Here is a 56241-nt window from a genome sequence, read left to right on the forward strand (position 1 = left end):
CTGCTCCTTCACCAGCACCTGCCCGCTGGACACGGTGCAGGTCGCCGCGCGCGCGTCGGCGCCCAGCGAGACGGCACCCCCGAGCGCGACGGCGAGCACGATTTTCGATCGACCCATGACGATCCCCCCTCTCAGCGCTTCTTCTTCCGCGGCAGCGTGTAGCTCCCCTTGCGCAGGACCAGGTTGCGGTTGCGAACGAACTGCGCGTCGCCGACGACGACCGCCACGGTGACGTCCGGGTTGCCGGTGTCGAGCGCGGCGAGGTCGACCTTCTTGCCGACGAGCGCGAAGCGATACGCGCCGTCGCCCTGCTTGCGGAGCGTGAGCGAGACGGTGCCGCTCTCGGTCGACTTCCCGCTGATCCGGCTCCCGCGCTCGGTCATGGCGATCGCCCGTTCGAGGATCTGCATCGTGCCGCCCCCGGGCGTCGCGACCTGCAGCGTCACGCCCGCCGACGGATCGACGGCCACCGGCGCCGCGCCGATCGTCCCCGTCATCTTGAAGGATCCACGCTTGAAGCTGACGGTGGCCTTCGTGATCGTCATCGTGCCCGCCTGCACGACGGCGGCGCGCGTTCCGAGGACGGTCGATTTCGTGAGGGTGTTCTCGAAGGCGACGAGGTCGTTCAGCTGGCGCGGCGTCAGCACGTCAGTCTTGCCGTGGCGACCGGTTCCACCGCCGTGCAGGTTCCGCCCGCTGCCGAGGCGCGTGCAGTCGTCGAGCGTCGAATCGCAGGGCCGCGACACGTCGAGCAGGGTCGGCGCGCTCCCGTCGTGCAGGTAGGGCGCGGTGTTCCAGACGTCGACCAGGACCGGCGTGATGTAGTCACCCAGCGAGCCGCGCGTCCCCGGGATGGGGATGCTCGCGTTCTGGAACACCGACTGCGCGCTCGCGACCCCGAGCGGGTCGGTCTGGTCGAAGATGTTCGCGGTGCCGACGTCGTGGCGCACGAACGGGTTGTTCGCGTCGCCGCGCGCGGGCTGGCCGGGGTCGAAGTCGGTGCTCGGGCGCTTGTCGGTGAAGAACTGCGCGCCGGGTCCGGGGCCGCCGTTGTGGCAGTCGCCGCACTGGGTGATGGGATCGTTGAAGATGGCGCGCCCCCGATCGGCGGCGGCGTCGCGCGGATTCGGGTTGCCCGGGAACTCCGTCAGCGAATAGACGAAGTCCGCGAGGTGCGTCAGACGCACGCCGACGTTGTGTCCCGCGACGCCAGGCAGGTTCCGGTTCGGCGGGCCCAGATCGGGCTCGACGTCGTTCTGACCCTGGGTGTTCGTCCGCGGCTGCTCCATCGTCATCTCGGGCGTGCGCTGCACGAGCGCCCCCGGACAGGTGGAGAGATCCTCGACCCCGTCGCAATCCGCCGCGCCCTGGAGCTCGCGGAACGTGAACTCGAAGTCCTCGACCTCGTCGCGATCGCCGTTCCAGTGCACCGTCAGCATCGGATTGAACCAGCGGTCGCGTTCGGACGCCGGGACGTTCGGCGGAACGCTCGCGGGATTGGCCTTGCAGAAGTACCCGTCACCGCAGAGGGCATCGAACGTGCACGCCTCGCCGGCGTGCGGGCCCGCGTTGCACGTGCCGGGGCTGAAGCCGGCGCGGCCACGGAGGTCCATGGTGTTCCGCAGCGAGGCGCCGAACTGCGAGAAGTCCCACGTGCGGCCGTCCTGGCCGCCGAAGTCGGCGTGGCAGGTCGTGCACGAGACGTACGACGCGTCGTGCGCGGCGCTCACGACCTCGCCCGGCACGCTGTGGGCGACCGAGCACAGCCGCAGCGCCTTGTCGCCGCACTCCTCGTTCTTGAGGCACTCCTGCGCCGGGTTGTTGGCGCAGGTGATGCGCGCCTTGTTGAAGAGTGGCGCAGGGTGATCGAGCCCGGTCTCGTTCGGCACGCTCGCGTCGCGCGCGGCCGTCGTGAAGAGGATCTTGCCGTCGAGGAGCGCGGGCGGCAGCGGATCGCCCTTGATGCCGTTGCAGGCGCCCCCCGGACAATCCGTGTCGCTCTTGCAGGCCACGCCGTCGCTCGCGCCGCCGACGCAGCGGCCCGTGATGGTCGAGACCGGCCGCCCGAGAATCAGCGGCACGCAGTTCGACGACAGGATGCAGGGCCCCAGCTCGCCGCAGTCGGCGTTGCTGGCGCACGGATTGCCGCCGGGATGGTTGCAGAAACCGTTCGTCACCGGGCAGTCGTTGTCGCTCTCGCAGGTCTCCGTGCCGTTCGCCGTGCAGCGCAGGTTCGCGGGCTTGCCGCCGGGGTCGAGCGGCTGCGCCGTGGCGACCGGGACGATGTTGCGGGAGAGGTAGTTGTAGACGTACGCCCGCTGGCCGTCGGGCGAGAGCCGCACGCCCAGCGGCACGGTGCCGATGCCGTCCGGCACCGGCCGCATCATGGAGACGCCGGTGTTGTAGTAGGCGACGGCGTCGAAATCGACGCCCGTGTCGACCGCCTGGAAGGACTGATCGGCGGGATTGTAGCCGTCGATGGTGACGATCTGTGCCTGCGGCGCCATGCGATAGGGGCGCTCGCCGACGACGGGCGCAAGTGCGTTCTGCACGCACGGCTCGATCGGATCGGCGCCGCCCGGGCCGTTCGCCCCCGGCGCCGCAAAGAGGGTCGTGACGTCGCTGCCCTGACCCTTGCGCGTGTTGAAGATGTGATAGCTGTTGAAGGTCTGGTCGACGACGTACGCCGTGGTGCCGTCGGCCGAGAACTCGATGTCGGTCGCGAGCGCGGCCTCGTCGATGTCGACCTTGCCGATCCGCGACCCGTCGGCCGCGTTCAGCTTCGCGATGCCGAAGCGGATCACGTCGTGGAACGCCGGCTTGTACTTGTTGCGGGTCACGCCACCGTCCGGGAACGGGTCGAACGTGAGGAGCGGGAAGAGCGCCGTGCCCCGTTTCAACACGCGGTGGCGCTTCTTGCCCTTCCCGACCATGTCCGAGAAGGCGTCGCTCTCACGCTTGAAGAGGCCCTTGCTGACGTTGTTCTGCTGCGCGCCGCCGACCCAGAGCTGGCCCGCCACCTCGGCGGGGGCACCGTCGGGGATGAGCGCGATCGCCGAGAGCTGGTTCAGCACGCCCTGACCCGAGTTCTGCGTCTCGCAGGTCGTGAGGTCGGCGGCGATGTCGAAGACGGACGACACGGATTTGTTCGCGACGTCGACGACCGAGACGTGGCCGTCGGTGCCGGGCTCCTCGGTGAGGAAGTGCGTCACGTACGCCTTCGATCCGTCGCTCGATACGGCGATCGCACGCGCGTTCGGCCACGCGAGCTTCACACGCGCTTCGACCGCGAGCGAGGTGGAGAGGATCAGCAGCTCGCTCGACCCCTGGCACGACACGAGGAGGTGGTCGCCAGCGGGCGTGGGCGCGATCCCGTAGGGATTGCAGCCGGCGCCGAGCGAAGGATCGGAGGTCGTGCAGCCCGACAGGTCGGCCTGGGTGCAGCGCGTGACCGTGTCGTCGCCCTGGTTGGCCGTGAACACGTACGTGCCGGCGACCGCCACCGTGCGCGGATACTTCCCGACCGGCGATTCGTGCGTCAGCACCCCGGTGATGCCGGAGAAGTCGAGGCGTGCGACCGTCGCCGAGTCCGGATTGACGGCGAACACGATGCCGTCGGGCGCGACGGCGAGCGGGCTCGAGCGGGTTGGACCGGCGTAGGCAGGCAGCGCGAGCGATGCGAGCACCAGCGTGATCCCGACGGCGCGTCTCACGATGACGTCTCCTTCGGACCCGCCGGCCCGGCGAGCCCGTGCAACAGACAATCGCGCGCCGCGGCGGCGCGCTCCCCGACCGTGGTGGCATCCAGGGGATCGCGGTTCCAGATGATGCGGAGCATGGGCGCGATGAGGAAGTAGAAGAGCGTGACTCCGCCGACGTTCACCATGAGATGCACGGGATCGCTCTTGCGGAAGACGCCGGAGGCCATGTTGCCGGCCACGCCCTCCCCGGCCCGCTGGTAGAGCGGGACGATGTACGTCCGGGTGAGCTCGTCCAGGTGCGGCCCCCCGTCGATGATCTCGCGCAACCACACCTTCATCCCGGGCAGGTTCCGGGCCGTGAAACGCGTGATGCCCTCGATCGCGTCGCCGAGCCCGATCGGGCCGGGCTGCTCGCGCGTCTGCTCGTAGATCGCGACGAGGCCGGTGATGACCCGCTCGAGCACCGCGCGATACACGGCGTCCTTGGTCGGGAAGTAGTAGAAGAGCATCCGCTTCCCGATCCCCGCCCGCTCCGCGATCTCGCGCGTCGTCGCGCCGGCGTAGCCGCGCTGCCCGAAGACCGCCTCGGCCGCGTCGAGGATGCGCGCCCGGACGTCGTCGGCCTGGGGGAGCTCGCGTGTCACGCGTCGGGTCGCCAGCGTCGCCATGTACCGCCCGGTACAAGGGGTCCTATCGCCGGCCCCTCGCGGCTGTCAAGGCGAAGTTCGGCGCCGGAAATGGCGGATTTCACGTTGACCATCCGAAGGGCGGCGGGTACATCGCGATAGAGAGGGAGGGAACGTACATGGCAAGGCTCATCGTGCTCGCGCTCGTGACCATCGGCCTCACGTTCGGCGTCGCCGCGGCCCAGTCGTCGACGGCCGAGTGTCGCCTGCAGGCCAAGAACGACTACAAGACCTGCAAGACCGATTGCCGGGAGGGGTTCCAGGCCGACAAAGACGGCTGCCGCAACTGCGACCACACCTTCGCCGAGGGGTGCCGGGCGTCGCGCGCCGTTTGTGTCGCGCCGTTCGAGGACCAGCTCGAGGCGTGCCTCGGCGTTTGCCGAACCGATCTCGACGCCGCCAAGGCGCTCTGCGCTCCCGGCGACGACGCGTGCATCGACGCCGCGCAGGTAGCCGCCTTCGTCTGCCGCGACACCTGTCGCGAGGACCAGACCGTGCGTGACGGCATCGCCAATTGCCGGACGATCTTCCGCGGCTGCATGAAGCAGTGCCCGCCGGCGAGCTGATCAGGTCATGAGCCACGACCCGGACGTCGCGCGGGCGATCCTCGACCTGCGCGGCGTCCGGTGTCCGCTCGCCTGGGCGAAGGCCAAGGTCTGGCTTGAGACGCTCGCGCGCGGCTCCGGCGTCGATCTCCTGGTCGACGATCCGCGCTCGGTTCGGGATCTGCCCCGCGCCGCCGAGGCGAACGGGCATCACGTGGTCGGGGTCGCCGAAGAGCGGCCCCTGTGGCGCATCACCCTCGAGGTCTGAGCCGGCGGTTTGACATCGCCCCGGCCCGTACGCTTTCCTGATCCTCATGCCGGCGCGCTCGGTGGGGTCGGGGACGGTCAGCTTCGGCCTGGTCTCGATCCCCGTCCGCTTCTACGTGGCGACGCACTCGGAGTCGCCCTCCTTCAACATGCTCCATCAGGCCTGCGGCTCGCGCATCAAGCAGCAGGTGTACTGCCCGCGCGACGAGCGCGTGGTCGAGCGCAGCGAGCTCATCCGGGGCTACGAGGTGGCGAAGGACCAGTACGTCACCTTCACCGACGAGGAGCTGCGCGCGCTCGAGGCGGCGGCGAGCCCGAGCATCGACATCGAGGAGTTCGTGCCGCTCGAGGCGGTCGACCCGATCTATTTCGAGACCTCGCACTACCTCGGCCCCGACAAGGGCGGCGACAAGGCCTATCACCTGCTCGCCGACGCCATGCGCGAGACCGGCGTGGTCGCGGTCGCGCAGCACGTGAGCCGCGGCAAGGAGCGCCTCGTGCTGATCCGTCCGATCGCGGAAGGCCTGGCGATCCACACGCTGTACTACGCGGACGAGGTCCGGCCCTTCGGCGAGATCGGCCTCGGCGAGCCGGGCCAGCGCCGAGCGGGCGAGATGGACCTGGCGAAGCAGCTGGTGGGACAGCTCACGTCGAAGGGCTTCCGGCCCGAGCAGTATCACGATCACTATCGCGATCGGCTGCGCGAGATCGTCGAGAAGAAGGTCGCCGGCGAGGAGATGACCATCGCCGAGCCGGCCACGCCCCGCGCGCAGGTGATCGACCTCATGGACGCCTTGAAGCAGAGCCTCGCGCGCGAACGGAAGCCGGGAGCGATGAAGCCGGCCGCCGTGGTAGCCGTCGCCTCCAAGCGTCGTGCGACGGGCGGATCGGGGCGCGCTGCTTCGAAGAAGAAGCAGTGACGACGCCCGAACGCCGGATCGACACGCCCGCCGCATTCGACACCAAGCAGGCTGCGCGCATCGTCGGATTGCCGGCCGGGCGGCTCCGCCAGTGCGTCCGCGCCGGCCTCGTCGCGCCGCAACGCGACGGCCATGGGCACCTGCGTTTCGACTTCGTCGACCTGGTCCTGCTGCGCACGACGCGCGGTCTGCTCGCGAGCCGCGTGCCGCTCCGGAAGATCGGCCGCGTGCTCACGTCCCTGCGCCGACAGATCGGCGATCTGCCGCTCACGCGGCTCTCGGTCTACGCCGACGGCAAGCGCGTCGTCGCCTGGGACGGCGCCACGCGCTGGCAACCCGAGTCCGGCCAGTTCTTGTTCAACTTCGACACCGAGAGCGTGCTCCGGCGTGCCACGACGGTTGCGAATCTCCCGCCGCCGAAGCGCACGAAGCTGCCGCGCCTCACCGCCGAGCAGTGGAGCGACCTCGCGATGGAGATCGAAGACAGCTCCCCGCTCGAAGCGCGCGCCGCCTACCACCACGCCCTCGACCTCGACCCGGGCAACATCGTCGCGCGCATCAACCTCGGCCGCCTGCTGCACACCGAGAGCAACCTGGTCGGGGCCGAGGCGCACTTCCGCGAGGCCGTTCGCTACGATCCCACCTGCGCGCTCGCGTGGTACAATCTCGGCGTCGTGCTCGAGGATCTCTCGCGTCCCGTCGAAGCGCTGCCCTGCTACGAGCACGCGGTCCACGCCGACGACGAGCTCGCCGACGCGCACTGGAACCTCAGCCTGCTGTACGAGAAGACGGGCCGGCATCGCGACGCCCTTCGCCACCTGGCGCAGTATCGAAGGCTCACCGCGAAACGACGATAGGCGCCCCGATGGCGCGCAGCGCGATCGCCAAGCTCCCCCGCATCGTCGTCGGCACGTCCGGCTTCAGCTATCCGTCGTGGCGCGGGACCTTCTACCCCGCCGATCTGGCCGCCGGCGACATGCTCCGCTTCTACACGGGCTCCTTCCAGACGGTCGAGATCAACCACTCCTTCTATCGCCTCCCGACCGCGACGCTGCTCGCGAGCTGGCGCCGTCAGACGCCGCCGGCCTTCCGCTTCGCCCTGAAGGCCCCGCAGCGCATCACGCACCAGCTCCGCTTGCGCGAGGCCGAGGAGATCACGACGCGCTTCGTGACGCTCGCGCAGACCCTCGGCGAGCAGTGCGGGCCGCTCCTCTTCCAGCTCCCGCCTCACCTGCGCGCCGACACCCCGCGGCTCGCCGATTTCCTCGCCGTCCTCCCGCCCCGCACCGAGGCCGCGTTCGAGTTCCGGCATCCGAGCTGGTTCGTCGACGAGATCTACGAGACGCTCGCGCAGCATCGCGCCGCCCTCTGCGTCGCCGACGCCGATGGGCTCACGACGCCGCTCATCGCGACGGCACCGTTCGGCTACCTGCGCCTGCGGCGTGACGACTACACGGACGCGGCGCTCGCCGACTGGGCGCGGCGCATCCGCGAGATCACGCGCTGGAAGCGCGCCTACGTCTACCTGAAGCACGACGAGGCCGGCCGTGCGCCGGCGCTCGCTCAAGTGCTGCTGCGCGCGCTCGCGTAGGCGGCCATCGCGCTGCGCGCCGAGGCCTGGTGGAACGCGAGCGCCGCCGACGGATAGCGGTGCGCCTGACCGTAGACGCACTCCATGCGCGCGTGACAGCCGCCGGCGCACGTGTCGGCCGGCGCGAGGCGATGCGCGGCACAGCGCGGGACGTCCCATCCGCGCGGCCCGACCGCCGCTGCGGGACACGCCGCGATGCACGGGCGCAGCGTGCAGGTGGGACAGGGATCGAAGCCGTCGGCCGGACGCGCCGCCGTCAGCACGTCCGGCAGGGCCACGGCGGCGCGCAGCGCGATCCAGGGGCCGTAGACCGGGTGGATGAGCACGCCGACGAGGCCCGGCCGGCCGAGCCCCGCGACCTCGGCGAGCGTCTGGAACGCAACCGGCACGGGAGCCGTGTCGAACGGAAACAGGCAGCGCGCGTCCGGTTCGTTTACCGCGGCGGTCACCACCTCGCGCGTGAAGCGATCGAGCGGATCGGGCGGCTCGGCGCGCTCCGGCCGGGCGCGGCAGGCATCGCGGAACGCCCCCCAGAACGCGCCGCCTCCGTTGCCGACGACGATCAGCCCCCGCGCCGCGGGCAGGTGCGGCGCGATCCGGTGACGCGCCGGCACGCGTTCGTCGTAGGCGGCGACGCTCGTCGCGCCGACGAGGTTCAGGCCCGAGCGAGCGAGCCGCTCGGCGAGCGTCGATACGACCTCCATTACTTGACAAGGTCTCCACTCCCAGCCTACCTAAGGCGGTCAGCCCCCACCACCCCACAAGAGGAGGAGTAGAAGCATGACACCTGAGGAAATCTTTTCGGCGATGCCGGCCCAGCTGGATCAGAACGCTGCCAAGGGCGTGAACGCGACGATCCAGTTCAATCTCTCCGGCGACAACGGCGGGCAGTGGTACGTCACGATCAAGGACGGCAAGGCCGAGGTGAGCAAGGGCACCGCGCCGTCGGCGAACATGACCATGTCGATGGCGGCGAACGACTACGTCGACATGACCACCGGCAAGCTGAACGGCCAGATGGCCTTCATGAGCGGCAAGCTCAAGATCTCCGGCGACATGGGTCTCGCCATGAAGATGCAGACCCTCTTCAAGCGTCCGTAACGAACGCTCGACGCGAAAAAGCCGGGTGGACGTGCGTCGTCCATCCGGCTTTTGCGTTCTGGGCCCTGGTTCAGTCCGGCTTGGGGAGTCGCGCGCTGATGCCGCCGAGCCCGAGCAAGATGCTCCCGAACACGAGCCCGCCCAGCCCCGACGCGACCGCGCCGGCGACGAGCGCCCAGTGTCGTCCCGCGGCGGCGTAGTAGTCCGCCTTGAAGAGCGGATGATCCTCATGGCGCTCGTACGCGTCCTTGGCCTTGGCGAAGTCGGCGTCGGTGAGCGCGAGCGTGCCCGTGTAGCCGGCCGCGGCGAATCCGAGCGCCATCACCGCGACGCCGAGCAGACGTAGCCATCCCGTCATGCACGCTCCTCCGAGGTGGCGGCGCGGAGCTCTCGCCGGAACGTCCCGACGCGACGGCGCCGGCGCCGATCGTATCCGATCCACTTCGCGGCCGGCACGGCCGCGTGCGGCACGCGCGCGAAGCCGATGCGCTCGAAGAACTGCGCCGCGCGGTCGTCTATCGTGCAGGCGAAGACGTACTCGAGGTTGCGCCGCGCCGCCTCGGTCAGCAGGGCCCCGACGAGCCGTTCCCCCAGCCCTTCCCCCTTGAACCGCGTGATCGTGTAGAGCCCGACGATCTCGCCCGCGCGATCGTCCGCGTAGGCCACCGTGTGCAGCGCGGCCACGCCCGCAAGGTGCCGGTTGCAGATGGTCGCGCCGTAGGCCGTCGCCAGCACGTGGGCGACCTCTTCCGGCGTGCGGAACTTGAGCAGGCCTTCGCGCTGCCCTCGTCCGAGGAGCCGCTCGGCCTGCGCGAACTCGTCGAGCGCGAGCGGACCCACGCGGCAGTAGTCGTCGACGGTGAAGAGCGTGCCCGAGCCGGTGTACGTGAAGAGCTCCTCGCCGATGCCCGACGGCGTGCAGAGGTTCACCGACTCGACGCCATCCTCGAGCGCGCGGTCGACGGCGACGAGGAGGCTGCGCCGGTTGCCGAGGCCCGTCCACTCGGCCTCGCCCTGGCTGAGGAGCGTGTCGAGCACGTGCCCGTCGACGAACGAGAGGCGCGAGCCGCCCGCGGCGAGCCCGCCGTCCGGCTCGACGAGGACGACCTTCGGGATCCGCAGCTCGGTGGCGAGCGTCGTCGCGTGCGCGGGATAGGACACCGCGACCTGACCGGTCACGCTCAGCACGCACAGTCGCCCGCGCCGGAAGCGCGGCCAGAGCTGCGAGCGCAGCCCCTCGCCGTCCCAGGAAGCGCGGTTGCCGAGTCGCACCGGGAGCATCGGGGAGACGTCGCGCCGCCGGCCCGACGTGCGCCGCGACTTGCGGTGCCGCTCGATCGCCGCCAGCAGCCGCCGCTCCGTTCCCGGCCGCCCGGCCGGCCACCACACGAGCACGCGCGTGCCGTTGCGCATCAGCTCGGCGATGGTCGCAGCCAGCGGATCGAGCGGCGCCCGCTCGGCGACGACGCGTGGCGCGAGTGCGACGAGCACGCTCCGTCCTCGCAGCTCCTCGAGGTAGAAGTCCTTCTCGCCGAAGGGCTCCTTGCTCGTCCTCACCCCGAGCGCTTCCTGCATCGCGTCTCGGCCCCCATAGCACACGCGAGCCGCGCCACAAGCGCGAGATTGCCCCAGCCGCGCGCGGCCGCTACGAGTCGCCCGTCGTGCGCCGCCACGCCACCGTCCTCTTCGCCAGCGTCGTCGTGCTGGCAACGCGGATCGCGGTCGCCGACGCACGTTCGGGCGCCGTCGCGACCGAGCATCAGCTCGCCGCGGACGCCGGCGCCGCCGCGCTGCGCGCCGGCGGATCGGTGGTCGACGCCGCGATCGCGGCGGCGGCGGCCGTGTGCGTCGTCCACGCCTCGTCGTGCGGGATCGGCGGCGGCGGTTTCGCGCTCGTGCATACGCAGGGCGGCGACGCCGCACTCGACTATCGCGAGACGGCGCCGGCGGGCGCGACGCCGGACCGCTACCTGCGCGACGGGAAGCCCGACCCGACGCTCACCCGCAAGGGCGGCCTCGCGGTCGCGGTGCCGGGCGAGGTCGCGGGTTGGGTCGTGCTGCACGACCGCTTCGGGAAGCTACCGCTCGCGATCGACCTTGCGCCGGCCGTACGCCTCGCCCGCGACGGCTTTCGGCTGGGCGACGTCCCGCACCTCCGCACCCAGATCGAGCGGAGCACGGACCTGCTGCGCGCCGACGCGGGTCTGCGTGCCGTCTTCCTCGACGCCGACGGCAACGTCCCCGGGCCGGAGGCGCGCATCGTGCAGCGCGACCTCGCCGCGACCCTCGAACGGGTCGGCCGGCGGGGCCGCCGCGCCGTCGATGCGGAGGCGATGGCCATCGCGACGTTGGTCCAGGCGCGCGGCGGCGTCCTCACGGCGCGCGACGTGCGGGATTATCGACCGGTCTGGCGCGAGCCGCTCGTCGGCAGCTTCGCCGGGCGTCGCGTGGTGACGTTTCCCCCGCCGGGCTCGGGCGGCGTCGTCCTCGAGATGCTCGGGATCCTCGCGGGCGACGACCTGCCAGCGCTCTCGCCCGGCGCGTTCGCGCACCTTCTCGCCGGCGCCATGGCCCAGGGTTTCGCCGATCGGGCCGCCTGGTACGGCGACGCGCGCGTACCGGTGCACACGCTCCTCGATCCGGAGCGCCTGCGGCGCCTGCGCGCGCGCATCCCGCCGGACCGGGTCGGCTCGCCGACCGCCGACCTCGTGGTCGATGCCGGAACCGCCCACGTCTCGGTCGTCGATGCCCAAGGCAACGCCGTCGCGATGACGACCACGATCAACACGACGTTCGGTTCGGGCCTGATGGTCCCGGGCACGGGCATGATCCTCAACGACGAGATGGACGACTTCGCGCTGCCGGGGCAGCGCAACGCCTACGGCCTCGTGGGCGGGGACGCCAACGCGATCGCGCCCGGCAAGCGGCCGCAGTCGAGCATGTCTCCGACCATCGTGCTCGACCGCGATCGCCCCGAGCTGGTCGTCGGCGGCTCGGGCGGTCCGCTCATCATCTCCGGGGTCGTGCAGGCCGTGCTCGGCGTGGTCGCCCTCGGACGCGACCTGCGCGCCGCCGTCGACGCTCCCCGCATCCACGACCAGGCGACGCCCCCCACCCTCGGCGTCGAGCCCGCCCTCCCCAACGAGACCCGCGCCGCCCTCGAAAAGATCGGTCACCAATTGAAAGACATCCCCGCCGCCGGCGCCGTAGCCGCCACGGGCCTCACCCCAACCCACACTCCGATCGCCGCCGGCGACAGACGCAAGGACGGCGGCGAAGCGTTCGCTCAGTAGCGGGCGTCGCGTCGCGAGGTCGGCGGGGGCGAGGCGGAGGCGCCTGCGAAGCGGCGCGACGAAATGTCAGACCGTGACGTGCCGAGTGTTTTGTCGCGCGGCGGAGCCGAAGCCGAAGCCTCGCCCCCGCCGACCTCGCGACCCCACGCGCGCGCCGCCTTCAGAACACGTCGCCCAGCCGGATCGTCTGCTCTCGCCCGGCGCCGATCGACAGGATCACCATCGGCGCACCGACCGTCTTCACGAGGAAGTCGAGGTAGCGGCGCGCGTTGGCCGGCAGGTCGGCGAGCGATCGCGCGGCGCCCAGCGGCTCCTTCCAGCCCGGCAGCTCCGCGTAGATCGGCTTGGCGCGCGCCCAGCCGCGCTGCGTGGCGGGCGGCAGCTCGAGCCGCCTGCCGTCCACCTCGTAGGCGACGCAGACGCGGATCGGGTCCATGCCGGTCAGGACGTCGAGCTTCGTGAACGCGATGCCGTCGACGCCCGAGAGCGCGATCGCATAGCGCACGACGACGGCGTCGAACCAGCCGCAGCGCCGAGGCCGGCCGGTGGTGGCGCCGTACTCGTCGCCGTCGGCCCGCAGGCGATCGCCGAGCGCGTCCGTCAGCTCGGTCGGGAACGGCCCGCCGCCGACGCGCGTCGTGTAGGTCTTGGCGATCCCGATCACGCGCCCGATGGCGCGGGGCGGGATGCCGGCGCCCGACGAGGCCGACCCGACCACGCAGTTCGACGACGTGACGTACGGGTACGTGCCGTGGTCGACGTCGAGGAGCATGCCCTGGGCGCCCTCGAGCAGGACGCGCTTGCCGGCGGCGATCGCGGCGCGCACGTCGGCGCCGGCGTCGGCGACGAACGGCGCGAGCGCGACTCGCCACTGCCGCACGAGCGCCTCGATCTCGCTCGCCGAGTGCGGCTGCTCGCCCAGGAGCGCCTGCAGGTACTCGTTCTTCTCGCGCAGGGCACGTCCGAGCGCGTCGCGGAACCCCTCGTCGTCGAAGAGGTCGCCGAGGCGGATGCCCGTGCGGGCCATCTTGTCCTCGTACGCCGGCCCGATGCCGCGGCCGGTCGTCCCGATTGCGCCCGCTTCTCGCAGCCGCTCGCGCGCGCGGTCGATGGCGCGGTGGTAGGGCATGATGACGTGCGCCTGCTCCGAGACGCGGAGCCAGCGGTCGTCGGAGAGGTAGCCGCGCGCCTTCAGGGCGCCGATCTCGCGGATCAGCACCTCGGGATCGACCACCATGCCCGGCCCCATCACGCAGACCTTGCCGGGATGCAGGACGCCCGCCGGCACGAGGTTGAGGATCGTCTTCTCGCCGGCGACGACGAGCGTGTGCCCGGCGTTGTTGCCGCCGTGGTAGCGCACGATCATGTCGGCGTCGGCGGCGAGGAGATCGACGATCTTCCCCTTGCCCTCGTCGCCCCACTGGGTCCCGATGACGGCGGTTGCGCCCATCGCGCCGCTCACAGCCGCAGCAGGGTCGCCGCGACGACGTGCGGGTGCGTGCGGAGCGCGGCCAGCACCGCGTCCGGCACCGGCTCGTCGACGTGGAAGAGCGAGACCGCCATGCCGCCGACCTGCTGGCGCCCGAGCTCGAGGCCGGCGATGTTGATCCGGTTCTCGCCGAGCAGCGTTCCCACCCGGCCGACCACGCCCGGCACGTCCTGGTTCTGGAGCATCAGGATGTATCCCTCGGGGACGGCCTCGAGCTTGAAGTCGTCGATCTGGGTCACGCGGATGGTGTCGGCGTCGAAGACCGCCCCCGCGACACGCGTCGTCCCCGATGCCGTCACGACCTTGACGCCGATGGCGTTGCGGTACGCGCCCGCGTGCGGGGTCTTCGATTGGATCACGCGCACGCCGCGATCGCGCGCGATCGCGGGGGCGTTCACGTAGTTGACGCTGTAGTCCTCGTCCTCGTCGAGGAGCCTGTCGAACAGGCCGCGCAGGACGGCGGTCGTCAGCGGCTTCACCTCGCGCTCGGCCGTGTCGCCGCTCGGATACACCGTCACCTCGGTCGGGGTCTCGCGCGAGAGCTGCGCGGCGAGACCGCCCAGCTTCTCGGCCAGCCGGAGGTATGGGCGGAGCACCTGCAGGACCTCGGGCGAGAGCGACGGCGCGTTGACCGCGTTCTGGATCGTCCCCTTGGTGAGGAACTCGGCCACTTGCTGCGCGATCGCGATCGCGACGTTCACCTGCGCCTCGCCCGTCTGCGCGCCGAGATGCGGCGTGCAGATCACCTGCTCCATCTTCAAGAGCGGGTGATCCGGCGGCGGCGGCTCCTTGTCGAGCACGTCGAGCGCCGCGCCCGCGACCTGCCCCGAGGCGATCGCCTCGGCGAGGGCCGTCTCGTCGACGATGCCGCCGCGCGCGCAGTTCACGATGCGCACGCCGCGCTTCATCTTCGCCAGCGCCTCGCGACCGATGAGCCCGCGCGTCTCCGCGGTGAGCGGCGTGTGGATCGTGATGAAGTCGGCGCGTGGATACATCTGGTCGAGCGTCACCAGCTCGACGCCGATGCGCGCCGCCGTCTCGGCGGTGACGAACGGGTCGTACGCGATCACCTTCATGCGGAGCCCGAGCGCCCGCTCGGCGACGATCGTGCCGATGTTGCCGAGGCCGACGATGCCGAGGGTCTTGTTGCAGACCTCGGCACCGAGGAGGTTCCGCGGCCACTTGCCGGCCCGCACGGCCGCCACCGCCTGCGGGATGTTCCGTGTGAGCGCCATCAGCATGGCGATGGCGTGCTCGGCGGTGGTCACGTTCGATCCGCCGGGCGTGTTCATGACGACGATGCCGCGCTTGGTCGCCGCGTCGACGTCGACGTTGTCGACGCCGATGCCGGCGCGACCGATCACGCGCAGGTTCGTCGCGTGGCCGAGCACCTCGGCCGTCACCTTCGTGCCGCTGCGCACGATGAGCGCGTGGAACTCGCCGATGAGGCTGCACAGCTCCTGCGGCGAGAGCCCGGGCTTCGCCTCGATGTCGAGGTCCGGCTGCTCGCGCAGGCGCGCGAGCCCTTCGGGTCCGAGCGCGTCGGAGAGGAGCACGCGATAGCGCATGACCCCTCTCCTCAGCGCGCCGGCAGACCGTCGGCGAGGACGGCCTCGGCGGCTCCGACGCCGCGGCCCAGCTCGACGCTCGCACCGAAGTGCTTCAAGGCCAGCTCGAGGGCCGCGATCGAGACGACGATGTCGAAGGCCCCCACGTAGCCCAGGTGCGAGAGGCGGATGATCTTGCCCTTCAGCTGATCCTGGCCGCCGGCGAAGGTGACGCGCATCTTGTCGCGCAGGTACCGGAAGAGCGCGCTGCCGTCGACGCTGGTGGGCAGCACGACGGCGGTGGCGGCGGGGCTCGGCGACTCCGGCGCCAGGAGCGAGAGGCCGAGGGCCTGTGCCCCGGCGCGCGTCGCACGCGCGAGCCGATCGTGGCGGGCATAGATGCCCGGCCAGCCCTCGGCCACCATCAGGTCGAGTGCGGCCTTCAATCCGTAGAGCAGCGAGATGGCCGGCGTCCACGCCGTGGATTTCTCGGCGACGCCCTTCCGCTCGCGCTTGAAGTCGAAGTAGAAGCGCGGCAGCTTCGCCCGCTCGGTCGCCGCCCAGGCGCGCTCGGAGAGCGAGACGAAGGCGAGGCCGGGCGGCAGCATGAGCGCCTTCTGCGAGCCGGTGACGAGCACGTCGATGCCGAGGTCGTCCATCGGCAGCGGGAGCACGCCGACGGCCGTGATGCCGTCGACGACGAGCAGCGTCTCGCGCTTGCGCGTCAGCGCGGCGATCTGCGGGACCGGGTGCAGTACGCAGGTCGACGTCTCGCTCGCCTGCATGTAGACCGCGCGAGCCTTCGGGTACGCGTCGAGCGCCGACTCGACCATCTGCGGCACCACCGCGCGTCCCCACTCGACCCGCACCTCGCGCACCGCGACGCCGTACGTCTGGCAGATCTTCGTCCATCGCTCGCCGAACTTGCCGCCGTTGACGACGATGACCTCGTCGCCGGGCGAGCAGAGGTTCGTGACCGAGCCTTCCATGGCGCCGGTTCCGGACGCTGCCAGCACCAGCACGTCCTGCGAGGTGCCGAAGAGCGCGCGGAGGCTCTGCTGCACCTCGGCGAGCAGCGCCGCGAACTGCGGCGTGCGATGGTGGATGATCGGCTGCGCCATCGCCGCCAGCACCTCGGGAGGAACCGGCGTGGGTCCCGGAGCGAGCAAATACGACTTGATCACGATGTCACCTGAGCCCGTCTGTGGAGTTCGACATCACCGCGGGGCCCAGGCGTTCGGCCCGCTAGTCGTTCCGCACTCCCCCGTGGTCAGTTCCACGTGAACGCCAGTCGTGCGAGGGTGGAGATGTCGGCTGCGGTTTAGCCCCGGGCCGCGCGCAATGTCAAGGCGAGTCCGGCGCGTTGACTCCATGACGTCGATTGAGTAGCGCCGTCGCATGCGCGCCACATCTGGCTGGGTCGCGACGGGACTTTTCGTGCTCGGTCTGGCCCTCGTCGCGCACACAGAGGAGCCGCTGGAGCCGGCTGCGCCACCGGCGGGCCCCTCGTGGCGCGGCGCGGTGTGGCTCGATCAGTGGAAAGGCATTCCGAAGAGCCCCGCGCTCGACGTCCCGTCGCCGATCACGCGGGACGAGGAAGTCCAACGCGTCACACTGAAGGAGGCGATCGCGATCGCCCTCGAGAACAACCCCGGCATCGCCGCAAAGCGGCTCGACCCGGCGCGGATCGGCACCCGTGTTCTAGAGGCCCAGTCCAACTTCGACCCGACCTTGGCCTCCGAAATCGGCGACCGTCACCAGATCTTGCCCAACGCCAGCGCGCTCTCGGCCACCCGCACCTCCGTCGTCGACGACCGTTACGCGAACTTCCACCTGTCGAAGCTCTTGCGCTCGAGCACGCGGCTGCAGTTCGACTTCCTCAACGACCGTCTGGACAACAACGCGAGCTATCTCGGCTTCCGCCCGCAGTACAGTCCGGCGCTCAGCTTCTCGCTCGTGCAACCGCTCTTGCGGGATTTCGGCTGGGATTTCTCGTATCTCGTCGTCCGATCGGCCGAGCGCACCGCCGACTCCGCCGTGTACCTCTATGAGGCCGACCTCGCGGATTTCGTGGATCGGGTGATCCGCTCCTACTGGCGGGTCGTGGGCGCGCGTGAGAGCGTCGAAGCGACGCTGGAAGCCAAGCAGCTGGCCGACCGGACGGTCGTCGAAAACGAGGCTCGCGTGCGCGTGGGGCTCCTCCCCCCGGTGGCGGTGCTCGAAGCGCAGGCCGACGCCGCGCAACGCGACACCAACCTGATCACGGCCCGCAACGAGCTCGACGTGGCGCGCCAGCAGCTCGCCCAGCTCTGCTTCTTCCGCCCGGCGGGCACGTTCGTGCCGCGAACGCTCGAGCCGGCGGAGGATGTGACGCCCGAAGACGTCAAAGCGGAGCTCGACGAGACACTCGCCATCGCGCTCACCGAACGACCCGAGATCCACGCCTCGGCGCTCGGCGTCGAGGCGCGTCAGATCGACGAACGAGCCGCAAGCAACGGCCTCTTGCCCCGCCTCGACCTCGTAGGGGGCTACGGCGTCAACGGGCTCTCCGGCACGGGGCAGATACCAACCGTGCAGTTCATCTCCGAAACAGACCGGACCGGCAATCCGCCGGGGACCCGGTGCGTCCAGGTCGCGTTCGATCGCCCGCTCTACCAATGCGTGGGGCCGCGCGCCGCGAGCGCGCTTCACGGGTCCCAGACCGACGCGTACGGGACCCGCGGCAGCCGCGGCGGACTCCTCTCGGGCGACTACACCTCATACTCGTTCGGGATTCAGCTCACGGTTCCACTCGACAACGCGCTCGCCAAGAGCACGCACACTCGCAGCACGATCGAGCTCGACCAGGCGGAGCTGAACCACCGCGAGCTGCTGTCGCAGATCACGCTCGAGGTGCGACAGGCCGTCGCCGACGTCACCGCGAGCCGCCAGCGGATCGATACCGCCCGCGTCGCGCGCGAGCTCGCCCAGGAGAACCTCCGCAACCAGGAGAAGCGGCACGAGGTCGGCATGGCGACGACCAAGGATCTGCTCGACTTCCAGACTCGTCTCACCGAAGCCCGTCTGGCGGAGGTGCGGGCGAAGTTCGAGCACAACATCGACGTCGCGGCCTGGCGACGCGCCCAGGGCCGGCTTCTCGCGCACTACAATATCGTCGTCGAGCATCCGGGGAAGCGGTCGACGCCCTGGTTCGGGCGGTTCTGAGGGGTCAGCACCGACGCGCGAGCACGAGCTGCACGCGCTCGCCGGCGGCGAACCGTAGGCGCTCGATCGTGAAGCCGTGGTCGCGCACCTCGCGCGCGACCGGATGGCGCGCGCGGGATGGCCCGAGGCCGCGGAGCGCGAGCGGCACGCAGGCGAGGACGCGCGGCCACCACGCCCGCGGCTGGTTGTGGTCGACGACCACGAGCGGCGCGCCGGGGACGAGGCGCGCGGCGATCGCGTCGAGGCATCGTCCACGCGCCGCGGCGTCGGCGGGCTCGCCCAGGAACGAGCAGATCGCTGCGGCGGCCGCCTCGCCGTCACGCGCCGCGGGCAGCCGCGACGAGAGCGTCGCGCCGCCCCCGACGACCACCATCGGCCCGTCGATCGGGCCGAGGAGCTCGAGCGCCTGCGCGGCGACGCGCGCGCCGATCACCGCGGGCGCAACAGCGTCATGAACTCCTCGCGCGTCTTGGAGTTCGTCTGGAAGGCCCCGCGCATGGCGCTCGTGACGACCGTCGAGTTCTGCTTCTCGATGCCGCGCATTCGCATGCACAAGTGCTCGGCTTCCGTGACCACCGCGACGCCGAGGGGCTGGAGATGCCGCTCGATCGTGTCGGCGACCTGGGTCGTGAGCCGTTCCTGCACCTGCAGTCGTCGCGCGAACACCTCGACCAGGCGGGCGATCTTCGAGAGCCCGACGATCTTGCCGCGCGGGATGTAGGCCACGTGGGCGCGCCCGAAGAACGGCAGGATGTGGTGCTCGCACAACGAGTAGAAGTCGATGTCCTTGACGAGGATCATCTCCGAGTAGTCCTCGGTGAAGAGGGCGCCGTTGATGACGGTCTCCGGGTCCTGCTCGTAGCCGCGGGTGAGGAAGCGCAGCGCGCGCGCCACCCGCTCGGGCGTGCGCACGAGGCCCTCGCGCCGCGGTTCCGGGTCGAGCGCCTGCAGCAGGCTCGCCACGTGCGCTTCGAGGTCCAGTGCCGGCATGGCCGGGCACCTAGCCGATGGGTCTCGCTCCGGCAACCGCGCACGACCGCGCGGCCGTCACGCGCCGACGAGCCCCTCGCGACGCAGCTGCTCGAAGATCGCCCGCGTCGCCGGCGACTTGTTGAGCGTGTAGAAATGGATGCCGGGCGCGCCGGCGCGCAGGAGCTCGGCGCACTGGCGCGCCGCCCACTCGATACCGACCTCCATCGAGGCGCGCTCGTCGTCGCGCGTGCGCTCGAGCCGCTCGCGCAGCGGGGCGGGTACCTGGTTGCCGGACAGGCGCGTGATGCGCTCGATCTGCGGCCAGTTCGTGATCGGCATGATGCCCGCGACGAGCGGCACCGTGATCCCGGTCCGGCGTGCGCGCTCGACGAACGCGAAGTAGTCGCGGTTGTCGTAGAAGAGCTGCGTGATGACGACGTCGACGCCGGCGTCGACCTTCGCGCGCAGGTGGTCGACGCTGAGGTCGAGGTCGCGGCACTCGGGGTGCCCTTCGGGATGCCCCGCGGCCGCGATGCAGAGCGGATAGCCGCGCGCCCGGATGAACGCGACGAGATCGGCCGCGTACTGGAATCCGTCCGCGGGGCGCCGGAACGCCGCATCGGGCGGATAGTCGCCGCGCAGCGTGACGACGTTCTCGATCCCGCGCGCGACCATGAGGTCGAGCAGTGCCGCGATCTCGTCGCGCGAGTCCCGCACGCACGTCATGTGCGCCGCGCTCTCGATGCCGAGCCGCTTGATGCGCGCCGCCAGCTCGACCGGCGCCTCGCGAGGCTTCGCGCCCGTGCGCGTGACCGAGACGAAGTCGGGGCGCAGCGCCCCCAGCGCCTCGATCGTGCGCATGAGCCCCGCCTCGCCCTCCGGCGTGGCCGGCGGGAAGAACTCGAACGAGACGACCGGACGCCCCCGGCCGTACAGTGCGTCGATGCGCACGGCGGCCCCGGGCTACTTCGAGCCCTTGCGCTCGAGCGCCTTCACCCGCTGATACTTCCGGTAGTCGTAGCCGGTGGCCATGGCCATGAGGAGCCCTTCCATGCCCCCCTCGCGCTCCCGGCGCAAGACGCGCAGCCGCTCGTAGAACTCGCGGAAGTCCTTGTCGACCCGCGTCCCCTCCTCGACCGGATGCAGGAAGAAGTCGCGCAGGCGGGTGATCGTGAAGCGCAGGGCCGAGAGGCGCAGCTCGTTCGGAAACGCGTCCCATTCGGCCAGCGACAGGGGCCGCAGCGACTCGTAGCCCGCCATGAGCGCCTCGAAGCGCTTCAAGTCGTACTGGTCGCGCACGAACGCGAGGGCGTTCACGGCCGTCGCCAGGTCGAAGACGAAGCGCCCGCGCGCGGCGGCTTCGAAATCGAGCATCGCGACCAGCTTGTCTCCCTTGAACAGGAGGTTGTCCGGGAAGAGGTCGCCGTGGATGATGCCGCGCGGCAGCTTCGGCTCGAGGTAGTGGCGCAGGTACTCGATCTCGTCGTCGAGCGTGCGCACGATGCGCTTGAAGTAGGCGGGGAGGCGGTCGCGCACCGAGGCGTAGATCTCGGCCACGCGCTCGTAGCTGAAGCGGTTCTCGATGCCCTTCTTGTACTGCTTGCCGAGGCCGTGCAGCTCGGCGAGCATCCGCCCGGCTTGCTCGAGCCGATCGGCGCCGAGCCGCTCGACCGCGACCACGCGCCCGTCGATGTAGCGGTAGACCGAGACGAACTTGCCGCCCTGCTCGCGATAGTAGCGCCCCTTGCGGTCGGCGAGCGGCTGCGGGCACGCGAACCCCTGCTTGCGCAGGTGGAGCAGGAGATCGAGCTCGCGCTTCACGTCGAGCTCGCCCTTCACTTCGTCGATGCGCACGAGGTGCCTTCCGCGCGCGGTGTCGACGACGTAGTTCGTGTTGACCGAGCCGCTCGGGATGCCGTGCGACGTGACGAGCCGTCCGAGCCCGTAGTCCTCGATCAGCTCCGCGAGCGCGTCCTTGTCGAGCGCCGTGTACACCGCCATCCGCCGAAACTCCACACTATCCGAACGCTTGCGCGCTCACCCGAACCCCGGACCGACCCTAACGTCGGGTCCCCGCGTTGTCAACAAAATACCTCGCCACAACCGGCGTCAGGCGGCGCTCGTGACGCCGATCTGCGGACACCAGCGGCGAAGCGCACAGCCGCTGCAGCGAGGTTTGCGCGCGGCGCACACGCGGCGCCCGTGGTGGATCAAGCGATGCGCGAACGCAGTCCACGCTCGCGGCGGCAGCAGGCGCTGCAGATCGCCCTCGATCTTGTCCGGATCGTCCTCGACCGTGAGGCCGAGCCGGTTCGCGAGCCGGCGCACGTGGGTGTCGACGAAGATGGCGGGCAGGCCGAAGGCGGTGCCGCGCACGACGTTCGCGGTCTTGCGGCCCACGCCGGGCAGCTTCGTGAGCGCGTCCATGTCGCTCGGCACCTCGCCGCCGTGCGAATCGGCGACCGCCCGGGCGACGGACTGGATCGACTTCGTCTTCTGCCGGAAGAATCCCGTGCGTTTGATGAGCGCCTCGACGTCGGCCGCCGGAGCAGCCGCGAGCGCCGTGGTCGTGGGGTAGGCCGCGAACAGAGCCGGGGTCACCTGGTTCACCATCTTGTCGGTGCACTGCGCCGAGAGAATGGTGGCGACCAGCAGCTCCCATGGCGTGCGGTAGTCGAGCTCGCACCAGGCGTCGGGATAAGTGCGATCGAGCGCCCGGGCGATGGCGCGAGCCCGCTTTGCCCTGGCGGGGGCGGTTTCGCGAGCGACGTTCAGGCCTGGCCGTGGACGCGCCCGCGCCGCCTTCACCGCCACCGGCGCTGCTCCTCGGCGACGTGCTCGCCGTAGCCGCGCGCGGCGGCCTGGGTCGCCTCGGCGGACCACCCGAGCGGCGGCGCCATGAGGCGAGCCACCTCGCCCGCGACGCCGGACCCGGCCTGTGGATCGAAGAGCGCCAGCTGCGTGCGCCGCCGCAGGACGTCTTCCAGGGTGATGGCCCATTCGTCCTCGACCGCCGTCACGACCTCCGCGCGCGGGTCGGGCAGCGCCGGCAGGATCGGCCCGGCGAGCGTGGCGTCGCGCGCGACGACGCCGAGGACGCGCGACACGCGACGGCCGTAGCGCCCCGCCAGGTGCCGGAGGACGCCGGGACCCACCGCCCGCCCGTCGCGCGCGGCGATCTCCGCGGCGACCCTCTCGGGCGGGACGTCGCCCCCCGGGAACACCTCGTCGCCGGTCGTGGAGGGACCGAACTGCGGCCCGTCGCCGAGCACGCGGAGCGCCGTCACGACGTGGTCCACGACCTTTGCTGCAATGATCCGGTAGGTCGTGAGCTTCCCGCCGCAGATCGTGACGAGGCCGGCGGCCGACGTGAAGATCTCCTCCTCGCGCGACACGTCGGACGGCTTCTCGGCCGAGCCGGGCGCGGGTGCCACGAGCGGGCGCAGCCCGGCGAAGGCGCTCACCACGTCGCCCGGGACGAGGCGTGCCGCCGGGAAGTAGTGGTTCACCGATTCGAGGAGGTACGCGACGTCGCTCGCCTCGACGACGGGCGGCGTCTCCGGACCGCCCGCATGGTCGGTGTCCGTCGTCCCGACCAGCGTGTGCGTATCCCACGGGATCACGAACATCACCCGGCGATCCTGCACCGCCGGCAGCGCGATCGCCGCCTCGTGGCCGATGCGGGCACGCGGAACGACGACGTGCACGCCCTTCGTCAAGCGCAGGCGCGGCGGCGCCGGCGCGTCGAGCGCGCAGACGCGATCGACCCACGGGCCCGTCGCATTCACCACCACCCGCGCGCGGACGACCACCTCGTGCCCGGACAGCCGATCGCGCACGCGCGCCCCGACGATGCGTCCGGCGTCCTTCTCGAACGCCGTCACCTCCGCGTACGAGAGCGCGACCGTGCCGTGCTCCACCGCCGAGAGCATCGTCTCGACCACGAGGCGGGCGTCGTTCGTCCAGCAATCCCAGTACTCGCCGGCGCCGCGCAGCCCCTCGCGCAGCAGCGCCGGCTCCAGGCGCTCCACGTCGGCCGGGCGCAGCATCCGGTGGCGCTTCACGTTGCGTACGCCGGCGAGCAGGTCGTAGCCCCAGAGGCCGATCGACAGCATCCAGGGCGCGATCGAGATGCCCTTGTAGAGAGGGAACACGAAGCGCATCGGGCGCACGAGGTGCGGCGCCAGCCGGCGCAGGCGCTCGCGCTCGCGCGTCGCCTCGAGGACGAGCCGGATGCGTCCCTGCTCCAGGTAGCGCAGGCCGCCGTGGATCAGCTTCGAGGATCGGCTTGACGTCCCCGACGCGAAGTCGGCCTGGTCGACGACGGCGACGCGCATGCCGCGGAGGCTGGCGTCGCGCGCGATGCCCGCGCCGTTGATGCCCCCGCCGACGACCAGCACGTCGAAGGCGTCCCGCTCGAGCGCCTCGAGGGCCGTGCGGCGCCACGCGATCATCGCCGTCGCCTCACAGGAGCGCCGCGATCCGTTCGGCGCACGCCCGCGTGGTCGCGCGACCGCCGAGGTCCCGCGTGCGCACCTTGCCCTCTTCGAGGAACCGCCCGACCGCGCGGTCCAGGCGCGCAGCGGCGCGGGTTTCGCCTATGTGCCGCAGCATCATGATGCCCGAGAAGATGACCGCGAGGGGGTTGGCGGCATTCTGGCCCGCGATGTCCGGCGCGGTGCCGTGGACCGCCTCGAAGATCGCGACGCGGGCGCCGAGATTCGCGCCGGCCACCACGCCGAGCCCGCCGACCAGGCCTGCGCACAGGTCCGAGACGATGTCGCCGTAGAGGTTCTCGAGCAGCAGCACGTCGAACTCCTGCGGCCGCAGCACGAGCTGCATACAGGCGTTGTCGACGATCAGCTCGCGGTACTTGATCTTCGGGTAGCGCGACGCCTCCTGGCGGGCGCAGGCGAGGAAGAGGCCGTCGGAGAGCTTCATGATGTTGGCCTTGTGGATCGCCGTGACGGTCTTGCGCTTCTCGCGCGTGGCGAACTCGAAGGCGAAGTGGGCGATGCGGCGCGAGGCGCGGGCGGTGATGACCTTCACGCTCTCGACGACCCCGGGCGCCACCTGATGTTCGATGCCCGAGTACAGGTCCTCGGTGTTCTCGCGCACGACCACGAGGTCGACGTCGGAGAACGAGGTGGCGATTCCGGGCAGAGTCCGCACGGGACGGAGGTTGGCGTAGAGGTCGAAGTACTTCCGCAGCGTCACGTTGATGCTGCGGTAGCCGTGTCCGACGCTGGTCTCGAGGGGGCCCTTCAGCGCGACGCGGTTCTTCTTGATCGACGCCAGGAGCGCGTCGGGGACCGGATTCCCGACCTTGTCGAGCGCGGCCTTGCCGCCGAGCTGCACGTCCCAGACGATGCGCGCGCCGGCGCGTTCGATCACGTGCGCCGCGGCCGCCGTCACCTCGGGGCCGATACCGTCGCCGGGAATGAGCGTGACGCGGACCGGCTTCACAGGATGCCGAGCACCTTGTGAAGCTGGGGGAGCACGCGGACGTCGGGGACGTGCCGGCTCGCGACCGCCTGCAGCCGCTCGAGCCCGTGCGCGTCGATGGTGAGGCGCGGGGTCGACGGCTCGCTGAGCGGCGTCAGGAAGAGCGGGACGCTCGCCCCGACCACCGCGATGATCCGCGCGCCGTCCTCGACCTCCTCGGGTCGCGTCCCGGCGTCGACCGGCATCTTCACGTAGACGTCGCGCTGCGCTGCCACGGCGGCTTCGAGACACGCCCGGTGCTCGTCCCACCGCGCGCGCTCGCCCGTGTTGCTCGGACACTTGAAGTCGAGGCTCACGATGTCGACCAGCGGCAGCGCCCGCTCGAGACGGGCGGGCAGGATGCCGGCGGTCTCGAGGAGCACGGGCAGACCGGGGCCGTCCGCGCCCAGCCAGGCCACCAGGAAGTCGATCTGCGCCAGCGGCTCGCCGCCGGTCACGGCGACGGCGTGCAGCGGCGGCGCGGCCGCGACGAGCGCCCGCACCTCGCGGGCGAGCTCGCCCGTCTCGAGCGGGTTGGGCAGCCGGTGCTCGCCGTCGGGACCGAGGATGCGGCATTCCGCCGTGGGAAGCAGGCTGTCGGGCGTGTCGCAGTAGCGGCAGCGCAGCGGGCAGCCCCCGAAGCGGACGAACAGCTGGCGACGCCCGGCATGCAAACCCTCGCCCTGGAACGAGACGAACATCTCGGAGACGTTCCCGACGCCGCGGCGCATCATCGATCCATGTACTACGCCGGCCGAGCGAGGGCCACCACGACGTCGGCGACGTTCGTTCCGGTCGGGCCCGTGCGGATCAGATCGCCGGTCGCGGCAAGCAGGCGATGGCTGTCGGTGGCCGCGAGCGCGGCCTCGGGATCGAGTCCGCGCCGGCGCGCCCGCTCGATCGTCCCACCGTCGACGCACGCGCCGGCCGCGTCGGTCGGCCCGTCGACGCCGTCCGTGCCCGCGGCGAGCAGCACGGCGGACGACCCAGCGAGCTCGAGCGCCGCCGCGAGCCCGAGGTGCTGCGAGCGCCCCCCCAAACCGCCCGGCAAGGCGCGCACGGTCGTCTCGCCACCGGCGACGATGGCCTCGGCCGACGTGGCCCGGGCGATCGCATGCGCCAGGGCGCGGCCGGCGATCGCCGCATCGCCGGCGAGGGCGGCCGGCCACCCGGTCACGTGGTAGCCGCGCCGCCTCGCCTCGACGCCGGCGGCGCGGAGGGCGTCGGCGTTGCGGCCGACCAGGACCGAGCGTACGCGCGTGGTCGCCGGATCGCCGGGCTTGGCGGTCTCCGCGATCGCGCCGGCGGCGCCGTCGCCGAGGTGCCGGCGGATCGAGGGAGGCATCGCGATCGCATGATGCTCGATCACGGCCAGCGCGTCGGCGTAGGTGGTCGGGTCGGCTTCGGCCGGACCCGACGCGATGGTCGCGAGATCGTCGCCGACGACGTCGGACAGCACGAGCGTCCATACGGCTGCGGCGTGGGCGGCGGCGCGCGCGAGGCCGCCTCCCTTCACGGCCGAGAGGTGCTTGCGGACGGCATTGAGGCCGCCGATCTCCGCGCCCGCCGCGACCAGCGCGCGTGTCAGCTCGCGCTTCTCCTCGAAGGCGATGCCCTGGGCGGGCGCCACGAGGAGCGCCGACGCCCCACCCGAAAGGAGGACCAGGACGAGCGCATCGACGGGCGCGGCGGCGACCGCGCGCAGCAGATCGGTGGTCGCGGCGACGCCGGCGGCGTCCGGAACGGGATGGGCCGCCGTGCGCAGCGCGATCGATCCGAGGCCGGCGCTGGTGGTCCCATGCGGAGCGATCACGATGCCGTGCGCGAGCGCGGGACCGAGCGCCGCGACCGCCGCCGCGGCCATCGCCGCAACGCCCTTCCCCGCGCCGACCACCACCACCGGCCCGGCGTGCCGCGCCACTTCGCGGGCGTCGCGATCGCGCAGCACGAGCGCGTCGCCGTCGCGCGCGAGGCAGCGTGCGACGCAGGCGCGGGGATCGACGGCCGCCAGCGCGGCGGCGAAGCACGCGCGCGCGTCGGCTCGAAGCGTGTCCGCGGTGGTCATGCCTGGACCGTCGCTCGAGGCGCGGCTATATCGACGCCATGGAGCCGACGACGCCCGAAGTCGAGCCCAGCCCACCCGCCGACTTCGTCACCACCTGGCAGCAGGTCGTCTCGGATCCACGCGCCTTCTTCGCCGCGATGCCGGAGACGGGCGGGCTCGGCGACCCGATCCGATTTCTCGTCACCTGCGCGAGCGTCAACGCCGCGGGCGCGTACCTCGTGTCTTGGAGCCTCACCGTGGCGATCGGCGCATTCCTGGGCGTCGTGATCGGCAGCTTCCTGCTCGCGGCCGTCATGACGCTCGCGAGCCAGCAGCTCTTCGATGGGAGCGCCGGCTTCGAGCCCGTCTTCCGTGCGGTCGCGTACGGTTCGGCGCCGGCGGTCGCCTTCTGGGTCCCGTTGCTCGCTGCGATCCCGTGCGTCTACGCCTGGTATCTGCACACCCGCGGCATCGAGCGGGTCCAGGGGTTCGAGCCGACGCGGGCCGTCCTCACGACGATCATCGGTTGGGCGGCGGTGTGGGCCCTGGCCCACGGCCTCACGGGCTCGGTCGGCTGGATCGGGACGCGCTGACGCCGGCTCAGGAGCTCTCGTCGTCGCCGTCGCCCGTGCCGAGCCTGCGGAAGGTGCGGTCTTCCTCGTAGCGCTTGTTGATCTTCGACTCGCGCTCGCGGTCGCCCTGGCAGGACACGCACAGACGGGTGAACGGCAAAGCCTGAAGACGGCCCTCGGCGATGTCGGCCCCGCAGTCCTCGCACAGCCCGTAGGTCCCGTCGTCGACCCGGGTGAGCGCCTCGTCGATGGCCCCGAGCTTCTCCCGGTCCCGGTCGGTCAGGATGTGGCTGATCTCGCGATCGCGCGCGTCGCTGGCGAGGTCGTAGGTGTCCATCCCCTCGTCTTTGCTCTGGTCTCGGCCCTGGGAGAGGTCCTGCTGAACCGTCCGCAGGAGGTGCGACCGCATCTCCTGCAGGGTCTCGCGCGACTTCTTGAGGAACGCCTTTCGCATTGCTTAGGGCGGCGGAATCTAAGGGGTTGGCACCGCGGTGTCAACGGTGGCAACGATCTGGCCGCGAAGGTCATACACGTCCGTGTCAGTCACCCTGACCCGCACGAGATCGCCCGGCGATGCGTCGCCGCGCACCGTGATCGTTCCGTCGATCTCCGGCGCCTGCGTCGAGGTGCGCCCGACGAGGAGTCCGGGCGCCGCTTCATCCTCGACGAGGACGTCCACCTCGCGGCCCACGTGCGCGCGGGCGAGGCGCGCCGCCACGCGCGCCTGCGTCTCCATCACGCGCTCGTACCGCTCGCGCTTGGTGCGCTCGGGAAGGTGGCCGGGCAGCGTCGCGGCGTGCGTGTTCTCCTCCTTGGAGTAACGGAACACGCCGACGCGCTCGAACCGCGCCTCCTCGAGGAAGTCGCAGAGCGCTCGCACGTCGTCGTCCGATTCGCCGGGGAAGCCGACGATGAACGACGAGCGCAGCGTGATCCCCGGAACGGCGGCGCGAATGCGAGCCACGAGCTCCCGGATCGCGCGAGCGCTGCGTTCGCGACGCATGGCGCGCAGCATCCCGTCGGCGATGTGCTGGAGCGGCATGTCGAGGTAGCGACAGACGGCCGGCTCGGTCGCCATCACCTCGAGCAGCTGGTCGGTCACCGACGACGGATAGGCGTAGAGCAGACGCAGCCACCGCACTGCGGGCACGCGGATCGCGAGGGCGCGCAGCAGCGTCGCGAGCGAGACGTCGCCCGGGAGATCGCGACCGTACGCGGTCAGGTCCTGGGCGATGAGGTTCAGCTCGATCGTGCCGTCGGCCGCCAGGTGCTCGGCCTCCGCGATCAGGTCCTCGACGCCGCGACTCTCGTGGCGACCGCGGATCTTCGGGATGATGCAGAAGCTGCAGGTGTGATCGCAGCCCTCCGACACCTTCAAGTACGCGCTCCACCAGGCGCCCGTACGCACGCGCGGCGAGACGCCGTGGGGCGGCAGCACGTGCTGGGCGCCACGGTACACGACGGGCGCGTCCGCCGGCGGCGCTTCGACGGCCTCGGCGATGCGCGTGAGATCGCCCGTACCGACGAAGACGTCGACCTCCGGAAGCGACGTCGCGAGATCGTCGGCGTAGCGCTGGGCGAGGCATCCCGTGACCACGAGCCGCCGGCCCTCGCGCCCCGCCTTCACGCGCGCGGCCTCGAGCATCGCGTCGATCGACTCCTCCTTCGCGGGTCCGATGAACGCGCACGTGTTCACGACCAGCACGTCGGCCGACTCGGGGTCGAGCACCAGCTCGTGGCCGCCACGCGTGAGCACGCCCAGCATGAGCTCGCTGTCGACCTGGTTCTTCGGACACCCGAGCGTCAGGAGGTGAACGCGCTTCCCGGTCATCCGCTGCTCAGTCGCGAAAGTTGACGAACTGCATCGCCAGGTCCCAGTCCTGCTTGCGCAGGAGCGCGATCACGGCTTGCAGGTCGTCGCGCTTCTTGCCGGAGATGCGCACCTGCTCGGCCTGGATCGCGGCCTGCACCTTCAGCTTGGCCTCCTTCACGAGCTTCACGATCTCGCGCGCCCTGTCGGTGGCGATGCCCTGCTGCAGGTCGAGCTGCCGCTTCGCGGTGCCGGCCGGGCCCGGCTCGATCGCTCCGGCCTTGATCGCCTTCAAGGGGACCTGCCGCTTGGCGAGCTTCTGCTCCAGGATCTCGGAGAGCGCGCGCAGCTTGAAGTCGTCCTGCGCGAGGAGGTGGATCGCATGCGCCTCGCGGCGCACCTCGAAGCGGGTACCCTTGAAGTCGAACCGGTTGCCCAGCTCGCGGAGCGCCTGCTGAATGGCGTTGTCGACCTCCTGGAGGTCGAGCTCGCACACGACGTCGAACGACGGCATCGGAGAAGCCCCGGGTCAATAGGCGGGGGGCTTCACCACGTCAACCCCGGCCGGCGGGGTGAACGTGAACCGGGCCGCCTCGATCGTGCCGTTGCGCTTCTCGTTCGAGAACGCGATGCGCGTGGTCGTGCCGACCGAGTCGGTGATGCGCGCCTCGGCGATCGACGCGTCGTCCTTGCGGACCGTGAGCCGGAGCGTGCCGAGCGCGGCGTCCTTCTTGGGCACGAGCTTCAAGACCCAGGCGTCCTTCGTCTCGCTCTCGAGGGTGACGGTGAAGTCGCGTTCGAGACGCCCGAGCCCCGACAGGAACGTGAGCGGCGTCGCGGCCTGGAACGCCTCGCCGAGCGGCGTCTTGATCACCTGGTTCATGTCCGGCTGGTAGAGCCAGAGCGTCGCCCCGTCGCCGACGATCGTCTGCTTGTCCGGCGGGTCATAGTCCCAGCGCATCCGGTTCGGCTTCTCGAAGGCGACCTTGCCGCTCGTCTTGAGGGGCGCCGCCAGCGTGGGCGACTCGACCGTCTGCTGGAAGTCGGCCTCCATGGTCTTCGTCGTGTCGTAGCGCGCCTGGAGCTTGTCGAGCGCCTCCTTGACCGAGGCGGCGCCGCTGGTCGACGCGACGAGGACGGCGCCGAGCACGCAAGCCGCGAGACGATGCATGCGCCGACCGGTATCGCGCGCGCACGAGACGCGCAACCGGACGATCGCGGGTCAGGGGCACCGCGTGCCACTGTGTTCAGGGACACGCGGTCGGGCGGGGCGCGTTGGTCAGGATCAAGCGAGCGTCGGGGATGAACTGCTTGCGATCGCCGCCGAACACGAGACAGTAGCGGCGCGGTCCGATACGCAGCTCCACCTGGACCTGCGACGGCTCCGACCCGAGACTCTGCTGGAGGTCGGGCGACTTCCCCACCATCAGCAGCTTCTTGCCGGCGACGAACCGCACCTTGCTCACGGGACCGCCGCGCGCGCGGTAGAAGACCCCGCGCCCGGGTTGCTGCTGGAGCAGGAGCTGCCAGCTCGCGGGGGGCAGCGGGTACGTCTGCGAGAAGGCGTCGCCGCCAACCGCGGTGATCCTGAGGCTCCCGCCCTGGGCGATCAGCGACGCCACCGTGTCTGCATCGCCCAGCGTCAGCTGGTCCTGGTCCGACGACACGATCGTGAAGCGCTTGGGGCCGGTGCCGTCCTTCAAGAGCAGCTTGCGGCCGCTCAGCTGACCCTGCGTCACGAGCGTCGTCGAGGTCGTGGTCGACGGTGGCGTCAGCGTCGTGGTCGTGCTGGTGACGCCGCCCGCTCCGGCCGTCGGGTCGGGTCCCGACGCCTCGTTCGGCGGGCTCGCGGCTGCGAAGGCCGCGAGCGTGCTGCACGTGCCGCCCGTGTCGGGGATGCTGAGCGTGGTGAACCCCGGTACGCGCCAGCGGACCGGACAGGCGGCACCGGGGCCGACCGAATCCCCGTCGAGCGTCGTACCCGCCATCGCGGCCGTCGAGAGGAGCAGCGCGTCCTCGGTGACGGAGGTGAAGAGGTTGCTCTGTACCTGCATGCGCAGCATGGCGTCGCGCACGATGAGCCCGCGGGGCGCGCCCACGACCGTGTTGTGCGCAATGGTCAGGTCCGGGATGGGGAGCGTGTCGTCGTCGTTGATGACGCAGATGCCCGCCGTGGGCGAGTTGGTGACGACGTTGTTGACGACGCGCGCGAGCATCGCCGCGCCCGTGTGCCGGGCGCCGCCGACCTCGATCATGATACCGCATTGGGTGGCGTCGCCGCCGAAGCCGACGCGGTCGATCGTGTTGAAGCCGATGACGTGGTCGGAGTTGTAGCAGAACTCCGACGGCGAGGTGGTGGGACAGCCCGCGGTCGGCGTGAAGTTGCGCATCCCGATGCCGCGCGTGACGCGCGTCACGACGTTGCGCTGGACGGTCACGCGCCGCGCCACGTCGAGGCTGATGCCCACTTCCTCCAGGTCGTCGGCGACGTTGTCCTCGATCGTCGCGCCGTCCGTCTGCTTCACTTGGTAGCCGACGCCGAAGCTCGACACCTGGGAGTGGTTGGGATCGTTCCAGGGCGGATCGCACCACGAGCAGGGCCATCCGTTCGGCCCCGAGAAGCGCATCCGGCCCGCCGACCCCAGGTGGCGCATCGTGTTCCGCCGCAGGATGCCGCCCGGCACGGCGAAGAGCCGATATCCGAAGCAGCCGTCGGACTGCGGGTTCGCGAAGCTCCAGCCGCGACAGCCGTACTCCGCGACGTTGTCCTCGAGGAGCAGGCCGGGGAGGTTCTGCCCCAGGATGAAGTGCCGCGGGACGTAGCGCTGCGTGACGCCCCGGATGACCAGACCGTTCACGTCCGCCGAGCCGACGCCGCGCACCTCCATGCCGCGCCCGCGCGTGCCCTCGGTCGTGAGATACTGGATCGTCAGGTACCCGGTGGGATCCTCCAGGTGCACGTTGAACGCGTAGTGCGGGACGTAGACGGCGCTCGCCGGGTTCGTGTTCCCGACCGGGTTCACGTACACCTCGTGCGACGACGTGATGAAGCTCCACTGGCCGTCGCCCGGCGCCGTGACGTTGTCGCCGGCGTAGGCGAGCATCGTCATCGGGAACGATCCGTCGTCCTCCATCAGCATGTACGGATCGTAGTCCGGACCGAACTCGCTGCGGCCCTGGCCGTCGACCTGCGGCGTCGCCTCCATCGTGCGCGAGTAGACGCCCCCGGCGCGGGTCACCCAGTCGGTCCGGTGGGTCATACCGCGGACGATCGGCACCTCGTTGCTCGGACACGCCGGCGCGCGACAGCCCTGGATCACGCAGCGCTGGCTCGCCGTGCAGCGCAGCGCCTTGCCCGGCAGACCGGTGCCGTCCTGGAGCGTGATCTGCTCGAAGTAGACGCCGTCGAACGCGCCGTGCGCGCCGCGGACGTTGAGCGTGTCGCCGGCCGCCATCGCCTGCACGCCGGCGCCGATGGTCCGGAACGGACCCGAGGCGCCACAGGTGATGCTGGTGCCCGTGCCGCTCGTCGCGCACGCACCGTCGACGAAATACGTCGTCGCCGACGCGGCCGTCGCGTACAGGACCACTGCCGTCGCAACCGCAAGACCCATCCCCATGGCAGCGGTCGCGCTCGAGCGCTTCGAGCGGATACCCAACGCGGATTGATCCACACGATGCGCTGCGGGATGTCAACGTGTATTCGTCGAGAAAATGCAGACGTCACGCGCACGCGGCGCGCGCGATTGCACTTCGATCAGAGCCCTAGACCAAAGGTCGTACGCGCGCGGCGGGAATCGGGTGTTCTCGCCACAGTCTCGCGCTCGATCGAGAACGCTGATCTACGCGCCTTGCTTGCCGCCGTCGCAGCACGTCTCGACGATCGCGTGGCAGCGCGAGCACACGAGCTTGCCGCGCAGCTCGGCGAGACGCCCGTCGCACACGGGACACACCGGACGATCACACACGGTCGGTCGCATCGTCGTCATGCCACCCCTCCCCTCCACGCGCGTCCATCCCTCGCCATGAGCACCACTCCGCCGAGGGATGCAAGCGCCGTCGCGCCGTACATCGCCGGGTAGCCGAGCACCTGCGCGACGGCGCCGCACAGCGGCGTGCCCACGACGGCGCCGAAGTCGAGGGCGGCGGTGTGGAGTCCGACCACCGCGCCCTGCTTGCTCGCGGGCCCGCGCCCGACCGCGAGCGCGTTCAGCACCGGGAAGAGCGAGCCGTGTCCCGCACCGCAGCCGATTCCGCAAGCGACCAGCACCAGGGTCGAGGCGGACAGGGCGAACGGCAGCGCGGCCAGCCCCGCGAGCCCGAGGGCGAAGGCGACGAACCCCGGCACCGACACGCGATGCGGGCCCATGAGATCGAGCGTGCGGCGGCCGAAGAGACGAATCACGATGCTGGTGGCGGCGTAGGCGGCAAAGAACGGTCCCGTGCGCTCGACGTGCAGGACGCGCGTGAACGGCGCGACGAAGAAGTAGGCGGCGTTGATGGCGATGCCGAGCACCACCGTCGCGCCCAGCACCGTCGCGAGATCGCGATGGGTGGCGAGCCGCCCGACGTCGCGCAGCCGGGGCCGGTCCTCGTGCGGGTGGATGGTGGTGCGGGCCGCCACGCCGAGCGTCGCTACCGTGCCGAGGAGCGCGAAGGCGATCGCGAGCGCGAAGAACGCCGGATAGCCCGACGCCTCGATCACGCGCTCGCCGACGATCGGCGCGAGGCCGTTGGCCGACATGCCCGCGACCCCGAACACCGCAATGCCCTCGGCGCGGCGCGCCGGCGGCGCGAGGTCGGCGGCGTACGTGAAGAAGGCGGCGAAGAGCGCCCCCCAGACGATTTCGTGCACCGACACCCAGAAGTAGAGCGCGGGCCCGACCGTCGTGAGGAAGAAGAACGGAATCCACGACACCGCGTTCGCGACGCCGCACCACAGCAGCACGCGCCGGCGCCCCGCGTGGTCGAGCAACACCCCGACGAACGGGCGCGCCGCCACGCTCGCCGCCGTCCCCACGCCGAGCACGAGGCCGATGGTGACCTCCGTGCCGCCGAGCGCCTTGATGTAGAGGGGAAAGAGCAGGAAGAGCGCGAGGCTCATCGCGCTCGTGAAGTGCAGCACACAGGCGCGCCTGAACTCGCGCGTGTAGAGGGCGGGCTCGCCCGTCACTCGTCGATGCGCCGAGCGATGACCTCTCGACCCTTCGCCCCGGCCGCCGCCGAGACGACGCCCTCCCGCTCCATGCGCTCGATCATCCGCGCCGCGCGGTTGTAGCCGACGCGCAGCCGCCGCTGCAGCCACGAGATCGACGCCTGGCGGTGCTCGGTTACGAGGCGGACCGCCATGTCGTACATCTCGTCCGACAGGTCCTCCTCGTCGCCGTCGCCCTCGGCGTCCTCGTCCTCGCCGCCTTCGAGCAGCTCCATCTCGTAGCGCGGCTCCTCTTGGCGCTTGATGAACTCGACGACCTTGTGGACGTCGGGATCGGACACGTACGCGCCGTGCAGGCGCTGCACGCGCGCGGTGCCGGGCGGCAGGAAGAGCATGTCGCCCTCGCCCAGCAGGCGCTCGGCGCCGACGCAGTCGAGAATCGTGCGGGAGTTCGTGCCCGACGTCACCTGGAACGAGATGCGGGCGGGGAAGTTCGCCTTGATGAGGCCCGTGATGACGTCGACCGAGGGACGCTGCGTGGCGAGGATCAGATGGATGCCGGCGGCGCGCGCCTTCTGTGCGAGGCGCGTGATCGACTCCTCGATCTCGCGGCCGACGGTCATCATGAGGTCGGCCAGCTCGTCGATGATGACGATCACGCGTGGCAGGTGGCGGTGCTGGCTGCCGCGCGAGCCCGTGGCGTCGCGGGTCGGCGTCTCGTCCTCGGTCTCGCCGTCGGCCGGCTCGTCGCCGTCCTCGTCGGCGGCAGCGAGCTCGCGCGATTGCGCCAGGAGCCGGTTGTAGCTGTCGACGTTGCGCACGCCCTTCTCGTGCAGGAGGCGGTAGCGGTCTTCCATCTCGCGCGTCATGTTCGCGAGGGCGGCGGCGGCCTTCTTGGGGTCGGTCACGACCGGCACGAGCAGGTGCGGCACGTTCTCGTAGGTCGACAGCTCGAGCATCTTCGGATCGATCATGATCATGCGCACGTCGCGCGGCGACGCCTTGAAGAGGATGCTCATGATCATCGCGTTCATCGACACCGATTTGCCGGTGCCCGTGGCACCCGCGATGAGGAGGTGCGGCATGCGCGCCAGGTCGGCGACGACGACGTTGCCGGTCGTGTCCTTGCCGAGCGCGAGCGTCAGCTTCGATTCGGCGCCCCGGTACGCGTCGCTCTGCAGCACCTCGCGGATGTAGACCGTCTCGCGACGCGGGTTCGACACTTCGATGCCGACCACGGGCTTGCCGGGGATCGGCGCCAGGATGCGGACCGACGCGGCGCGGAGCGCCATCGCGAGGTCGTCGGCCAGGTTCACGATGCGCGACACCTTCACGCCCGGTGCGGGCTCGAACTCGAAGGTGGTGATGACCGGTCCCGGCCGCACGGCGACGACGCGCCCGGCGACCCCGAAGTCGGCGAGCTTCGTCTCGAGGATGCGCGAGCTCGCGTGGAGCGCCGCTTCGTCGATCGGCTGGGTATTGCGCACCGGAACGTCGAGCAGCGTCAGCGCCGGCAGGCGATAGGTATCCTCGGCGAAGAGCTCCTCCTGCTCCTCGATGCGCTTCGAGCGTTCGCGCTTCGGGGGCTCGGGCCGCTTCTCCGGCTCGCGGATGATCGGCGGCAGCTCCGGCTTCGCGACCTTCGGCGCCGCCGGCTCGTCGTCGTCCTCGTCGACCTCGACCAGCGGAATCGGCTTCGGCGCGACCTTGCGGAGCTGTCGCGCGACCGCGGGATCGGCGTCGCGTCGCAGGCGGCCGCGCACGGCCGTCCAGGCACGAACCGCCCCGGTACGCGCGGTGGATGCGAGCCACCGCGCCCCATGCTCGGCGAGGTCGATGGCGGAGAGCCCGGTCGAGAGCACGACCGCGAACGCGGTCGCCACGGCGAGCACGAGGAACGCGCCGGGCCAGCCGACGAGATCGCGCAGCGCCATGCCGATGAACCCGCCGAGCCACCCACCGCCGTGGACGATCGTCTGCCCGCCCGTCACGAGACCGGCGAACGCCGCCACCGCGACCACGAGGAGGCCGGCACCCGCGAAGCGGAGCGCCCCCAGGTCTTCGGCGCCCCGCCGCAGGAGCGCGAACGTGAGGTACCCGAGGTAGAGTGGGAAGAGGTACGCCGCGATGCCGAGCGCGTGCAGCATCGTGTCGGCGAGCGCGTGCCCCACCGGACCCCCCAGGTTCGCGCGCGGTGCGTTCGCCGAGAACGAGAAGAGCGAGAGCGCGAGGAAGATCGCGATCGCGCCGCCGGTGATGGCCTCCGCCTCGCGCAGGATGTGGCCGGTCGCCGGCGCAGGTCGTCCCTTGGTGGCCATGCCCGACCCCGCGCTAGCAGCGCGGCCCCCACGCCACGCCCGAACCAACCGGCTCCCCGACGATCATCATCCCCACCTCACCCCCACCGGACCCATCCGGGGAGGCTGCACGTCTACTACATCTCGAGGACGAAGGGGAGGATCACCGGCCGGCGGTCCAAGCGTTTGAAATATCGGCGAAGCGCCTTCCGGACCTCTTCCTTTACCTCCGCCGGGTCGGTGCGTGATTCGGGGTTCACGGCCGCGAGCGCCTCCAGCACCTCGACCCTCGCCCCCTCCATGATTCCGCCGCCCGCCTCCTCGTCGGTGATGCCACGCGAGATGAGGTCGGGACCGGCGATCACGTCGCCCGAGTGCTGGGCCAGCGCCACGACGGCGAGGACGAGCCCGCCTTCCGAGAGGTGGCGGCGGTCGCGCAGGACGATGCCGGCGACGTCGCCGATCCCCTTCCCGTCGACGAACACGCGGCCGGTCGGGACGCGGTCGGCGCGCGCTGAGCCGGCGCCGTCGAGCTCGAGCACGTCGCCATCCTCGAGCAGGTGGCAGCCGGCTTCCGGTACGCCCACCTCGGCGGCGAGGCGGCTGTGACGAACCAGGTGGCGAAACTCGCCGTGCACCGGCACGAAGTGCTGTGGGCGGACGAGGTTCAGGACGAGCTTCAGCTCCTCCTGCGAGGCGTGGCCCGACACGTGGATCGGCGCCGTGCGCCCGTAGTGGACGACGGCGCCGCGCCGGTAGAGGTGGTTCACGAGGTTCGAGATCGCGCGCTCGTTGCCTGGAATGATGCGCGACGACAGCACGACCGTGTCGCCCGGATCGATGCCCACCTTGGGGTGCGCGTCCATCGCGATCCGCACGAGCGCCGAGGCGGCTTCGGCCTGGCTGCCGGCGGTGATGAACGTCACCTCCTCGCGCGGCAGGTCGCGCGCGGCGCCGGGATCGATCAACGTGCCCTCGGGAACGTGCAGCAGGCCCAGGTCGCGCGCGATGCTCGCATGCGACACGAGGCTGCGGCCGACGAGCGCGACCTTACGGCGGAAGCGCACCGCGAGGTCGATCACCTGCTGCATGCGGTGGAGGTGCGACGAGAACGTCGTCACGAGGATCCGTCCCGTCGCCTCGCGGAAGATCGTCTCGAGGTGCGTCCCGACCGTGCGCTCCGACGGCGTCACCCCGGCGTGCTCCACGTTGGTCGAGTCCGACATGAGAAGCAGCACGCCGTCGGCGCCGAGCTCGGCGAGACGGCCGAGGTCCGGCAGGCGGCCGTCGAGCGGCGTCTGGTCGATCTTGAAGTCGCCCGTGTGGACCACCGTGCCGACCGGCGTCCGTACGACCAGCCCGACCGCGTCGGGGATCGAGTGCGTCATCGCGAAGGGCTCGACCGCGAACGGCCCCACGTGGACGGCTGCGTCGCCGTAGCGCTCGAGGCCGCCACGCACGTCGTGCTGCTCGAGGCGATCGTGGACGAAGCCCAGCGTGAGCGGCGTGCCGTAGACCGGCACGTCCAGCTCGGGCAGCACGTACGGCAGCGCACCGATGTGGTCCTCGTGCCCGTGCGTGAGGAAGATGCCGCGGAACCGGGCGCCGAGCGTGCGCAGGTACGTGAGGTCCGGGATCACGACGTCGACGCCCATCATCTCCGCGTCGGGAAACATCACCCCGCAGTCGATCGCGATGGCGGAGTCCTCGTACTCGAGCACGAGCAGGTTGAGCCCGATCTCCCCGAGGCCGCCCAGGGGCACGACACGCAGCGGCGCGCGGCTCACCGGCGCTCCGCGACGAGCCGCAGCGCCGGCGGCTGCTGGTACCCGAGCTCGCGCGAGAAGAACGCCTGCACGCGACGCATGAGCGCCTCCCGGTCTTCGCTCGCGACCTCGATGGCGTCGCCGACGATGACCTCCATCTCACCGCCGTGGATGCGCCAGTCGTCGCGCGGCAGGATCGCGCGGCTGCCGCGCACGGCGATCGGCACGATGGGGACGCCGGTCTCGATGGCGAGCATGAAGCCACCCTTCTTGAGCGGCAGCAGCTCGTGATCGTGCCCCTCGCGCGTGCCTTCGGGGAAGATCATGACCGACACTCCGGTCTCCATCTGCGCGCGCGCGGCGCGCAGCGAAGCGACCGCCTGCTCGGGATTCGAGCGGTCGATGATGATGTGCCCCGCCCGCCGGAGCGCCCAGCCGAAGATCGGAATGTCCAGCAGCTCGCGCTTGGCGACCCAGCGCAGCTGGAAGTCGGGCAGCGCCGCCACCACCGCCAGCACGTCGAAATGGCTCGCGTGGTTCGACATGAACACGTACGGCCGCGACGGATCGAGCGGGGCGCGATGCTCGGCGCGCACGTGCACGCCCGTCAGCGTCAGGTTCACGTAGGCCCACACCTGGGAGAGGCGGTAGCCATGGCGCGCGTCGAAGGCCGAGGCGACGACGATGGCCGGCGCCATCAGCGCCGTGGTGATGGCGATCCCAACGAGCTTCGCGAGGAAGATCAGCGCCACCGAATCGACCCGCACGATATCCGTCCGCCCGGGCGGGAGTCAACGAGAAGCATGCGGGTTGCACGCCGGCCCGCCCCCGGTCTACGTCGGCGTCGATGGCACCGACTTGCATCTCCGCCGACGCGGCCGCAGCGCTCGTCACATCGGACGCGTGGATCGACTATGGCCTCGGCCTGGGACAGCCGGATCTCTTCGATCGCGCGCTCGCGGCGCGCAAGGACGAGCTGCGCGGCGTGAAGATCCGCTCGTGCCTCACCATGCAGCCGCGCGCCGTTCTCGCCGCCGATCCGACCGGCGAGCACTTCCTCACCTTCAACTGGCACTTCTCGGGCTACGACCGCCAGCAGCACGACGCCGGCCTGTGCAACTACATCCCCATGAACTTCGGCGAGGCGCCCGACTACTACCGGCGCTTCGTGGACCGCGTCGACCTCGCGTGCGTGAAGACCTGCCCCATGGACGAGCACGGGTACTTCAACTTCGGCGGCTCCGTCGTCTACCACAAGGCGCTGACCGAGCGCGCGAAGGTCGTCGTCGTCGAGACGTGCGAAGCCATGCCGTACGTCTACGGGCACGAGAACGCGATCCACGAGAGCCAGGTCCACTACGTGATCGACGGCGGTCGAGGCACGATCCCCGAGATCGGCAACCCGACGGCGACCGAGGTCGATCGCAAGGTGGCGACGCTCATCGCGCCCGAGATCCCCGACGGCGCCTGCCTGCAGATCGGCATCGGCGGCATGCCGAACGCGGTCTGCACCCTCCTCAAGGAGGCCGGGGTGCGCGATCTCGGCATCCATACCGAGATGCTGGTCGACGGCATGATCGATCTCGTCGACGCCGGCCTCGTGACGGGGGCACGCAAGCAGCTGAACCCCTTCCAGATCGTATTCACGTTCGCCGCGGGATCGCGCCGGCAGTACGACTTCATCGATCGCAACGCGGGCGTGTACGGCGCACCCGTCGACTACACGAACCTGCCACAGAACATCATGCGCAACGATCGCGTCGTCTCGATCAACAACACGACCGAGGTCGACCTCCAGGGACAGGCCGCATCGGAGTCGGCCGGCTACCGGCACTTGACCGGCACCGGCGGTCAGCTCCAGTTCGTCCGCGGGGCCTACGCGTCGCGCGGCGGCAAGTCGTTCATCTGTCTCGCGTCGACCTACCAGAAGGGCGGGGAGCGGAAGAGTCGCATCACGTGCTCGCTCACTCCCGGCAACATCGTGACGACGCCCCGCACGGACGCGATGTACGTCGTCACCGAGTACGGCATGGTGAACCTCAAGGGAAAGTCGGTCGCCGAGCGCGCCCGGGCGCTCATCGGGATCGCGCACCCGGACTTCCGCGAGCCGCTCGAGCGCGAGGCGCGCACGAACAACCTCATTCCGAGAGCATTTCACTAAAAGGTATCGCCGATCTTCGTCGCCGCGTTGACCGTGCGCAGGGGCCCGACTATGGTCCCGCGCACACGGAGGTGCGGCGATGTCGCTGAACAAGGTCATGCTGATCGGCAATCTGGGGCGGGATCCGGAGCTGCGCTTCACGCCGAGCGGGCGCGCCGTCGCGCGCTTCTCGCTCGCGACGTCGGAGCAGTGGACCGCGCAGGACGGCACGCGCCAGGACCGCACCGAGTGGCACAACATCGTCGTGTGGGGGAAGCAGGCCGAGACCTGCGGGCAGTACCTCGCCAAAGGCCGTCAGGTCTTCATCGAAGGATCGGTCCGCAGCCGCCAGTACGACGACAAGGAAGGGCAGAAGCGCTACATCACCGAGATCATCGCCCAGCGCGTCCAGTTCCTGGGCGGCGGCCGCGGTGAAGGCGCCGGCGCCGGACGCGGCGCGGGCGGCGGCGCCGAGGGCGATGCGCCCCCGACCCCGATGCCCGAGGACGACGACATTCCGTTCTGAAGCGCCTCGGGGTCAGGTCACGGACAGGATCGCGACGGCCCGGTGCGCCCGGTCCCGCTGCTCGTCGTCCCAGGTGACGAGCGGAAGGCCCAGGCGCGTCGCCACCGCGACGTAGATCGCCCGGCAGCCCTTCTTACCACCGCCGCTCCTCGGCGAGGCTCACGTAGCGCCCCTGCCCGATCACGACGTGGTCGAGCACGCGAATGCCGATGATTTCGCCGGCCTGGCGCATGCGCTCGGTGAGCGCCGCGTCCTCGGCCGAGGGCGTGGGGTCGCCGCTCGGATGGTTGTGGACCAGAATGATCGCCGCCGCGCCGGCGCGCACCGCGGGCGCGAACACCTCGCGCGGATGGACGAGCGCAGACGTGAGCGTGCCCTCCGAGACCCGCACCTCGCCCTGGAGCCGGTTGCGGCCGTCGAGCAGCAGCACCAGGAACACCTCGCGATCGAGCTGCGGCAGCCGGCCGCGGAAGTGGGCGTGGACGGCCGCCGCGTCGCGGATGGGCTCGGTCGGGACGAGCGCGACGGCACTCGCCCGCCGGCCGAGCTCGATCGCCGCGCGCACGACGGCGACGCGCCGTGCGGCGGCGCGTCCGACCATCGGCGCCACGCCGTGATCGATCCGATCGAGCCGCTCGAGGCCGCCGGCGTACGCGATCAGCTCGCGCGCGAGCCCGAGGCCCGGGAGGCGCACCAGCCCACCCTCGAGCACGATCGCCAGCAGCTCGACGTCGGAGCAGGCGCGCGCCCCGACCGCCAGGAGCCGCGTGCGCGCGTCGAGCGCCGTTCCCTCGCCCCCATCCCACACCGCATCCATGCCGACGGCGATAGTGCGCGCGGCGAGCCCAGGCGATACCTAGAACCAGGCATCGCGCGGCGCCCCGTCACGCCTGGAGGAGCATCGCCTTGAAGTAGCGGCCCTCGGGGTGCGCGAGCAGCACGGGATGATCGGGAGGGTGCCCCCATTCCGCGACGATGCGCGCCGGGCGGCGCGCGTCCGCGGCCGCCGCGCCCACCGCATCGCGGAACGCGTCGCGCGGCACGTGCTGCGAGCAGGAGCATGTGAGAAGGAAGCCGCCCTCCTCGACGTGCCGCAGCGCCTGGAGGTTCACGTCCTTGTAGCCACGCAGGCCCGCAGCCAGGTCGTCGCGCCGGCGCACGAACGGCGGCGGATCGACGACCACGAGCCCGAACCGGTCGGGCTCCGCACGCAGGTACTCGAACACGTTGCCGCACAGCCACTGCGCCCGCTCGGGCGCAAGGCCGTTTCGCAGCCACGCCGCCTCGGCGATCTCGAGCGCGGGACGCGAGGAATCGATCGAAACGACGTCGGTGGCGCCTCCGAGCGCCGCGCTGATCGAGATCGCGCCCGTGTACGCGAACGCGTTCAAGACCCGCCGCGCGCCGGCGAGGGCGCGGACGCGGGCGCGGCTCTCGCGCTGATCGAGGAAGAAGCCCGTCTTCTGTCCGTGCACCACGTCGACGAGAAAGCGCGCGCCGGCCTCCTCGATCTCGACCCGCTCGGGCGGCGGCGCGCCGGCGAGCACGCCCGTCTGCCCGGCGAGGCCTTCCTCGCGCCGGACGGCGCCGTCACTGCGCTCGAAGATCGTGCGCGGCGCGAGCGCGGCGTCGAGCGCCCGCACGACCGCGGGAGCGAGCCGCGCTCCGCCCGCCGTGAGGAACTGGCAGACCAGGACGTCGCCGTAGCGATCGACGACCACGCCGGGCAGGCGATCGCCCTCGCCGTTGACGACGCGACAGGCCGTGGCGTCGCCGAGCGTCACGCGCCGGAGCTCCAGCGCCGCCGCGATCCGCCGCGCGACGAACGCGTCGTCGACGTCCTCGTCCACGCAGGACAGCACGCGCACGGCGATCGTGGTCGCCGGGTTCGCGTAGCCGATCGCGAGGAACGCCCCGTCGCTCGCCCGTACGCGGACGAGGTCTCCGGGCGTCGCGTCGTCGAGGCCCGTTTCGATCGCGCCCGAGAAGATCCACGGGTGCCCGGCGCGCACGGGTCGCTCGCGCCCCGCTCGCAGGACGATCTCGTGCATCGGCCTCAGCGCCGGCGCTCGCCGCGCCGGACGAACGTGCCGCTCCGGCCGCCGCGCTTCTCGACCAGCCGGATCGCGCCGATCGTCATCTCGCGGTCGACCGCCTTGCACATGTCGTAGAGCGTGAGGCCCGCGACGGCGACGGCGGCGAGCGCTTCCATCTCGACGCCGGTGCGCGCCTCGACGCGGACCGTGCTCTCGATGGTGACGCGGGAGGCCTCGGCATCGGGCGCGAGGACGACGTCGACGTGCGAGAGCGCCAGCGGATGGCAGAGCGGTACGAGGTCGGCCGTGCGCTTGGCGGCCATGATGCCGGCGAGTTTCGCCACCGCGAGCACGTCGCCCTTCGGCAGCGTGCCGCTCGCGATCATCCGCAGCGTCTGCGGACGCATCGCCACCTCGCCGCGTGCGACCGCCTCGCGCGCCGTCACGGCCTTCGCCGAGACGTCGACCATGCGGGCGCGGCCACTCCGGTCCACGTGCGAGAGGCGTCGGCGGGGCACGTGGCCGTGGCTACACGGTCCTTTGCGGGCTCACAAGCCGAGGTTGCCCCAGCGAGGGGGCGTTCTTATATAGGCCCGATGTCCGATTCGACGTCCCATCGCGTCCTCATCATGGGCTCCGGCCCCGCGGGCCTCACGGCGGCCATCTACGCCGCGCGTGCGAACCTCGGCCCCGTCGTCGTCGAGGGCACGCAGCCCGGCGGACAGCTCACCATCACGACCGACGTCGAGAACTACCCCGGCTTCGCCGACGGCATTCTCGGCCCGGAGATGATGGAGATCTTCCGCAAGCAGGCGGCGCGCTTCGGAACCAAGTTCCTGTACGGCGACGTGACGAAGGTCGACCTCTCGCGCCGCCCCTTCCATCTCACCATCGGCGGCACCGAGCACACGACCGAGACGCTCGTCATCGCGACCGGTGCGACGGCGAAGCTGCTCGACATTCCCACCGAGAAGAAGCTCATGGGCTACGGCGTGTCGGCGTGCGCCACCTGCGACGGCTTCTTCTTCAAGGACAAGGCGGTCGCGGTCGTGGGCGGCGGCGACACGGCCATGGAGGAGAGCCTCTTCCTCACCAAGTTCGCGACCAGGGTCCACGTGCTCCATCGGCGCGACGAGCTCCGCGCCTCGAAGATAATGCAGGAGCGCGCCCAGAAGCACCCGAAGATCGCGTTCGAATGGAACAGCGTCGTCGCCGAGGTGCTGGGCGAGCCCGACAAGGGCGGCGTCACCGGCATCGTCGTCCAGGACACGAAGACCGGGGCCAAGCGCGAGATGAAGGTCGACGGCCTCTTCATCGCGATCGGGCACGAGCCGAACACGAAGCTCTTCGCCGGCCAGCTCGACATGGACGAGCGCGGCTACGTCCTCACCAAGGACAAGTCGACGTACACCTCCGTGCCAGGCGTGTTCGCGTGCGGCGACGCGCAGGATCCGACCTACCGGCAGGCCGTCACCGCGGCCGGCTCGGGCTGCATGGCCGCGATCGACGCCGAGCGCTGGCTCGAAGCGCAGCACTAGAAGCGCCGCCCCGAGCGACAGCTCGGGGCGGGGGCGAGGGTGTGGCTTGGGTGGTACGCGCGGCCGGTATGCCGCGGCCAGCGAAGCTGGCGCGGCAACGCTCGGCACGCGCGGGCTTACCGATGCGTCGTCTTGGTTGAGGTGCGACGCTTCGCCGACGTCGCCTTCGACTTCGTAGTCGCCTTCGTCGTCTTCGTGGCCGTCCTGGTCGTTTTCGTGGTCTTGCGGCGGGAGGCGAGCTGGACGGCCTTGCGCGCCTTCTCGGGCGGCTCGGGGGTCGGCGAGCCCACCTCGCCCGCGACCCACAGGATCGTGTTGATGTAGGCGTCGGAGTGATTGTAGCCCCAGATCACGTTCTGGCGCTCGGAGCGTGAGAGCCCCGGGCGCCACCCGTAGTATTGCAGGTAGTGCGCGCAGGACGGGATCGCGTCGTCGGGGTCGTAGAGGTCGACGTGTCCGTCCTGGTCGCCGTCGACCCCGAACCAGAGGTAGCTCCGCGGCAGGAACTGCGGGATGCCGAACGCGCCCGAGCCCGATCCGCGGATCTCGAGCGGATCGACGTGTATCCGATCGGCGATGTCGAAGGTGGCCCGGACCTCGGGGTAGAACATGTCCTCGAGCGCCTGCCCGCGCCAGCGCGTCCAGCTCGCGATGGAGGTCTCCGAGCGATCCATGTCGAGCAGCGTGTGGCGCGCGATGTTGCGCTCCAGGTTCTCGGGCTCGGCCGCCATGGCGAGCCGCGCGAGTCCGGGCAGGATGCGCGAGCGGCCGGTGTTGCGACCGCAGCCCGATTCCACCTGGATGATCGCGGCGACCACGTTGGCCGGCACGCCATAGCGCTCCTGCGCCTCCTCGAAGGCGGCGCCGTGCTCGGCGATGCACAGGCGCGCGCGCCCGGCCGTCGCCCGCGTCCGCAGGTTCCGATAGAGAAGCTGCGACTCGCGCGGCTGGAGCGAGAACGACAGGCCGTCGAACTCGTCGACCCGCTCGTCGCGGAACACGCGCTCGGCACGGTCCCGCGGAATGCCATCGCGCTCGAGCTTGTCGACGAGGAACGTCCAGCCGCGGTCGGGATCGGCCGCTTGCACACCGGCCGCCGCGACCAGCGCCAACAGCCCGACCATCAACGTCACACGTCCCCCCACCGGCGGCTCCACCTCCCGCATGGAGTCTAGCGAGGGCCCATCCGAGACGCTACCTCACCCCGCCGAGCGGCGCTGGAACTCGCGCGCCCGCCGGCTCGAGGTCGTGAGCTCGAGGAACAGGAGACCGCGGACGAGGAACAGAAACGTGACTGCGACCGCGGCGACGGCCCAGCCCAGGACGGCGAAGATGCCGCCGGGGATGACGGCGAGCGCCCCGAGCGAGACGGCGGCCAGCACGAGCGTGGGCGGAAACCACTCGATCCAGTACTGCCCGATGAAGCGATAGCTCTCCACGAAGAGCGCCGGCCCGGCGATGTTCCCGAGGTACAGCATCTCCGGCACCGCGTTCAAGAACACGAGCACCGCGATGCCGAAGACGATGTAGAGATACGGAAACGGAACCAGGACGAGCCGGCCGACGAGCTGCAGGCCGAAGAGCAGGAAGCCGACGTTGAGCACGTCGCCCAGGTGCAGGGTGAAGCTTCCGGGCACCTCGCGAGGGCTCAGGCGACCGTCGCGGATCACGCGCCCCAGAAGGGCCAGGAACGAGCTCGCGCAGGCGGCCCACACGAGCATCGCCATGATGCTCCCGACCAGACCGCCGGCGGTCCCGCCGACCATGCCGAGCGGCATCAGCGCGAGGCCGGCGCCGAGCATGATCGCCTGATACGCGATCACCATCACGGCGAGCAGCCAGTTGACGGCGAGCAGATCGATCGCGCGCGCGAACACGCGCCCGTAGACGCCGAGCAGGTCGGTGAGCCAGTTCATCCGCCCGCTCGCACGGGGACGCCGCGCTCGGCGAGGAAGCGCTTCGCCTCGCCGATCGTGTGGGTGCCGTAGTGGAAGATCGACGCGACCAGCGCCGCGCTCGCGCCGCCGGTGGTGAGCCCCGCGTACATGTGCTCGAGGGTTCCGACCCCGCCCGACGCGATCACCGGAATGCCGACGCGATCGACGATCGTCCGCGTGAGCTCGAGGTCGTAGCCGGCCTTGGTGCCGTCGCGGTCCATGCTGGTCAGCAGGATCTCGCCGGCGCCGGCGTCCTCCATGCGCGCCGCCCAGTCGACGGCGTCGAGCCCGACCGGCTTGCGGCCCCCGTGCGTGTACACCTCCCAACCCGCCGACGGATCGTCGGCCACGCGACGGCGCGCGTCGATCGCGACCACGATGCACTGCGCGCCGAACCGCACCGATCCCTCGCGCACGAAGGCCGGATTCTGCACCGCCGCCGTGTTGATCGAGACCTTGTCCGCGCCGGCACCGAGGAGCCGGCGGATGTCGTCGATCGTGCGCACGCCGCCGCCGACCGTCACCGGCATGAAGCAGCGCTCGGCGGTGCGTGCGACCACGTCGAGGATGATCGGGCGCTCCTCGTGCGACGCCGTGATGTCGAGGAAGCAGAGCTCGTCCGCGCCCTGGGCGTCGTAGCGCGCCGCGACCTCGACCGGGTCGCCGGCGTCGGCGAGATCCAGGAAGCGGACGCCCTTCACGACGCGTCCCGCGTTGACGTCGAGGCAGGGGATGATGCGCCGGGCCAGCACTACGCCGCTCCGGCGACGCGCAGCGCGTCCTCGAGCCTCACCGCGCCGGTGTAGAGCGCGCGCCCGACGATGACGCCCGCGACGCCGTCGGCCGCGAGCGCCGCCGCCGCCGCGACGTGTGCGAGGGCACCGACGCCGCCCGAAGCGATGACGGGAATCGCCGCCGCGCGTGCGACGGTGCGCGTGTCCTCGAGGTTCGGGCCCCGCTCGGTGCCGTCACGGGCGATGTCGGTGTAGACGATGGCGGCGGCGCCGCGTGCCGCGACCTCGCGCGCGAGCTCCGTCGCGCGCACGGCCGATCCCTCTTCCCAGCCGGCGACCCGCACGAACCCGTCGCGCGCGTCGATCCCCACCGCGATGCGCCCCGCGAAAGTCCGGCAGATCTCCGCGCACAGGCCCGGATCGCGCACGGCGACCGTGCCGAGGATCGCGCGGGCGGCGCCGGCGTCGAACACCGTCCGTACGGCGGCGGCGTCGCGCAGGCCGCCGCCCACCTGCACGGGAATCGTGACCGCGCGGCAGATCCGTCCGACGATCTCCGACTGCACGGGTCCGCCGGCGCGCGCGCCGTCGAGGTCGACGACGTGGAGCCAGCGCGCGCCCGCGGCCTCCCAGCGCCGGGCCATGGCGACGGGATCCTCGCCGTAGACGGTCTCGCGCGCGAAGTCGCCTTCGGTCAGGCGCACGCAGCGCCCGCCGCGCAGATCAATGGCGGGATAGACGATCATGCTTTTGAGAGCGGGTGCGCTTCGCGCACCCGTGCAAGCGCCCCCGTCCGCCCGGCGCTCGCCGCGCCGGGCTCCGATGGGCGTCGGCCGCTCACGCGGCCTCCTTGAAAGCAGGTGCGCAGAGCGCACCTGCGCACATGCCCCCGTCCGCCCGGCGCTGCACGCCGGGCTCCGATGGGCGTCGGCCGCTCACGCGGCCTCCCGGATCGTCTTGACGAACCCCGCGAGGAGCTTCAACCCCACCTGCTGACTCTTCTCCGGGTGGAAGACGCCTGCGTAGACGTTGTCGCGGCCGACGCTCGAGACGAACTCGACCCCGTAGTCGGTCGTCGTGGCGACGATGTCGGGGTCGAGCGGCTCGGGGTGATACGAGTGGACGAAGTAGACGTAGTCGCCGTCGGCGACGCCGGAGAGCGCGGGAACCCGCCTGCGGATCCGGAGCTGATTCCATCCCATGTGCGGCACCTTCAGGTCGGCGCGCTGCGGGAAGCGCACGACCCTGCCGCGAAAGATGCCGAGACCCGCCACGCCGGGCGACTCCTCGCTCTCCTCGAAGAGGATCTGCATGCCGACGCAGATGCCGAGGAACGGCCGCCCCGAGCGGGCGGCGGCGACGACGGCCTCGGCGAGCCCCGCGTGCGCGAGGTTCTCCATGCAGGTGCCGAACGCACCCTGCCCCGGCAGCACGACGGCCGGCGCCGTGGCGATCACCGCGGCGTCGCTCGTCACGACCGCCGGCTGGCCCAGGTGCTCGAACGCCTTCTGGGCGCTGCGCAGGTTGCCGACTCCGTAGTCGACGATGGCGAGCGGCCTCACGCCCACGTCAGCCTCCGAGCGTTCCCTTGGTCGACAGCACGCCGCTGACGCGCGCGTCGCGCTGTGTCGCGAGATCGAGGGCGCGGGCGAGCCCCTTGAACGCCGCCTCCACCACGTGGTGCGGGTTGCGACCGGACAGCATGCGGACGTGGAGGTTCATGCCCGCCTGGTTCACGAGCGCGAGCAGGAAGTCGTGGATCAGCTCGACGTCGAAGTCGCCGATCTTCTGCTGCTTCACGTCGGCCTCGTAGACGAGGAACGGCCGGCCCGAGAGGTCGACGACGACCTGCACGAGCGCCTCGTCGAGCGGCACCGTCGCCTCGCCGAAACGGCGGATGCCAGCTTTGTCGCCCAGGGCCTCGCGCAGCGCCTGGCCGAGCACGAGCCCGACGTCTTCCACCGTGTGGTGGTGGTCGACGTGGAGATCGCCCTTCGCGCGTAGCGTGAGATCGAAGAAGCCGTGCTTCGTGAACAGCTCCAGCATGTGGTCGAGGAACGGGACGCCGGTCGCGACGTCGTAGACGCCGCGCCCGTCGAGCCCGAGCGTCGCGTGGATGTCGGTCTCCTTGGTCGTGCGCGTGACCGTCGCGCGGCGGCCGTCCTTCCCCGGCCCCGCCGTCCTCGGTCGCGTCGCCGGTCGTCGTGTTCCTCTTGCCATCAGCGTCCTCCTGCCTGGGCCACGAGCCGTCGGGCGACCGCGCGACCGTGGGCCTCGAGGCCTTCCAGCGCGGCGAGCCGCATGACGGCCGGGCCGAGCCGGCGCAGCGTCCGCGGTCCCGCCTCGATGAGGCTCGTGCGCTTCACGAAGTCGTACACGCCGAGCGGCGACGCGAAGCGTGCGGTGCCGCCGGTCGGAAGCACGTGGTTCGGACCTGCGAGGTAGTCCCCGAAGGCTTCGGGCGTGCGCTGCCCCAGAAAGATCGCCCCCGCGTGCCGCAGGCGCGACACCCATCGCCGCGGAGCACGGACGGCCAGCTCCAGGTGCTCGGGCGCGAGGCGGTTCGAGATCTCGATCGCCTCCGCGATCGACCGCGTGACGACGATCGCGCCGTAGGACGCGAGCGACGCTGCGGCGATCGCCCGGCGCGGGAGCGCCGCGAGTTGCGTCCCGAGCGCCGAGACGATGCGCTCGGCGAGCCGGCGATCGGACGTGAGGCAGACCGACGCCGCCAGCGGATCGTGCTCGGCCTGCGCGAGCAGGTCGGCCGCGACGAGGGCCGGATCGGCCGAGCCGTCGGCGATGACCAGCACCTCGCTCGGTCCGGCGATCGAGTCGATGTCCACCTGCCCGTAGCAGAGGCGCTTCGCGGTCGCGACGTAGACGTTCCCCGGGCCGACGATCTTGTCGACGCGCCGGATCGCCTTCGTGCCGTAGGCGAGCGCGGCCACGGCCTGCGCGCCGCCGACGCGATAGAGCGCGTCGACGCCCGCCACGTGGCACGCGGCGAGGATCACGGGGGCGTAGCCGCCCGGACCCGACGGCGACACGGCAACGATCTCGTCGACGCCCGCCACCCGGGCCGGGATGGCCGTCATCAGCACGGTCGACGGATAGGCGGCGCGGCCGCCGGGCACGTAGACGCCGACGCGCTCGAGCGGGGTCAGCCGCTGTCCGATGCGAGCGCCGGCGGTGTCGCGGAAGGTCCAGGAGCGCTCGCGCTGACGCGAGTGGAACGCGCGGATGCGCCGTGCGGCCAACAGGAGATCGCGCCGAGCGACGCGCGGCAGGTCGCGGAACGCGGCCGCGAGGTCGTCCTGCGGCACGCGCAGGCCGGCAGGCGAGCGCCGCACACCGTCGAGGCGCCGCGTCCAGTCGACGAGCGCGCGATCGCCGCGACGGCGGACGTCGGCGACGATGCGCCGCACGCGCGCCTCGACGGCGGCGCTCGTACGCCCGCCGCGCGTCTCGAGACGATCGAGGCGCGCGCGTGCTCGCGGCGTCCCGGCGACGCACAGGATGTCGGCGAGCCGCGTCACGCCGTCGCTGCCTCCTTCTCGCGTGCGATGTCGGCGCCGAGGGCCCGCAGCTTCTCCTCGACCCGCTCGTAGCCGCGGTCCAGGTGATAGACGCGCGTCACGCGCGTCGTGCCCCGCGCCGCAAGACCCGCCAGCACGAGACACACGCTGGCGCGAAGATCGGTCGCCATGACGGGCGCACCCGAGAGCGCGGTCGGGCCGTGCACCGTCGCCTGGTTGCCCTGGATGTGGATCTTGGCGCCCATGCGCGCCAGCTCCTGGATGTGCTGGAGGCGGTTCTCGAAGACGGTCTCGCGGAAGGTCGACGTGCCCGTCGCGCGCGTCATCAGTGCCATGAACTGCGCCTGGAGATCGGTCGGGAAGCCGGGAAACGGCATGGTCGTGACGTCGACGGCGGCGAGCTTGCCGTTGGCCTCGACCCGCAAGCCGCTCTCGCCCTCGACGACGGCCACCTTGGACTCGGCGAGCTTCGCGATGAACGCCTCCAGGTGGTCGCTGCGCGCGCCGGTGACGCGCACCGAGCCGCCCGTGATCGCCGCGGCCACCATGTAGGTGCCCGCTTCGATCCGATCCGGGATGACCGCCTGCTCGGCGCCCCCGAGCTGCGAGCGTCCTTCGATGACGATCTCGGAGGTGCCCGCCCCGCGTACGACGACGCCCATGCGCTGGAGCATCACCGCGAGGCACACGCACTCCGGCTCGCGCGCGGCGTTCTCGATGACGGTCGTGCCATCGGCGAGCGCCGCCGCCATCATGAGCTGCTGGGTCGCACCGACCGAGGGGAAGTCGAGCAGGATCTTCGCGCCGCGCAGGCGGTCCGCCTCGGCTTCGACGTACCCTTCGGAGATGCGGATGCGCGCGCCCATCTTCTCGAGCCCGGAGAGGTGGAGGTCCACGGGCCGCGCGCCGATCGCGCAACCCCCCGGGGTGGAGACGCGTGCGCGCCCGAAGCGCGCCACCAGCGGTCCCAGCACGAGGAACGACGCCCGCATCGTCTTGACGAGGTCGTACGGCGCCTCGGTCGTGCCGACGTCGCGCGCCTCGACGATGACCTCGTGACCGTCCGGGCTCGGCGAGACGCGGACGCCCAGGTGCTTCAGCACGGCGACGGCGGTCCGGATGTCGGCGAGCTTCGGCACGTTGCGCAGCACGCAGCGCTCGGGGGTGAGTAGCGTCGAGAAGAGCAGCGGCAGCGCCGCGTTCTTCGAGCCGCTCACCGCGACCTCGCCGTTCAGGATCGCGCCGCCTCTGATGACGATCGAGTCCATTCCCCCTCCCCTCCGCTAACGACCACTGCGCCGCTGCGCGGCGATCACACGATCGATGCCGGCGGGATCGCACCGCACGGCGACGTTCTCATAGCGGCCGTCCGCCCCGATGCGCTCGGTGATCGCGTCCGCCTGACCGATGCCCATCTCCATCACGAGCCAGCCGCGGGGCGCGAGCACGCGCCCCGCGTCGCGCACGAGCCGGCGCAGCACGCCGAGCCCGTCGGGGCCCGCATAGAGCGCCGACCGCGGCTCCCAATCCCGCACCTCCGCCTGCAACACCGTCCCCTCGGCGCAGTATGGCGGATTCGAGACCACGAGGTCGAACGCGCCGTCGCGGAACGCCTGAACCAGGTCGGCACGGACGAGGCGCACCCGGGGCCCGAGGCGATCGCGATTCTCGGCGGCGGCCGCGAGGGCCGGCGCCATGCGATCGGTCGCCACGACCTCGGCTGCGGGCAGCTCGCGAGCGAGCGCGAGCGCGATCGCCCCGCTACCGGTCCCCACGTCGAGGATCCGCCGCGCCCGCGGCGCCACCCGAAGGGCCGTCTCGACGACCAGCTCGGTCTCGGGACGCGGGATCAGCACGCGCCGGTCGACCCCGAGCGGCAACGACCAGAACTCGCGCCTGCCGACGATGTAGCCGACCGGTTCGCGTGCCTCGCGCCGGGCCATGAGCGCCTCGAACCGCTCCGCGGCGGCCGGATCCATCGCGTCGGTCGCGCGCACGATCACCCCCACTCGATCGGTGCCGAGCGCGTGCGCAAGCAGCACCTCGGCGTCGGCCCGCGGCTCCGGGACGCCTGCGGCGGCGAGGCGGCGTGTGGCTTCGCCGAGCGCCTGCTGGACGGCGGGCGTCATCCGGCCGCCTCGAGCTGCTCGTCCTGCTGCTTGGTCGCGAGCGCATCGACGATCGCGTCGAGGTCGCCGTCGAGCACGCGGTCGAGCTGGTGGATCGTCAGGTTCACGCGGTGGTCGGTCACGCGGCTCTGCGGGAAGTTGTAGGTGCGGATCTTCTCGGAGCGGTCGCCCGACCCGACCATCGCCTTGCGGTTGGCGGCGATCTTCGCCTGCTGCTCCTCGCGCGCGCGATCGAGCAGGCGCGCCCGCAGCACCTTCAGCGCCTTCGCCTTGTTCTTGTGCTGCGACTTCTCGTCCTGGCACGTGACGACGATGCCGCTCGGGAGGTGCGTCACGCGCACCGCCGAGTCGGTCGTGTTGACGCTCTGGCCGCCCGGGCCGGACGACCGGAATACGTCGATGCGGAGATCCTTGTCGGGCAGATCGATCTCGACGTCCTCGGCCTCCGGCAGGACGGCGACGGTCACGGCCGAGGTGTGGATGCGCCCCTGCGTCTCGGTGGCGGGCACGCGCTGCACGCGGTGCACGCCGCCCTCGAACTTGAGCCGGCTGTACGCCGCCTTGCCCTGCACGAGCGCGATCACTTCCTTGAGGCCCCCGAGACCGGTCGGGCTCGACGACAGGATCTCGATCTTCCAGCCCTGCCGCTCGGCGTAGCGCGTGTACATGCGGAAGAGCTCGGCGGCGAACAGGGCGGCTTCCTCGCCGCCCGTGCCGGCGCGGATCTCGAGCACCGTGTTGCGCTCGTCGTTCGGGTCCTTCGGGATGAGGAGCCGCTTCAGCGTCTCGTCGAGCGCGACGAGGCGCGTCTCCAACCCGGGCAGCTCGGCCTTCGCCATGGCGCGCATCTCGGCGTCGTCGTCCTGCGCCAGCTCGCGGTGCTCGGCGAGGTCGCGCTCGAGCTGCCGGCGCTCGCGGAAGCGAAGCACCACCTCCTCCAGCTGCGAGCGCTCGCGCGCGAGCGCCGCGAACTCGCGGCGGTTCGCGATGACGGCCGGATCGGCGACGAGGCGTTCCAGCTCCTCGTACCGTCGTTCCACCTCCTGCAAGCGCTCCAGCATGACCGTCGACTCAGACGAAAAAGGGGCAGAGGACGGGCCTCCACCCCTGGACGTTCATGCTGCCGGGACGGCGGCGTCCGGCAGGGACCTCAAGCCGAGGCCGCGCCGCCCTTGCCGTACTTGCGATTGAAGCGCTCGACGCGGCCCGCCGTGTCGACGAGCTTCTGCTTGCCGGTGAAGAACGGATGACACGCCGAGCAGATCTCGACGTGGATCTGGGGGGTCGTGGAACGCGTCTCGACGACATTGCCACACGCGCAGGCGATGACCGCCTTCTCGTACTTGGGATGAATGCCTTCCTTCATGACGGGAGGGCCGTTTCTAACAGCCGCGCCCGGGTGGCGCAAACGGCCACATGCCGAGAACGCCTACCTTCTTCGCCAGGGGACCATTCGCCTGTGGGTGTCTTCCACAGTGGACACGAGCGTCGTCCCCACAGGACACCGCGTCCCGGACACCGATGTGCAGTCCCTTCTCCCCCCGCTGCGCCGGGTCCGGCATGGGACTTGCGTGCCGCTCTGCGGCATGGAGACGGAGACCGAGGACGAGCTCGTCATCGAAGGTCTGGAGCGCGTGGCAAAAGGACCAGAGCCCACGGCCGCGGTACCATCGAGCGCAACACCGACCGCAAACGCCGGGCGAGCGAAGCCGGCTGCGGAGTCGCTGCGGCCGAGCCCGAGTGTCACGCGCCGCTTTCTCATCACGGTACTGTTCGTCGACGTGGTCGACTCGACGCGCAGGGCGGTCGAGCTCGGCGACAGCGAGTGGCTGGCCCTCCAGGAGGAGCACGAGGCCATGGTGCGACGCGAGGTCCAACGCTTCGCGGGCCGCTGCCTGAGTACCCTCGGCGACGGCCTGGTCGCGTCTTTCACCAGCGCGGCGGCGGGCGTTCGCTGCGCCGCGAGCATCGCCGAGACCAGCCGCGCGCTCGGAATCGAGATCCGGGCCGGCCTGCACTCCGGCGAGTGCGAGCGGCGGGGCTCACGCCTCGGCGGGATCGTGTTTCACGTCGGCGCACGCCTCGTGAATCTCGCCGCGGTGGGCGAGGTTCTCGTCTCACGCACCGTGACCGAGCTCGTCGCCGGTGGAGGCTTCGTGTTCGGGCGGCGCGGCAAGCACCGCCTGAAGGGGCTCCCCGGCGAATGGCCGCTCTACGCGTTCGTCAGCCGGCGTGCGTCCAGCGACCGGCCGTTCCTGCAGGTGACCGTTCACGTGCCGCCCCGAGTGTGATAGCCGCGGCGGTCGGACATGGGGACCTCCGGAATCGTCCCGCAGGTGCTCGACGAGTACGGCCGCGTGACGCGTGCCGTCCTCCAGCGCTACCTGGCCCCGCGTCCTCCCGACCGGCATCTCTACGATCTCGTCGCCGACTACCCGCGGCGCGGGGGCCGCATGCTGCGCTCGAGCCTCTGCATTGCGACGGCGCGCGTCTTCGGCGCGACGGTCGACGACGCCGTCCACTCGGCCGCCGCGCTCGAGCTGCTGCACAACGCCTTCCTCGTGCACGACGACGTCGAGGACGAGAGCGAGGAGCGGCGCGGCCGACCGACGCTCCACGCCCTCCACGGCGTCCCGGTCGCGGTGAACGTCGGAGACGCGCTGGCGCTGCTCGGCCTGCGCGCGCTCATGGACAACCGCGCCGCGCTCGGGCCTCGGGTGACGATGCGCGTGCTCGAGGAGGCCGAGCGCATGGCGCGCGAGTCGATCGAGGGACAGGCGATCGAGCTCGGCTGGCGGCGCGACAACGCGACGGACCTCGCCGAGAACGACTACCTCGGCATGGTGCTGAAGAAGACCTGCTGGTACACGACGATCTACCCGAGTCGCATCGGAGCGCTCATCGGCACGCGCAGCGAGCGCGACCTCGACCGCTTCATCCGCTTCGGGTTCTTCCTCGGCGCCGCGTTCCAGATCCAGGACGACCTGTTGAACCTCGTCGGCGATGCGCGTCGCTACGGGAAGGAGCTCGGTGGCGACGTCGCCGAGGGCAAGCGCACGATCATGCTGATCCACCTGCTGCGCGAGGCATCGCCCACCGACCGCGCCCGGATTCGGACCTTCCTCGCTCGGCCGCGCATGCGGCGAAGGAAATCCGAGGTCGCGTGGCTCCGCGATCGAATGGAATCCTACGGATCGTTCGAGCACGCGCGCGGAATC

Annotated in this window: 55 protein-coding genes and 1 riboswitch (1 of these 56 only partly in view); of the genes, 14 read left to right on the top strand and 41 right to left on the bottom strand. The window is 71.2% G+C overall.

Features of this window, described 5'->3' with window-relative positions; genetic code table 11:
- Positions 1-131 precede the first annotated feature (131 nt).
- Positions 132-3713: a hypothetical protein gene (locus VMS22_00465; GenBank protein HXJ32483.1), complete on the bottom strand. Its 3582-nt coding sequence runs from the start codon at positions 3711-3713 to the stop codon at positions 132-134.
- Positions 3710-4369: a TetR family transcriptional regulator gene (locus tag VMS22_00470; GenBank protein ID HXJ32484.1), complete on the bottom strand. Its 660-nt coding sequence runs from the start codon at positions 4367-4369 to the stop codon at positions 3710-3712. The genes VMS22_00465 and VMS22_00470 overlap by 4 nt, the downstream gene beginning before the upstream one ends.
- A gap of 137 nt (positions 4370-4506) precedes the next feature.
- Between VMS22_00470 and VMS22_00475 the strand changes: the two genes are divergently transcribed.
- From VMS22_00475 to VMS22_00495, 5 genes are read left to right on the top strand one after another with little or no spacing between them, the layout of a single operon-like run.
- Complete coding sequence (locus tag VMS22_00475) at positions 4507-4953, top strand: hypothetical protein (protein HXJ32485.1); 447 nt, start codon at positions 4507-4509, stop codon at positions 4951-4953.
- Positions 4954-4960: 7 nt separating this feature from the next.
- Positions 4961-5200: a sulfurtransferase TusA family protein gene (locus VMS22_00480; GenBank protein ID HXJ32486.1), complete on the top strand. Its 240-nt coding sequence runs from the start codon at positions 4961-4963 to the stop codon at positions 5198-5200.
- Between the two features lie 46 nt (positions 5201-5246).
- Entirely contained in the window at positions 5247-6119 is an 873-nt protein-coding gene (locus VMS22_00485) for a Ku protein (protein ID HXJ32487.1), read from the top strand.
- Positions 6116-6976, top strand: a complete 861-nt coding sequence (locus tag VMS22_00490) for a tetratricopeptide repeat protein (GenBank protein ID HXJ32488.1) — start codon at positions 6116-6118, stop codon at positions 6974-6976. Before VMS22_00485 ends, VMS22_00490 begins: the two co-directional genes overlap by 4 nt.
- An 8-nt stretch (positions 6977-6984) precedes the next feature.
- A complete protein-coding gene (locus VMS22_00495; GenBank protein HXJ32489.1) occupies positions 6985-7710 on the top strand; it encodes a DUF72 domain-containing protein in 726 nt (241 codons plus the stop codon).
- Here the strand turns inward: VMS22_00495 and VMS22_00500 are convergent.
- Positions 7683-8414, bottom strand: coding sequence for a hypothetical protein (locus tag VMS22_00500; protein HXJ32490.1), 732 nt, complete (start codon positions 8412-8414; stop codon positions 7683-7685). The two genes, VMS22_00495 and VMS22_00500, sit on opposite strands and share 28 nt — an antisense overlap.
- Positions 8415-8490: 76 nt before the next feature.
- Here VMS22_00500 and VMS22_00505 point away from each other — a divergent pair, with 76 nt between their 5' ends.
- Positions 8491-8811, top strand: coding sequence for an SCP2 sterol-binding domain-containing protein (locus tag VMS22_00505; protein ID HXJ32491.1), 321 nt, complete (start codon positions 8491-8493; stop codon positions 8809-8811).
- Between the two features lie 70 nt (positions 8812-8881).
- Here VMS22_00505 and VMS22_00510 read toward each other — a convergent pair whose 3' ends face one another.
- Both VMS22_00510 and VMS22_00515 read right to left on the bottom strand, forming a co-directional pair.
- Positions 8882-9169, bottom strand: coding sequence for a hypothetical protein (locus tag VMS22_00510; protein HXJ32492.1), 288 nt, complete (start codon positions 9167-9169; stop codon positions 8882-8884).
- Complete coding sequence (locus VMS22_00515) at positions 9166-10368, bottom strand: GNAT family N-acetyltransferase (protein HXJ32493.1); 1203 nt, start codon at positions 10366-10368, stop codon at positions 9166-9168. Before VMS22_00515 ends, VMS22_00510 begins: the two co-directional genes overlap by 4 nt.
- Positions 10369-10472: 104 nt before the next feature.
- On the opposite strand from VMS22_00515, the gene ggt reads away from it, so the two are divergent.
- Positions 10473-12104, top strand: coding sequence for a gamma-glutamyltransferase (gene ggt, locus VMS22_00520; protein ID HXJ32494.1), 1632 nt, complete (start codon positions 10473-10475; stop codon positions 12102-12104).
- Positions 12105-12264: 160 nt separating this feature from the next.
- Here ggt and VMS22_00525 read toward each other — a convergent pair whose 3' ends face one another.
- Genes VMS22_00525 through VMS22_00535 form a run of 3 tightly spaced genes read right to left on the bottom strand, consistent with a single transcriptional unit; the run spans position 12265 to position 16324 of the window.
- Positions 12265-13554: an adenylosuccinate synthase gene (locus VMS22_00525; protein HXJ32495.1), complete on the bottom strand. Its 1290-nt coding sequence runs from the start codon at positions 13552-13554 to the stop codon at positions 12265-12267.
- Between the two features lie 8 nt (positions 13555-13562).
- The gene (serA, locus tag VMS22_00530; GenBank protein ID HXJ32496.1) at positions 13563-15161 is read right to left on the bottom strand and encodes a phosphoglycerate dehydrogenase; all 1599 of its coding nucleotides are present in this window, start codon (positions 15159-15161) and stop codon (positions 13563-13565) included.
- A gap of 11 nt (positions 15162-15172) precedes the next feature.
- Positions 15173-16324 (bottom strand): alanine--glyoxylate aminotransferase family protein, encoded by a 1152-nt coding sequence (locus tag VMS22_00535; protein HXJ32497.1) that lies wholly within the window; start codon positions 16322-16324, stop codon positions 15173-15175.
- A 36-nt stretch (positions 16325-16360) separates the two neighbouring features.
- A riboswitch (ZMP/ZTP riboswitch) is annotated at positions 16361-16445 on the bottom strand.
- A 93-nt stretch (positions 16446-16538) separates the two neighbouring features.
- Between VMS22_00535 and VMS22_00540 the strand changes: the two genes are divergently transcribed.
- On the top strand, positions 16539-18344 hold the full coding sequence (locus VMS22_00540; GenBank protein ID HXJ32498.1) for a TolC family protein: 1806 nt from the start codon (positions 16539-16541) through the stop codon (positions 18342-18344).
- A 4-nt stretch (positions 18345-18348) separates the two neighbouring features.
- Here VMS22_00540 and VMS22_00545 read toward each other — a convergent pair whose 3' ends face one another.
- From VMS22_00545 to VMS22_00585, 9 genes are all read right to left on the bottom strand, one after another.
- On the bottom strand, positions 18349-18777 hold the full coding sequence (locus tag VMS22_00545) for a hypothetical protein (GenBank protein ID HXJ32499.1): 429 nt from the start codon (positions 18775-18777) through the stop codon (positions 18349-18351).
- Complete coding sequence (gene folE, locus VMS22_00550; protein ID HXJ32500.1) at positions 18774-19334, bottom strand: GTP cyclohydrolase I FolE; 561 nt, start codon at positions 19332-19334, stop codon at positions 18774-18776. Before folE ends, VMS22_00545 begins: the two co-directional genes overlap by 4 nt.
- Before the next feature lie 57 nt (positions 19335-19391).
- A complete protein-coding gene (locus VMS22_00555; protein ID HXJ32501.1) occupies positions 19392-20267 on the bottom strand; it encodes a methylenetetrahydrofolate reductase in 876 nt (291 codons plus the stop codon).
- A 12-nt stretch (positions 20268-20279) separates the two neighbouring features.
- Positions 20280-21317, bottom strand: a complete 1038-nt coding sequence (locus VMS22_00560) for a homoserine kinase (protein HXJ32502.1) — start codon at positions 21315-21317, stop codon at positions 20280-20282.
- Between the two features lie 108 nt (positions 21318-21425).
- Positions 21426-22130, bottom strand: coding sequence for an endonuclease III (gene nth / locus VMS22_00565; protein HXJ32503.1), 705 nt, complete (start codon positions 22128-22130; stop codon positions 21426-21428).
- Positions 22121-23770 carry a glycerol-3-phosphate dehydrogenase gene (gene glpD / locus VMS22_00570; protein ID HXJ32504.1) on the bottom strand — a complete coding sequence of 550 codons (1650 nt, stop codon included), beginning with the start codon at positions 23768-23770 and terminating at the stop codon, positions 22121-22123. Before glpD ends, nth begins: the two co-directional genes overlap by 10 nt.
- A 10-nt stretch (positions 23771-23780) precedes the next feature.
- On the bottom strand, positions 23781-24782 hold the full coding sequence (locus VMS22_00575) for an isocitrate/isopropylmalate dehydrogenase family protein (GenBank protein HXJ32505.1): 1002 nt from the start codon (positions 24780-24782) through the stop codon (positions 23781-23783).
- Positions 24779-25534, bottom strand: coding sequence for a 7-carboxy-7-deazaguanine synthase QueE (locus tag VMS22_00580; protein HXJ32506.1), 756 nt, complete (start codon positions 25532-25534; stop codon positions 24779-24781). The genes VMS22_00575 and VMS22_00580 overlap by 4 nt, the downstream gene beginning before the upstream one ends.
- A gap of 11 nt (positions 25535-25545) precedes the next feature.
- Complete coding sequence (locus VMS22_00585; GenBank protein HXJ32507.1) at positions 25546-26865, bottom strand: DUF4147 domain-containing protein; 1320 nt, start codon at positions 26863-26865, stop codon at positions 25546-25548.
- Between the two features lie 38 nt (positions 26866-26903).
- On the opposite strand from VMS22_00585, the gene VMS22_00590 reads away from it, so the two are divergent.
- Positions 26904-27437, top strand: a complete 534-nt coding sequence (locus VMS22_00590; protein ID HXJ32508.1) for a YIP1 family protein — start codon at positions 26904-26906, stop codon at positions 27435-27437.
- A gap of 7 nt (positions 27438-27444) precedes the next feature.
- Here the strand turns inward: VMS22_00590 and VMS22_00595 are convergent, their stop codons facing one another.
- The 10 genes from VMS22_00595 to VMS22_00640 form a co-directional block, all read right to left on the bottom strand.
- Complete coding sequence (locus tag VMS22_00595; GenBank protein ID HXJ32509.1) at positions 27445-27870, bottom strand: TraR/DksA family transcriptional regulator; 426 nt, start codon at positions 27868-27870, stop codon at positions 27445-27447.
- An 18-nt stretch (positions 27871-27888) separates the two neighbouring features.
- Positions 27889-29247 (bottom strand): 30S ribosomal protein S12 methylthiotransferase RimO, encoded by a 1359-nt coding sequence (gene rimO, locus VMS22_00600; protein HXJ32510.1) that lies wholly within the window; start codon positions 29245-29247, stop codon positions 27889-27891.
- Positions 29248-29254: 7 nt separating this feature from the next.
- Entirely contained in the window at positions 29255-29740 is a 486-nt protein-coding gene (locus VMS22_00605; GenBank protein HXJ32511.1) for a YajQ family cyclic di-GMP-binding protein, read from the bottom strand.
- Positions 29741-29755: 15 nt separating this feature from the next.
- Positions 29756-30397 (bottom strand): outer membrane lipoprotein chaperone LolA, encoded by a 642-nt coding sequence (gene lolA / locus VMS22_00610; GenBank protein HXJ32512.1) that lies wholly within the window; start codon positions 30395-30397, stop codon positions 29756-29758.
- 76 nt (positions 30398-30473) lie between these two features.
- On the bottom strand, positions 30474-32840 hold the full coding sequence (locus VMS22_00615) for a right-handed parallel beta-helix repeat-containing protein (protein HXJ32513.1): 2367 nt from the start codon (positions 32838-32840) through the stop codon (positions 30474-30476).
- Between the two features lie 228 nt (positions 32841-33068).
- Complete coding sequence (locus VMS22_00620; protein HXJ32514.1) at positions 33069-33215, bottom strand: hypothetical protein; 147 nt, start codon at positions 33213-33215, stop codon at positions 33069-33071.
- Positions 33212-34399: an MFS transporter gene (locus tag VMS22_00625; protein ID HXJ32515.1), complete on the bottom strand. Its 1188-nt coding sequence runs from the start codon at positions 34397-34399 to the stop codon at positions 33212-33214. Before VMS22_00625 ends, VMS22_00620 begins: the two co-directional genes overlap by 4 nt.
- Complete coding sequence (locus VMS22_00630) at positions 34396-36699, bottom strand: DNA translocase FtsK 4TM domain-containing protein (GenBank protein HXJ32516.1); 2304 nt, start codon at positions 36697-36699, stop codon at positions 34396-34398. The genes VMS22_00625 and VMS22_00630 overlap by 4 nt, the downstream gene beginning before the upstream one ends.
- A 116-nt stretch (positions 36700-36815) precedes the next feature.
- On the bottom strand, positions 36816-38465 hold the full coding sequence (locus tag VMS22_00635; GenBank protein ID HXJ32517.1) for a ribonuclease J: 1650 nt from the start codon (positions 38463-38465) through the stop codon (positions 36816-36818).
- Positions 38462-39211 carry a lysophospholipid acyltransferase family protein gene (locus VMS22_00640; GenBank protein ID HXJ32518.1) on the bottom strand — a complete coding sequence of 250 codons (750 nt, stop codon included), beginning with the start codon at positions 39209-39211 and terminating at the stop codon, positions 38462-38464. The genes VMS22_00635 and VMS22_00640 overlap by 4 nt, the downstream gene beginning before the upstream one ends.
- 80 nt (positions 39212-39291) lie before the next feature.
- Here VMS22_00640 and VMS22_00645 point away from each other — a divergent pair, with 80 nt between their 5' ends.
- Entirely contained in the window at positions 39292-40605 is a 1314-nt protein-coding gene (locus tag VMS22_00645) for an acetyl-CoA hydrolase/transferase C-terminal domain-containing protein (GenBank protein ID HXJ32519.1), read from the top strand.
- A gap of 79 nt (positions 40606-40684) precedes the next feature.
- Entirely contained in the window at positions 40685-41110 is a 426-nt protein-coding gene (locus tag VMS22_00650) for a single-stranded DNA-binding protein (GenBank protein ID HXJ32520.1), read from the top strand.
- Between the two features lie 133 nt (positions 41111-41243).
- Here the strand turns inward: VMS22_00650 and radC are convergent, their stop codons facing one another.
- The 3 genes from radC to moaC all read right to left on the bottom strand — a co-directional run bounded on the left by radC (position 41244) and on the right by moaC (position 43664).
- Positions 41244-41927: a DNA repair protein RadC gene (gene radC, locus VMS22_00655; protein ID HXJ32521.1), complete on the bottom strand. Its 684-nt coding sequence runs from the start codon at positions 41925-41927 to the stop codon at positions 41244-41246.
- Between the two features lie 67 nt (positions 41928-41994).
- On the bottom strand, positions 41995-43161 hold the full coding sequence (locus VMS22_00660) for a class I SAM-dependent rRNA methyltransferase (GenBank protein ID HXJ32522.1): 1167 nt from the start codon (positions 43159-43161) through the stop codon (positions 41995-41997).
- A 5-nt stretch (positions 43162-43166) separates the two neighbouring features.
- A complete protein-coding gene (gene moaC, locus VMS22_00665) occupies positions 43167-43664 on the bottom strand; it encodes a cyclic pyranopterin monophosphate synthase MoaC (protein ID HXJ32523.1) in 498 nt (165 codons plus the stop codon).
- A 78-nt stretch (positions 43665-43742) separates the two neighbouring features.
- Here moaC and trxB point away from each other — a divergent pair, with 78 nt between their 5' ends.
- Positions 43743-44684 carry a thioredoxin-disulfide reductase gene (trxB, locus tag VMS22_00670; protein HXJ32524.1) on the top strand — a complete coding sequence of 314 codons (942 nt, stop codon included), beginning with the start codon at positions 43743-43745 and terminating at the stop codon, positions 44682-44684.
- Positions 44685-44800: 116 nt separating this feature from the next.
- Here the strand turns inward: trxB and VMS22_00675 are convergent, their stop codons facing one another.
- From VMS22_00675 to rpmE, 11 genes are all read right to left on the bottom strand, one after another.
- Positions 44801-45829, bottom strand: a complete 1029-nt coding sequence (locus tag VMS22_00675; protein HXJ32525.1) for a lytic murein transglycosylase — start codon at positions 45827-45829, stop codon at positions 44801-44803.
- A 54-nt stretch (positions 45830-45883) separates the two neighbouring features.
- On the bottom strand, positions 45884-46600 hold the full coding sequence (locus VMS22_00680) for a hypothetical protein (GenBank protein HXJ32526.1): 717 nt from the start codon (positions 46598-46600) through the stop codon (positions 45884-45886).
- Positions 46597-47373, bottom strand: a complete 777-nt coding sequence (gene hisF / locus VMS22_00685) for an imidazole glycerol phosphate synthase subunit HisF (protein ID HXJ32527.1) — start codon at positions 47371-47373, stop codon at positions 46597-46599. The genes VMS22_00680 and hisF overlap by 4 nt, the downstream gene beginning before the upstream one ends.
- Positions 47373-48101 (bottom strand): 1-(5-phosphoribosyl)-5-[(5-phosphoribosylamino)methylideneamino]imidazole-4-carboxamide isomerase, encoded by a 729-nt coding sequence (gene hisA, locus VMS22_00690; protein ID HXJ32528.1) that lies wholly within the window; start codon positions 48099-48101, stop codon positions 47373-47375. The genes hisF and hisA overlap by 1 nt, the downstream gene beginning before the upstream one ends.
- 189 nt (positions 48102-48290) lie before the next feature.
- A complete protein-coding gene (hisH, locus tag VMS22_00695; protein HXJ32529.1) occupies positions 48291-48917 on the bottom strand; it encodes an imidazole glycerol phosphate synthase subunit HisH in 627 nt (208 codons plus the stop codon).
- Positions 48918-48924: 7 nt separating this feature from the next.
- Entirely contained in the window at positions 48925-49575 is a 651-nt protein-coding gene (hisB, locus tag VMS22_00700) for an imidazoleglycerol-phosphate dehydratase HisB (protein HXJ32530.1), read from the bottom strand.
- A complete protein-coding gene (gene hisD / locus VMS22_00705) occupies positions 49575-50894 on the bottom strand; it encodes a histidinol dehydrogenase (GenBank protein HXJ32531.1) in 1320 nt (439 codons plus the stop codon). The genes hisB and hisD overlap by 1 nt, the downstream gene beginning before the upstream one ends.
- Positions 50891-52162 (bottom strand): UDP-N-acetylglucosamine 1-carboxyvinyltransferase, encoded by a 1272-nt coding sequence (gene murA, locus VMS22_00710; protein ID HXJ32532.1) that lies wholly within the window; start codon positions 52160-52162, stop codon positions 50891-50893. The genes hisD and murA overlap by 4 nt, the downstream gene beginning before the upstream one ends.
- Before the next feature lie 15 nt (positions 52163-52177).
- Positions 52178-53023 (bottom strand): peptide chain release factor N(5)-glutamine methyltransferase, encoded by an 846-nt coding sequence (gene prmC, locus VMS22_00715; protein HXJ32533.1) that lies wholly within the window; start codon positions 53021-53023, stop codon positions 52178-52180.
- Positions 53020-54084, bottom strand: coding sequence for a peptide chain release factor 1 (gene prfA, locus VMS22_00720; protein ID HXJ32534.1), 1065 nt, complete (start codon positions 54082-54084; stop codon positions 53020-53022). The genes prmC and prfA overlap by 4 nt, the downstream gene beginning before the upstream one ends.
- An 89-nt stretch (positions 54085-54173) precedes the next feature.
- Entirely contained in the window at positions 54174-54389 is a 216-nt protein-coding gene (rpmE, locus tag VMS22_00725) for a 50S ribosomal protein L31 (protein HXJ32535.1), read from the bottom strand.
- A 220-nt stretch (positions 54390-54609) separates the two neighbouring features.
- Here rpmE and VMS22_00730 point away from each other — a divergent pair, with 220 nt between their 5' ends.
- On the top strand, positions 54610-55314 hold the full coding sequence (locus tag VMS22_00730) for an adenylate/guanylate cyclase domain-containing protein (GenBank protein HXJ32536.1): 705 nt from the start codon (positions 54610-54612) through the stop codon (positions 55312-55314).
- A gap of 18 nt (positions 55315-55332) precedes the next feature.
- Positions 55333-56241, top strand: partial view of a polyprenyl synthetase family protein gene (locus VMS22_00735; GenBank protein ID HXJ32537.1) — the 5' portion only. Its footprint extends 120 nt past the window's final position; the window shows 909 of its 1029 coding nt (coding positions 1-909); its start codon is at positions 55333-55335; the stop codon falls past the right edge of the window.

This window comes from Candidatus Eisenbacteria bacterium (assembly GCA_035577985.1).
Lineage (GTDB): Bacteria > Desulfobacterota > Binatia > DP-6 > DP-6 > DATJZY01.

Excerpts from the sequence above, each read along its gene's own strand:
- VMS22_00730 (HXJ32536.1), top strand. The coding sequence starts at position 54,610 with ATGGAGACGGAGACCGAGGACGAGCTCGTCATCGAAGGTCTGGAGCGC.
- VMS22_00510 (HXJ32492.1), bottom strand. The coding sequence starts at position 9,169 with ATGACGGGATGGCTACGTCTGCTCGGCGTCGCGGTGATGGCGCTCGGA.
- VMS22_00620 (HXJ32514.1), bottom strand. The coding sequence starts at position 33,215 with ATGACGACGATGCGACCGACCGTGTGTGATCGTCCGGTGTGTCCCGTG.
- folE (HXJ32500.1), bottom strand. The coding sequence starts at position 19,334 with ATGCCGGCACTGGACCTCGAAGCGCACGTGGCGAGCCTGCTGCAGGCG.
- VMS22_00680 (HXJ32526.1), bottom strand. The coding sequence starts at position 46,600 with ATGAACTGGCTCACCGACCTGCTCGGCGTCTACGGGCGCGTGTTCGCG.
- VMS22_00495 (HXJ32489.1), top strand. The coding sequence starts at position 6,985 with ATGGCGCGCAGCGCGATCGCCAAGCTCCCCCGCATCGTCGTCGGCACG.
- VMS22_00470 (HXJ32484.1), bottom strand. The coding sequence starts at position 4,369 with ATGGCGACGCTGGCGACCCGACGCGTGACACGCGAGCTCCCCCAGGCC.
- radC (HXJ32521.1), bottom strand. The coding sequence starts at position 41,927 with ATGGATGCGGTGTGGGATGGGGGCGAGGGAACGGCGCTCGACGCGCGC.
- VMS22_00540 (HXJ32498.1), top strand. The coding sequence starts at position 16,539 with ATGCGCGCCACATCTGGCTGGGTCGCGACGGGACTTTTCGTGCTCGGT.
- hisB (HXJ32530.1), bottom strand. The coding sequence starts at position 49,575 with ATGGCAAGAGGAACACGACGACCGGCGACGCGACCGAGGACGGCGGGG.
- VMS22_00605 (HXJ32511.1), bottom strand. The coding sequence starts at position 29,740 with ATGCCGTCGTTCGACGTCGTGTGCGAGCTCGACCTCCAGGAGGTCGAC.
- VMS22_00560 (HXJ32502.1), bottom strand. The coding sequence starts at position 21,317 with ATGGCGGTGTACACGGCGCTCGACAAGGACGCGCTCGCGGAGCTGATC.
- VMS22_00525 (HXJ32495.1), bottom strand. The coding sequence starts at position 13,554 with ATGGGCGCAACCGCCGTCATCGGGACCCAGTGGGGCGACGAGGGCAAG.
- rimO (HXJ32510.1), bottom strand. The coding sequence starts at position 29,247 with ATGACCGGGAAGCGCGTTCACCTCCTGACGCTCGGGTGTCCGAAGAAC.
- VMS22_00595 (HXJ32509.1), bottom strand. The coding sequence starts at position 27,870 with ATGCGAAAGGCGTTCCTCAAGAAGTCGCGCGAGACCCTGCAGGAGATG.
- VMS22_00500 (HXJ32490.1), bottom strand. The coding sequence starts at position 8,414 with ATGGAGGTCGTATCGACGCTCGCCGAGCGGCTCGCTCGCTCGGGCCTG.
- VMS22_00480 (HXJ32486.1), top strand. The coding sequence starts at position 4,961 with ATGAGCCACGACCCGGACGTCGCGCGGGCGATCCTCGACCTGCGCGGC.
- prmC (HXJ32533.1), bottom strand. The coding sequence starts at position 53,023 with ATGACGCCCGCCGTCCAGCAGGCGCTCGGCGAAGCCACACGCCGCCTC.
- VMS22_00475 (HXJ32485.1), top strand. The coding sequence starts at position 4,507 with ATGGCAAGGCTCATCGTGCTCGCGCTCGTGACCATCGGCCTCACGTTC.
- prfA (HXJ32534.1), bottom strand. The coding sequence starts at position 54,084 with ATGCTGGAGCGCTTGCAGGAGGTGGAACGACGGTACGAGGAGCTGGAA.
- trxB (HXJ32524.1), top strand. The coding sequence starts at position 43,743 with ATGTCCGATTCGACGTCCCATCGCGTCCTCATCATGGGCTCCGGCCCC.
- rpmE (HXJ32535.1), bottom strand. The coding sequence starts at position 54,389 with ATGAAGGAAGGCATTCATCCCAAGTACGAGAAGGCGGTCATCGCCTGC.
- VMS22_00660 (HXJ32522.1), bottom strand. The coding sequence starts at position 43,161 with ATGCACGAGATCGTCCTGCGAGCGGGGCGCGAGCGACCCGTGCGCGCC.
- VMS22_00615 (HXJ32513.1), bottom strand. The coding sequence starts at position 32,840 with ATGGGTCTTGCGGTTGCGACGGCAGTGGTCCTGTACGCGACGGCCGCG.
- VMS22_00590 (HXJ32508.1), top strand. The coding sequence starts at position 26,904 with ATGGAGCCGACGACGCCCGAAGTCGAGCCCAGCCCACCCGCCGACTTC.
- VMS22_00650 (HXJ32520.1), top strand. The coding sequence starts at position 40,685 with ATGTCGCTGAACAAGGTCATGCTGATCGGCAATCTGGGGCGGGATCCG.
- VMS22_00585 (HXJ32507.1), bottom strand. The coding sequence starts at position 26,865 with ATGACCACCGCGGACACGCTTCGAGCCGACGCGCGCGCGTGCTTCGCC.
- serA (HXJ32496.1), bottom strand. The coding sequence starts at position 15,161 with ATGCGCTATCGCGTGCTCCTCTCCGACGCGCTCGGACCCGAAGGGCTC.
- VMS22_00485 (HXJ32487.1), top strand. The coding sequence starts at position 5,247 with ATGCCGGCGCGCTCGGTGGGGTCGGGGACGGTCAGCTTCGGCCTGGTC.
- VMS22_00630 (HXJ32516.1), bottom strand. The coding sequence starts at position 36,699 with ATGGCCACCAAGGGACGACCTGCGCCGGCGACCGGCCACATCCTGCGC.
- glpD (HXJ32504.1), bottom strand. The coding sequence starts at position 23,770 with ATGATCGCGTGGCGCCGCACGGCCCTCGAGGCGCTCGAGCGGGACGCC.
- VMS22_00505 (HXJ32491.1), top strand. The coding sequence starts at position 8,491 with ATGACACCTGAGGAAATCTTTTCGGCGATGCCGGCCCAGCTGGATCAG.
- hisA (HXJ32528.1), bottom strand. The coding sequence starts at position 48,101 with ATGATCGTCTATCCCGCCATTGATCTGCGCGGCGGGCGCTGCGTGCGC.
- murA (HXJ32532.1), bottom strand. The coding sequence starts at position 52,162 with ATGGACTCGATCGTCATCAGAGGCGGCGCGATCCTGAACGGCGAGGTC.
- VMS22_00580 (HXJ32506.1), bottom strand. The coding sequence starts at position 25,534 with ATGATGCGCCGCGGCGTCGGGAACGTCTCCGAGATGTTCGTCTCGTTC.
- lolA (HXJ32512.1), bottom strand. The coding sequence starts at position 30,397 with ATGCATCGTCTCGCGGCTTGCGTGCTCGGCGCCGTCCTCGTCGCGTCG.
- VMS22_00645 (HXJ32519.1), top strand. The coding sequence starts at position 39,292 with ATGGCACCGACTTGCATCTCCGCCGACGCGGCCGCAGCGCTCGTCACA.